Source organism: Prochlorococcus sp. MIT 1306 (genome assembly GCF_047304515.1).
In the GTDB taxonomy this organism is placed as follows: Bacteria; Cyanobacteriota; Cyanobacteriia; order PCC-6307; family Cyanobiaceae; genus Prochlorococcus; species Prochlorococcus marinus_D.
Genome location: NZ_CP138959.1, coordinates 1,879,407 through 1,936,476, shown reverse-complemented (window position 1 = coordinate 1,936,476; position 57,070 = coordinate 1,879,407). Strand labels below are relative to the sequence as shown.

The following is a 57,070-nucleotide window of genomic DNA, read 5'->3' as shown; positions in this document are numbered from 1 at the left end:
TGTCGAAGGATTGAATATTGACAACCGCATAGCTGGAGATGATCCAAAATCAGATTGGACGACACAGGCTGCGACAGTTCAAAAATCAGCGACGGCAGCCGCTTTGGCTGCTGCAGCCTATATGGGCAGAGCTTATTTTCCAGTTACGGCAGCAGCTTCGGCAATGGCTGCCGTAGGAATAGATATTGCCAAACAATTACAACACGATTCGTCTGCCTCAAAAAGTGAAGCCACGGACTTTTACGAACGAGATGAGGTGAAGGAAAAAATTGTTCCCTTGGGTTCTTGGACTAAAGCCGTCACCATTCCTGATTTTGATCCAAGCGACAATATAACAATCAATTTGATTCCAATTGAGGATCCTAGCGTTCATCAGAGTGAAGACAAATGGAGCAATATTAATTTCAGCATGTCATATGGACAAAACCAAATGCATAGAACAACTAACTATGGACATACAGTTTATTTGGAAACACCTACTGACCCTCAACCGAATCCCATTGCTTATCTTTCTGGGCTGTCGAATGCTGATCAAAGTGCGGAGTATGGCTGGAAGACCTGGGATTTCATGAGTGGGATACAGAGTATTCTCGACCCTGTAAAACACATGGCTTGGTTCGGTGTTTTATCCAATACCGAAAACACCCAAAACATGAAACTTGACTCATACCAGGAAGCGGCTTGGAACAACCTGAAAATCGAAAAAGACTCCCCGTATTCAGACATATTCCTATGGAATAGTGATTCTCTCGGGAGAGCTGAGAAAGATGGCGATATTGGCTGGTTGGACAACTACAGATCTGGATCGTCCTCCATGAGATTGATGTATGATAATTTCGAAAAAGGCTGGTACTGGGATACACGATTTTACGGGGAAGGGGAGAGCAAAGGTGATGTAAAAGTCATAGATCCACATTTTTCATTTCTGCACTATTACAACAAAGCCAATGAAGCTTGGGATAAAATTTCTTATCAAGACCTTCTAGACAATCCCACTACTGTTGATGAAAATGGAATCGAATACCAAGAGATCGCGAAAAGAGCCCAATTTGAATACTGGACAAGAGATGAAGATCACATTGTTGGAGGACCAGATGATGACTGGTTAACAGGAGGTGATGGAGGCGACTATATGCATGCAGGTCATGGTCGGGATACGCTTCTGGGTGGTGATGGTGATGATGTTTTGATTGGTGGCGAAGGCCGTGATCTCCTTAAAGGAGGGCAAGGCTCAGATGTTTTTATGTATAAAGATGCATCTCACTCCGGCTATGGGATCAAACGTGATGTGATTGGAGACTTTAGATCACATCAAAAGGACAAAATAGATTTATCTGGAATCCAAGCTGGCCTGATCTTTATTGGTTCAGACGGCTTTAGTGGCCAGGCAGGCCAAGTTCGATTTGAGAATGGTCTGCTTCAGGTCAACATAGATCGAGGTTGGCGAGCAGAATTTGAGATCCAGTTGCTTGGTGTTGATAGCCTTGATCTTGATGATCTAATCTTGTAGGAGTTAAGTTGATAGATTGATATGTTTGGGTGTTATTAAAGGCTTGGGAAACTGAGGGGGTGGACTTTTTAACTCGCCCTGCGGGCCCAGTCACCCTTGTGGATGAAGCCTCTGGGAGATCTCTGCAGCTTCAGCATGAGAATCCCATGGATCTCACTGTGGTGTGGACTGATCCGCCGCGGCAGATGCTATGCCTTGAGCCTTGGACTGGGCCGCGGGAGGCATTGATTAGTGGAGATCGCAAGTTGGAGATCGAAGCTGGTGGCAAGCAGAGGCTGAGATGTTCCTTGGTTAATTGTTGATCAATTGGCACTATCGTCTGGGATGAACGCGCCTTGTACTTCTCAGGCAGTAGCGCTTTCATCGCCCCAGCGCGCAATAACCCAGCCCGACGCTGGCATGGGTTTTCGCAGGATCTGATGTCTTGCAGATGATCTCCAACCCTGACTTAAAAACGGTGAACCGCAAAGCGCGAATCTGCTCCACGCATCGCGGCAGACCGGAGCCGTAGTTCCTCATCCAGAACCTGCAGGAACTCGGTGATCTCGTGCACGCATTCAGGCCGGCCGCTGAACGCATCCCAGGCAGTTGCCTGCTGATTAGGAAAGCCGATGCTCCCATCTACGTGCGTAGGGCGGTTCATCAACGCAAAAAGGGGAACCAAATATTGATCCAATAAAAAGAATTAAAAATTAAAAATTAATCTTGAAGTGTCTAACTATTGCTTAAAATAAGCTATATGTGAATATATTAATGAAATTTCTTGTCAATATTGCTTTGTTCGTAAATTGTACTGGCATCTATATATGCAATTTGCCTGCAACCATGTAGGCTCAGCGAGTGTATTCAGCTTCTGCGATGAGTTCCGCCGAATCTAGTAAGATTTCAGCTAAAAATATTGTCAAATTGTATTTCACGTCGGTAATCGCAAGTTTTGCATTAGTTCTTGTCGCAGTTTACGTTAACCCAGGCAACACAGACTTTATTCATAAAGAGGACGGGTTGCTAGAACATCTCAGCGCGGGAATCTGCTTTGCAACATTTATCTTCGGCATTGTTCTTATACTCAGAAATTGCAGATATAAGAAAATGTTAGCAGGTGTCTCTTTTGTTTCACTGCTTGGATTTTTGGACGAAATAAGTTTCGGGGGGAGAATTTTTACAATTAAATATCCACATATATTCGACGTAAGAATTGATGGCATCCATGATTTCCTAACCGTAGCTAAACGACTTGTTAAAGAAGGGATAATAGAAATTCCTGGCGGATCTTTAACTGCGATTTTTATAACAGCAATAATCCTTTTTCTAATTGCATGGACTTTGTATTCATTTATATTACGCTCAACAATTTTATTTAACAGTCCGTACTTAACCGTCTTCTCGTGCTTTGCAATTTTTGTTGTAATTTCACAACTCATAGATTTAGAACTACTTTCTATCGATTACAATGCTTACATCATAACGATTGAAGAGTTGTTTGAAGCTTTTGCCGCACTTTCACTTCTCTTTGTCTGCCTTTTGGTAAAAACCGAAAGAGTTAGCTGCAATGTCTCTAAGTGACGCCTTGGTTTTAGTGATTTGGCCGTTGATTAACCACGAACTCCTGGTAATCGGCCTCTCGCTAGTTGTTGCTTCGGATCGAATTGTTGCTTCACAGCTTCAATCAGTGGCCTTGAGGGTGCATCCAGCCAAGCAGGCAGGCGATCGCCAGCTTGGCTGGGTTGCTGCAGGAGCGTGAGCTGGCCACCGAGGCGAGCAATCTCGTGGCGCAGCGCGTTGAGATCCTCGCTTTGGCTGATCCCTTTTGCGTTGGCTGGTGATATTTGCCAGCCGTCGCCGATGCCAGCGCCAGCGGCAAGCTGCCAATGCCAGCCGTTGAGGGCTTGCAGTTCTTTGCTGGCGATCAGCCGGTGAATGTTGCTTGGTTGCAGCGCTACCCGTACCAGCCAGTGGCTGCTATCGAAAGATCCTTCAGATGGGTGTGGCTCTTGATGGGGGCCGAGCCAGTCAAGCTGTTTTGTGCCCACTTGATGTTGATTGGCGAGGGCTTTGAGGTGGCCTATTTGGTCGTTGACGGCTTGATCGCTCACGCTGGCCACGCCGATGTTGAGATGCCAGTCTTCTAAATCTGTTTTGATCCAATCGCAGTATTCCGGGGTGAAGCTGGTGCGCAATAGTGCAGCTCGCCATGCTTCCAGCGCTTCCAGAGAACCATCAAGGCGAAGGCCGATGTGTGCTGGGCGGATTGGTTGGCAGCGCAGAGTGAGTTCCGTGATCAGAGCCAAGCTGCCCCAACTGCCGCACAGCAGGCGCATGAGGTCATAGCCAGCCACGTTTTTGACTACCCGGCCTCCAGCATGCGCAGCAATGCCATCGCTACGCAGGAGGCCGATTCCGATCAGTTGGTCGCGGATACCCAGATGCCGCTGTCGCAAACCGCCGGCGAGGCCACGAGCCACCAACCCACCCACACTGCCAGCACTGTTGGGATCTGTATTGGCTTGGCTTCCCCTAGGCCAGTTCACGGCTAGCCATTGATGGTGTTCTTTCAAAACCATTTGTAGCTCTGCCAGCGGCAGGCCTGCTTCAACAGTGATCGTGAGGTCGTCGACAGCGTGATCAAGGATGCGATTGAGACCACTCACGCTGATTGGTTGTGAAGGCATCTCCACAGGCGGCCCCCATTGCAGACGGCTGCCAAGACCACAGGGCAGCCAGGGGGTTGCTGCTGCATGCAGCCCCGCAACAAGATCGGCCAGCTCCTTTGCCGTAGCAGGTGCTGGCACGTTGGCGGTATCGGCGAAGAACGTGTTCACGTCACGATGGTGCCATGAAGATTGTGGTGCTTGATGACGACCCCACCGGCTCCCAGACTGTGCATGGCTGTCTGCTGCTGCTGCGCTGGGATGTTGATGTGTTGCGGCATGGGTTGCGCCACCCTTCGCCACTCTTGTTTGTGTTGGCCAACACACGTGCGTTAGCCCCTGCTCAGGCGGCATCCCGCAATCGTGAGATTTGTTCTGCTTTGCGGCAAGCATTCGCGGCGGAAGGGATGTCAGCAGCGGAAGTTGTTGTGGTCAGTCGCGGTGACTCCACCCTGCGCGGTCATGGCGTTTTGGAGCCTGAGGTGATCGCTGAGGAGCTCGGCCCCTTCGATGCGACGCTGCATGTTCCTGCCTTCCTCGAAGGAGGGCGCACCACGGTGAATGGCGTGCATTTGCTTGATGGCAAGCCGGTGCATTCCAGTGCTTTTGCCAAAGATCGCTTGTTTGGTTACAGCACCAGTGATCTCCCTGCTTGGCTAGAGGAGAAAAGTGGTGGGCAGATCCGAGCGCAAACTGTTCAGCGCCTCTGCCTTGCGCAGTTGGATGCGGCTGTTGAAAATCAAGATGCTGCGAAGCCATTGCAGACAGGCCGCACAGAGTTGCGTCGTTGGTTGGCTCGGCTTCATCACAATCAGTCTGTGGTGGTGGATGCGGAGCGTTCTGAGCAATTGCTGGCCTTAGCAGAAGCGGTAAGGCAGTTGGCTGGTCATAAGCGTTTTCTGTTTCGCTCTGCAGCAAGCTTGCTCAATGCTTTGGCAGATCTTGCACCCCAACCTCTTGCTGCTGATGGTTTGGCTGGCATGCGACGTAGCGATCACTCAGGTCAACGATGGCCTGGGTTGGTGATGGTTGGTTCCCACGTTCCTCTGGCTGATGCTCAGTTGGAATGTTTACTCGAGGCGCCAGAGTGCATGGGGGTGGAATTGCCAGTTCCCCGCTTGGCGCAGATCTTGCAGAGGGGCTTGTCTGATGGGCGCTTGGCTGAATTGGAGCAGCATTGCTTCAATCAGCTTGGCGAGGCGCTTGCCATCGGTCGTACACCGGTGTTGTTCACGAGTCGTGGTGAATTGGATTGCTCAACATCAGCGGCAAGGCTGAGCTTTGGCGTTGCTTTGGCTCAATTGATGGCTCGTCTGGCGGCTGCTCTCGCGCCGAAGTTGGGCTATTTGATCAGTAAGGGTGGAATTACAACCCACACTCTCTTGGCAGAAGGGCTGGGCTTGGAGATGGTGCAGCTGGAGGGGCAAATCTTGCCAGGATTGTCGTTGGTGCGGCCTTTAGCTGGAGATGGCTTGGTTGATCTGCCGATCCTTACCTTCCCCGGAAATCTTGGTGATTCTCAAACCCTTTTGGATGCCTGGCGATTGATGGAGGCCGGCGGCACAGGCCAGTAGTTCCATCGGATGGGCAACTGCCACATCACCATCCAGATGGCGGCGGAGTTGCAAGGTGCAGCCAATGTTGGCGCTGGCAATCAGCTCCGCTCCAGTGTTGCTGAGGTCAGCGACCTTGATTCTCCCCAGCTCGGCAGCTTCTTGCGGGTTGACCAAGTTATAAATTCCGGCGCTCCCACAGCAAACTCCGGCTTCTGTGGCTTCGCTCAAAACTAGATAGGGAATGGCCTTCAATAGTTGTCTTGGTTGGGCTTGGATTCCTTGGCCATGAATCATGTGGCAGGCATCGTGGTATGCAACTTTCAGAGGAGTTTGGGGGCTGGCAGGCTGCCCATTGTGATGGGCAAGAGGCTGAAGCTTTTGCTGAAAGTTGCTGTCGAGACCGTGTTCCGCCAGGAATTCATGCACATCGAAGACGGGAATGTTGAAGCTTGCTGTTGCGTTGAGGAGTTCGCCGTAGGCCTTCATGGTGTGGCCACAGCCCGAGGCGGCCACCAGCACAGCCTCTAAGGGCTCGGCTCCAGCAGGTCGCCCTGGGCCGACAACATTGGCAAAGCTTTTGACAAGCTTTTCGGCTAGCTCTCGGGTTTGGTTGAGTTGCCCCTGGTGGTGGGAGACGGCGCCGCAGCAGCCTTGATCTTTCGGCACAACGACTTCAAAGCCATTGGCTTGCAGCACAGCAATAGTGGCTTGGTTCACGTTGGGATCGAAGCAACGTTGCACACAGCCAAGAACAAGCCCCACTCTGCTGCGGCGTTGACCTGTTGCAGGGTGGAGAACCTGCAGATCATCCTGAAAATTTTCTGCTGCAAGAGCAGGCAACAAGGCCTCCATCGCTTCCAGTTGGGGCCCAAGAATTTTGTTGATACTGAGGCGGCGGCTGAGCGCTTGTATTGGTGTCCCCGCGTAGGCACGCAAAGGTTGCAGAAGGGCGCGCAGTCGGCGGGGATAGGGGAGCAACTTCAGCAGAACCTGGCGAAAGTGGTTCTGGCAGGGGCTGCGAAGTTCTGCTTGGTTCAGTAAAGGGCGCGTGGCCTCGATGAGCTGGTCGTAGCGAACGCCTGAGGGGCAGGCACTCACACAGGCAAAGCAACCTAGGCAGGAGTCGAAGTGGCTGGCGACGGTGGCATCAAGCTCCAGCTCACCGTTGTCGATCGCCTTGAGGGTATGGATTCGCCCTCGCGGTGAATCCATTTCAGTGCCCAACACACGGTAACTTGCGCATGTTGGCAGGCAGAACCCACAGTGCACGCAGGGGTCGGTGGTGTCTGCTGGGAGACGGCTCAAGACCTTGTCATTTTGGTTTGGCGTGACGTCAACAGAAGTCATGATTTGAGTCTGGCGACTTCCATGCCGCTCTGTCGCATGCCGGCAGTATGTGCCATCACTATTGGCGATCGTTCTCAATACCGTTGGCTGTTGCCTGAAGATTTGCTTTTCGGTACCAGCGTTTCGTTGGCATTAGTCGTTGATTAGTTTTTTTCTCAAAGGGGGACGTTGCATTTTGTTGTTAACTTTGAATGAAGGAAATGAGCCGAAAAGAAGCTCTTATTTGCTGGTATTGATCTGCCATTAATTTTAGCAAGATGACTTGATTTCGCATTTAAAAATAAATCGAATGCTTGCGGCTTGCTAGCCATTGAGAACATCTCGATCATATCAGTTGTCGCGGCAGAATTGTTTCTTTGTTTTCGGTATTTTTGGATTTCCGGGAAGATTACATTCCTCAAAAGTTTGATTCATTTCCGCCTGAAGATTTTCATGGCGACATATTGGATTGACAGCGAGCTTGCCGTTTAATGTATACATCTCTTGGTTGCGTCTTGCGATGCCTTCGATTTTTGAGCTGTTGAGAAATGAATCAAGGCTTCATCGCTGAGACTTTACCTATTGACCAGAACTATTGAGAAATTACGCGATGCCATGGATTGCAGAGGAAGCAGAAGCGGAAATAGGATTTCCAAATACTTGGCTGCAAGTACTTTTAGACTTTCTTGGCATAAGATGAGTATCCTAGTCAATTTATTTCACATTTTCAGATCGCTAAAGGCAGGCTAACTTTCGCTGTGTGAGCATTGATAGATAGGCAAATTTTGCACTAAGGTCTAAAATGTCTTGGCTTTGTGTGGCCTAGCTTTCTTCTATTTCTTCGTCTTTTCCTAATGGCGTAATGATATTTTTTGATTGCATGTGCTAGAGAAGGCAATTCCTATTGCAGTCGATCTAGTCTTGCAGTTGCCGATAAAAATGAACCGTTCACTATGGCTAATAATCATTGATTACAGCTGGAAATTGTTAGGGCGTTAGCCTTAGAAGTGGCTGATGACGGCCTCAGAGAAGCCACTGCAGCTCACAGGTTCTACGGGTGGGTCCATGAGGCGAGCCAGGTCATAGGTGACCTGTTGATTGGCAATCGCAGCACTGAGCCCTTTTGTGATCAAGTCTGCGGCTTCTTGCCAGCCCAGAAACTCCAGCATCATCACGCCGCTGAGGATCACCGATCCAGGGTTAATGCGATCGAGGCCGGCATGCTTGGGTGCTGTTCCGTGAGTGGCCTCAAAGATGGCCGCGTTCTCGCCGATGTTGGCTCCCGGGGCCATGCCTAATCCGCCCACCATCGCCGCGGCTGCGTCGGAGATGTAGTCGCCATTGAGGTTGAGTGTTGCCAGGATTGAGTATTCCTGCGGCCGCGTTTGGATCTGTTGGAAGATGCTGTCGGCGATGCGGTCATCGACAAGCACCATCGCTTTCCATTGGCCGTTGCCATGGCTGGTGCCGATGGCATCCAGCACGCCGTGCACTTCGGCATCGATGCTGGCCTTTCTCTCAGGCGTGAGGCTGTCGTAGCCAGGCTCGATCATGCGGGCATTGGCTTGGATGCTTAGTTGTGGATCGTTTTCAAGATTGCCGAGAATCCAGCTCTCCCTTTCGGTGATGCACACGTCGCGGAACTCGCTTGTGGCGAGTTCATAGCCCCAGTCACGGAAGGCTCCTTCCGTGAACTTCATGATGTTGCCTTTGTGCACCAAGGTGACGTGGCGCTTGTCGCCCTTCAGCCGAAGAGCATGTTGAATCGCTTTGCGGATATGACGCTGGCTGCCGTGCTTGCTGACCGGCTTGATGCCAATGCCTGAGCCTTCAGGAATCTGGCGTTTGCCGAGCTTGCCGTTGGCGGGAATGACGACAGTGTTGAGATGTTCGCGCAATGTCTGGCCGACTGGATCATCGGCTTCCCATTCCACCCCCATGTAGATATCTTCCGTGTTTTCTCGGTAGACGATGACATCAAGATCCTGAGGCCGTTTGTGGGGACTGGGTGTGCCCTTGTAGTAGCGACATGGGCGGACGCAGGAATACAAATCGAAGATTTGACGTAGGGCCACATTGAGGGAACGGATGCCGCCACCGATTGGAGTCGTGAGGGGACCTTTGATGGCGACCCCATAGGTGCGGATCGCTTCAAGGGTGTCTTCTGGTAGGTACTGGTAGGTGCCGTAGAGATCGCAGGCCTCGTCGCCTGCATAGACCTTGAACCATTCGATACGACGCACGCCTTGATAGGCCTTTGTTACAGCTGCATCCAGCACTCGTTGGGTCGCCGGCCAGATGTCCACACCTGTGCCATCACCGCGGATGAAGGGAATGATTGGCTCGTTGGGTATGACTGGCTGCCCGTTCACGAAGCGGATGGCCGTGCCCTGGCTTGGGGCGGAGAGCTTCTCGAACTGAGCCATGGGAAACGTGCGCGACGGTGACGCGTGCTCAGGCGAGCCTATGCCTTGGTGGTGGTCCTGACGACCAGCCTTAAGCGACTTAGCTTGAGCTTGCCAAATTCTTCTCGAATTCAGTAGTGCTGTTCTACGTCCATAGTGAGTGATGGAGAGGTCATCAATCTCAGAGCGTTTGCCTGGTCAGATCTGGGTAGTAGCTGCCTGTTTCAATGAAGAGGTTGTGATCTGTCAGTTCATCGAACGAGTACTTGCCTTGCCGGAAGTCAGTCATTTGTTGCTGGTGGATGATGGCTCACGGGACGGCACGGTGGCTCAGATCCGCTCATGGCAGCAGCGATTTGTTGGTTCTAAGGCTTCTGCTCCAGTCACTTTGTTGGAGCTCACAAGGAACTTTGGCAAAGAATCGGCAATGCTGGCCGGCTTGGATTATGCCCAGGGCCACTGCGATGCTGTGGTGCTGATTGATTCAGATCTTCAGCATCCGCCAGAGTTGATTACGCAGATGGCTCAGGCTTGGCGTGATGGTGCTGAGGTTGTTACTGCAGTCCGTGACGATCGTGATCAGGAATCAAGGTTGAAAGTAACAACTTCCTCCTGGTTCTATAGGGTTTTCAACCGGGTAGTGGATTCCATTCAACTGATTGATGGAGCAGGAGATTTTCGTTTGCTCAGTGCACCAGTTGTGCAAGCCCTCACTCAAATGCGTGAATTCAGCCGTTTCTCCAAAGGTTTACTTCCTTGGACCGGATATCGCAGTGTCGAGCTTAGTTACAGCAGGGTGAGACGAATGGGAGGTCGTAGCTCCTGGAGCCCCCTGAAGCTATGGAGCTATGCCCTTGATGGCATCTTCTCCTTCTCAGTGATTCCTCTAAAGATTTGGAGTTTTTTGGGCCTTGTAGTTTCCTTGATTAGTTTGCTGTACGCCGCAGTTATCGTTTTGATCACGATTTTTAATGGAGTTGATCTTCCTGGCTATGCCTCGCTGATTGTGGCGGTTCTGTTTTTGGGGGGTATTCAATTGATTGGTATCGGTGTACTTGGTGAGTACATCGGTCGGATCTATGTGGATACCAAAGCCAGGCCACACTATTTCATTAGGGCCATTCACGGTTCACCTTGAGTGGAGGCACTGGCTTGTAGTTGTTTGACTGCTTGCCACTCCAGTTGACGCCATGAGGATGAGAAAAATGTACGAGATAAAGGGAAATCTGTGAGGCCCTTATGAATCTCTTCTGGCTTTAGCGGTGCAGCTGGATGCGATAGCAGCAAAGGTTGTGTTTGCGGTGGTGAGAATGAAACAGATGTGAGTTCTTGCCAAGCGGCTTTGAGCGGAGCATCCACCATTCGCCCTGTGAAAAGCACGCCGGCAAATCGGGCGTTGGTTGCCACTAACGCTTTGCGCAGTCGTGGTAAAGCCATGCGAGTGAGGTTCTGCAGCACAAGCCACTTCAACCAGCCACCATTCGTTAGAGCTGTTAGCCAGTAGCGTGATGACAGCCCAGTGGGCAAGGGCTCAGCAGTGGTGCGTAACCAGCTGATGCCTTGCTCAGGGGCTAGTTCGAGGATCACATCGAGCACGATTGGCACCAGATGCAGATGTTGATGGCCATCAATGGCGATGATGGTGAGTCCAGTGAGTTCTCGAAATCGCTGGATTTGTGAATTCAGTTCACAGCGAAGTTGCCTTTCAAGTCGTCGTCGTCTTGGCGCATTTTTAGGTAGGCATGATGCCAGCATTAACGTCCCAAAAGAGCATTTGAGCCGCCCTTCATCATCAATGAGTTCAGATACTTGTTGAGGGGGCGCTACTGCTCGACCTTCGCTTAGGCAGAGGTGCAAGCAAAGTTGAAGGTTGGGGTAGCTTCTACTTTGTTCAATAGCAGACTCAACGGCATTGCCGTTGACCAGCAGGCTGGCGCTGTCCAACTGGCTGGCCGCAGCAAGTTCAAGGATGGCGGTGTTGGTCGCGTTGGTGAGACCTAGGTCATCGGCATGCAGTTGAGGCTTCGTCTTGTTAGATCGTTGCTGCCGGCGCATGCTGAATCGGGCTGCCCTTGACCAGATCAAAGCATTGAGCAATGTCGGTGTAAAAACCAGCATCACTGTGGTGATGGGTAGTGAAGCCCAAGGGCTGAGCGCCAATGGCAACAGTGCGCTCACGCTGACATTGACACTGAACTGCAGAAGCAACCAGCGACGTGCGAAGCGCTGTCCAGTTGTTTCTGAACGGAAGGTGTACAGGGCATGGCCTAGATAGCTGACCAATGAGGCGGCTAAGAAGCCACTGAGGTTGCTCAGCCAGAACGGTATGAGCTTTGCCATGAGCACCAGCACCGTTGCGTGTATGGCTGCAGCTGCTAGTCCAACTAGTCCATAACGCCCTACCCGTGCAGCCAATGGCTGCAAACTCATGACAGCACAGTCTCAAGGACTGCATTCATCGCCTTGCGATGATCGAGTAGCAATAGACATGACATGGCAGAGCGATTCCTCATCAGGGACAACATCAAAGTGCCGCAACCGTAATGGCATGGCACTGATTGATCCTGCAAGATTGGTACGCTTCAGGAGACTGGATGCAGTCGCTACAAGATGCATCACTAGGAGTTTGCTCAGGGCCAGATTGAATGGTCATGTCTTGAGTCTGCATATCCCAGCCGCTCAATCCAGCTTCACTTGCTGATGGGATGATCCAGAGATTTGCAGTTGGTTTGAGGGTGAGACCCTTGATCTTGCTCTACTAATACAGCCGTGGAGCTTGTGGCTTTAGTGCCGCCTTGTTGATGCAAATCAGTTCAGCGGCGAGGTTGTTCTCTTAACCCTCTGCAATCGATGACTTCATGAAGCACCAGCTCTTTTTAATGTCCTTTCGCCTTTAAAAGCTTTGTTTGCCCAATGGCGGTAGCCCTTGCGAGCGCACTGAGAGAAGGCATTAAGGCAGCCCACACGATGGCCGAGAACACTGGTTTCGTGAGCTCTTTGCTCAATGGCGTGGTTGATCTCTCCAGTTATCGCAACCTGGTGACTGCAATTGGGAAGGTCCTGTTTGTGGATTGCTCACGTGCCGCCAACGAGCTAGCAGCATCGAGGATGTGGTGGGCTGAGGGGCTTTGCAATCGTCAGATTTGATCAAACTGCGGCATAGTTCTGCATCGGTTAGTCCCCTCGCCCCTTTGCGTCGCGTCTTTTTTCTGGTTCCAGGGACTACGGATCGCTATCGCTGCGGTGGTCTTTCAGTGGCGCTCCATACCGCAAGGTTGGTGAACAGGCTTATGCCTACTGATTTGGTCACCTATCGGACCCGTCAGGACGATTATCTGTTTTTGGATGATCTTTTGCAGCAAGAACCAGCTCCAGGGGAAACACTTTGGGTGGTGAGCTGGGGGTTTGAAGTGCCGAAGTTATTGCGGCGTCTAAGGGGGCGGCATGTGATTTATCACGCCCATAGCAGCGGCTATGGATTTGATCTTCCATCAGGGGTTCCTGTCTTCGCTGTGAGCAGGAATACCCTTGGCTACTGGGGTGACCGGGCACCTCGCAATCCTCTTTTTTTGGTGCCTAATGCCTTAGAACCCCATTGGTTGGAGAGAGGTGCTCGGCTTGGAGCAGCTGTGGCTGAAGCTGGAGATCGCTCCATCGATGTCTTGGTGCAGGAGCGAAAGAGTAGCCGTTATGTGTTGGGGCAATTGGTTCCTGCCTTGAGAAAGCTAGGGCTGAAGGTTGTGGTTCAGAGTGGCTGGGTGGAGGATCTGGTCGCTCTGTTCAACGCTTCCAAGGTTTATATCTACGATTCGGCTGAGTATTGGCGGAGTAATGGCCTGAGTGAGGGCTTTGGCTTGCCCCCTCTAGAGGCGATGGCTTGCGGCTGCGTTGTGTTCAGCAGTTTCAACCATGCGCTCGCCGATACCCTTGAGCCGAGTGTGGTGGGCCATCAGATTGGTTGCGGCAGTCTCGCCTGGGATGTGCGACGGATTTGCGAATCTGTGCGAGAGCCGGCGGCTTGGCGTCCAACGCAGGAGCGGCTCAATCAGCTGTTAAGTGAACATACGGAAACGGCTTTGATGTCGCGTTGGAGATCGGCGCTGGCTGCTATTGAGACCATGCCGTCAGATGAAGTGCCCCTCAGGAGGTCTCCAACCTTGGTGTTGCGATTCAATCGAAAGGTTGGCCGAATATTGAGGCTTTTGAGACGTCTGATCTCTCGCCGCTAATTGTGGCTTGTGTCTTTCTGATGAGCTGCTGCATCGACTAAGGGGCTTGGGGAGGGTCAATCGGTTACCTGGCTGGCCGACCTGTTGCTGATTGTGGAGGTTGGCAACCGGTAACTTGCGCTTTAAGGATGCTTGCGTTTCGTCTGCCTCCGAGAAGAATTGTGCGGCGTGTCCATGCTCTTGCAAAGCCAGACCTGGAAGGAACTAAGAGAGCTGCTGCGTCAACTTCCTTCTAAGCGCATCAACCTTCTGATTCTTGTTTTGCTGGCCTCCTTTTTTCAGGGCTTGCTTGACATGCTGCTGGTTGGTCTGCTGGCCAGGTTGGTAGGGGTGATGTCGGGAGCGACGTTGCATGATCGTATTCCGGGCATCCGTTTTTTTGGCGGTGGCATTCTTGATCAAACCGGATGGTTGCTAGGACTCCTCATCGCGTCATTCTGGTTTACTTCAGCGATCCGTTTTGGTGTTTCGCTGATGCAAAGCATGCTCAGTGCAGAGATCTGGACAGATTTAGTTAATAAGGTCTATGCCAACTTGATGCTGCAACGCTATGAGTTTTTTACTCATAATCGAACTGCTCATCTTTCCGAGCGCTTTAACAGAATTCTGAACCGTGTTTCAACCACAGTTGTTACACCTCTGATCACAATTGTTGGTAACACACTTTCGGTTTTGGTTCTGCTGGTCGGAGTGGTTTTTGTGCTCGGCTGGAATGCTTTTCTGATTTTTGTCTTGATGTTGGCTGCATATTCGCTTGCCTCCAAAATTATTACTCCTTATTTGCGCTTGGCGACAAAGCAAAAGGTTCGTTATTCGCGCAGGATCAATTTGTTGCTGATGGAGTCTTTGAGGTCAATGAGAGATGTGCAAATCTATTCGGCGGATGAATTCTTTGTCGGTCGCTTCTCACGCGATGGTGCAGTCGCCAAGCGTTATGACCGTCTCTCTAAGCTTTTGCCTGATGTGCCACGGTTCATCATTGAGCCTGCGGGGATCACCATCCTGTTTTTGGTTGGTTTGGCTCCGGCATTGTTGGCTGGTGATACAGAGAAAATTCGTGAAGCTGTGCCGATGTTGGCAGCAGTCTTGGTCACGTTGTTGCGCATCTCCTCTCCCCTGCAGTCGATGTTTCGCAGCATTAACAAGCTCAGAGGTGGCCTGCCTGAAATTAAGGATGCTTTGAAGTTGTTGAGCATGACCCCTGATCGACTCGTGTTGTCGTCCCCCGGGGTGCCCACTCCCGAGGGAGTCATGCCACGCAGATTTATTGAACTGGAGGGCGTGGGTTTTACTTATGGAGGCACTGAGAAAGAGGTGCTGCGAGATGTAAATCTCACGATTCCAGTAGGTTCCAGGATTGCTTTGGTTGGCCGCACAGGTAGCGGTAAGAGCACATTGGCTCATCTGTTGCTGGGGTTATTTCTTCCCACGCGAGGGGAGCTCTCTTTAGATGGTGTTCCGCTCAATGAAGAGGAAGTGCCGGCATGGCAGGCCAATTGCGCACTTGTGCCCCAGGATATTCGCCTTCTTGATGCAAGTATTCGCGAAAATATTGCCTTCGGTCAAGATCTAGAATCCATCAATGATGATGATGTTTGGGTTGCTTTGGAGGCTGCTCAGTTTGACGACTATGTGAGTCAGATGCCTTATGGATTATTTACCATGGTTGGTGAGAATGGTGTGAAACTTTCTGGCGGTCAGCGGCAAAGACTTTCTCTGGCTCGAGCTTTCTTCCGCAAGGCAAAAGTACTTGTGTTGGATGAAGCCACCAGTGCTCTCGATAACAAGACAGAACATGATGTTCTTCAGGCGCTTGATCTGATTGGTAGACGTTGCACCACTATCGTGATTGCCCATAGGCTAACTACTGTCAAAAAGTGTGATCGTATTTATGAATTGCAGGATGGTTGCATTAAGGCATCCGGTGATTACGAAACACTTTGCTCCTCATCTTCGACCTTTCGAGAGATGACTCGTTTCGAGACCGCCTGAACGGACTATGGCCGACTTTGTGGTTCTTTCCACTGCAGATTGGGATCATCCGCTATGGACTAATAAGCAGCATGTTGCTGTCTCATTGGCTGCTGCCGGTCACCGAGTTTTGTATGTTGATTCTCTTGGTTTGCGTGCACCTCGTGTTGGGGCTGTCGATCGAGGCCGCATCCTGCGGCGTCTTGGTCGAGTGTTGCGTCCGCCTCGGCGTGTAGGCGAGGCCCTTTGGGTGTGGTCTCCTCTTGTGTTGCCCGGCGGGACGGCTGGATTTGCTTTGATTCTGAATCGGCAATTATTAACTCTGGGGCTGCGTCTTGCCTTGCTTTGGCTGCGCTTCCAGCAACCAATCCTTTGGACTTACAACCCGCTGACATGCCGCTATTTGTCGCTGGGTAGTTTTGGTGGAAGCATTTATCACTGCGTTGATCGCATCCAGGCTCAACCAGGTATGCCGGCGGAAAGGATCAGCGCAAGCGAGCGGCAGCTTTGCCGAGCCGTGGATGTTGTCTTTACCACTTCCCCGGATCTACAGGCTGACCTGGAAAAGATTCATCCTCATACTCATTTTTTCGGCAACGTCGCTGATCAGCAACATTTTGGTCAGGCATTGAGTGGAACATTGCCGTGTCCTCCTGCTCTCAATGATCTCCCTAGGCCTCGCTTGCTATTCATCGGCGCCATTGATGCCTACAAGCTGAATTTGCCGATGCTTGAGATCTTGGTGGCGCGCCACCCTGAGTGGACCTATGTCTTTGTTGGTCCTGTGGGGGAGGCAGATCCCGAAACGGATGTTTCCAATTTGCTCACGTTCTCCAATGTTCACTTCGTTGGAGCTCAGCCCTATAGCGATTTGCCTTGCTGGCTTGCTCACTGTGATGTCGCCTTGCTGCCATTGCGGCACAACAGCTACACCCGTCATATGTTCCCGATGAAGTTCTTCGAGTATTTGGCGTCTGGGAAACCAGTCGTTGCCACTGCGATTCCTGCTCTTCGTCCCCACGCTGTAGCTGCACATCTTTGTGAGTCTGAAGCGGACTCCTTTGAAGTGGCAATTGCCAAGGCGCTTGCTTCTGAAGGACCGGCTTTGACGGAGCGACTCGCTGTAGCGGCAGAACACACCTATGAGGTGCGAACAGCAGCCATGTTGTCGGTGTTGAACGAGCTGGGAATTTTGCCGGACGCTCGAGCCAGTGGTGTTTCCTCTGGAAGGGCCAGAGTCAGAGTGCGTCGTCTTCGTCACTATTGGCATGAATGGCTCCTGTCGCAGCTCGCGACTTCCTTGGCTGCTGGGCTGGATCGAATTGGTGCCCATCACAATGCCTTGGAGATGTTGCAAGCTTTTAGACACCGTTGGCCACTCAATCTGCCTGTACTACGTGCCTTGATTCCACGTTCAGTGCAAGCAGGTGATTTCAATTATGCGCTTGAAGTCATGGAAGATCTTTGGATTAATTACGGCCAGATTTCTTACTTACGTAAATTACTTTTTCGTCGGGGTTCGCGCCCTGAAGATCTACAACAGCAGATTGCTTTGTTCGAAACTTTTGCCAGAAGTGTTCGGCTGCCATTGACCTACCGATGTTATTCCCGAGTCGTGCTGGCCTATCGGATTGTTGAGAGTGGGGATCAAGTCAGAATGCGTGAATCAGCGGTTGCTTTGCAGTCGTTTGTTGTTCAACTTGAAAGTGATCCAGGCACAAGACTATGTCGGCGAGGAAATCGCTCGAATCGAGCAAAGTTATTGATTTCTTGCTATTCAACACTCACGCGCTTGTATTTAGCGCTTGGCGATCGAAAGTCACTGGCGGCTATTGGACAAAAAGCAGCGGAGTTTATGGATGGCTTCGATCTGAATGCGATTGATAGAGATACCTCCTTCCGTTTGACTCGCAATCTGATGCGATGCCTCACGATCGATGTCCTTGAAGCTTGGCGTTTGGGGGATCAATCCCTTTATCAGAGGGCGAGGCAAAGGCTTGTTCTGGTTGTGGATCATTGTCATCAATCCATCCATGATGAAAGCAATGCGCAAGAGGATCATCGAGGTTTTGCCAAGGCTCTTCTTGAAGAGGTTGATAGCCTGGAGCCAATGATTACTGGTCCCAGTCATGATCCGCAAAGGATTCACGAATTATTGCGATTAATGGTTAAGAATAAGGGATTATCACTTGATGGAGTGTTGCCCTTATTCCCTGATTATCTAGATACTAAAGTGGCTGAGGTCTGTCAATGAAGGATGTGGTTGATGTCTCATCGCCACGAGTGCTTTTGTACGTTGACTCTTTGAAAATTGGGGGTGCGGAGAGGATCACTCTCACCCTTGCTCAGTGGTTGTATCAGGAAGGTTGGACCCCAGTTGTTTTAACCCGTCAGCCTTTGGGAAGGGATTTTTACCCCATTCCGGCTGGAGTTGAGAGGGCCGCTGAGCCTGTTGATCCAGATTGGCTCAAGAGGCTGCGTTGGTTTGGTTTCCCATGGCGGGTCCAGCGTTTGCGGTGTTGGATTCGGCGTGAGCGGGTTGCCGTGGCTATTGGTATGACAACGTTGCCAGCCATCAAGCTGCTTCTAGCTACACGCCCTCTGGCTGTGCCATGCGTTGTTTCTGAGCGGAACTATCCACCGGCTAAGCGACTTGCTATGCCTTGGCGGTTGTTAAGACGTTTGACCTATCCATGGGCAGATCTCCATCTGGTGCAGACCCGATCAACGGGCAAGTGGCTTGCGAACAAGGTTGGAGCCAAGCATCAGCTGCTGTTGCCGAATCCTGTGCAGTGGCCACTGCCACGTTTTGATCCTGCCCCTGACCCAGAGTCGTGGCTTGCGGCTGCCGGGGTGGTTGCAGATGACCCTCTCATTTTGGCTGCTGGCACCAAGGCCTATCAAAAGGGTTTCGATCGTTTGGTGCAGACCTTTGCCTTATTGGCAGCTCGCTCGCCAAGGGTGCAGCTCGTGATTTTGGGCCTTGCGTCGACGACTTATCACGGCATGGATCAGCAGGCCAATTTGCGAGCTCTGCTTGCTCAACATGGCGACTTTCAGGCTCGACTTCACTTCCCGGGGCGCGTTGGCAACATGATGGATTGGTATCAACGTGCTGGGATTTATGTGCTTCCCTCGCGTTATGAGGGTTTCCCTAACGTGTTATTGGAGGCTATGGCGGCAGGCTGTGCTTGTGTTGCCTCTGATTGCCTCACTGGCCCAGCCGATTTGATTGAGAATGGTCGTAATGGGCTGTTAATGCCTGTGGATGCCTCTCCCATGGATTGGGCTGAGGCTTTGGCTGAGCTTTTGGCCGATACAACGCGGCGCCGTTCATTCGCCAAACAAGCATTAGATGTTCACGAGCGCTTTGCTCAACAGACTTTGCGTCAGAGTTTCTGTAAAGCTCTGGCAGGCTTGCAAATAGCAGATCATCAGGGCATTCGGAATGGCAAAGATGGATGATCTTTGGCTGGTATTGCCTCATTTGGGGCCGGGGGGTGCCCAAAAGGTTGCTCTTCTTGCTGCTGATCACTTCGCGGCTCAGGGGCTAAGCCTGCGTGTTGTGACTTTGCTGCCAGGTCATTCCATTGCCCATTGCCTCCCTGATGGACTTGATTATTGTGATCTAGGGCCTGCTGTCGAAGCCGCTTGGCGCAGGGACTATTGGAACCGATCCCTGGTAGCGCGTGGTCGACGATTCGTGTTCGCTCAGCGGCGACGACTACATCGCATCTCCGCAAAACTTTTGCTGCTGCTGGTTTGGCCCTGGTTGAGTGGCGAGGCTAAGCCTGGCAGGAATGGCCTTGCATCAGGATTGCTGCGTTGGTGTGTACACGGGGTTGGTGGGCCTCAGGCACTGCTGCTTCAGGATTTGTTTCGCCAGCATCAACCTCAGCGGGTCCTGGCGTTTTTAAGTCGTACCAACATGTTGGTGTGCCAGGCCCTTTGGGATTCTTCGACCCACCTGGTGATTTCTGAGCGCAATGATTTATCGCGTCAGTCGTTGCCTTTCCCCTGGCAGCGGCTACGCGAGGTTCTTTACCAACGTGCCGATGTGGTCACGGCCAATACCGATGGCGTGCGCCAGTCTCTTGAGTGTTTGCCCAATTTGCAACGCCTAGAACTATTGCCCAACCCTCTGCCGAGAAAGGATGACTCCCTCCATGTTGCCAATGCCGCTGATGGGATACGGCCAGAAGCATTTGTCACCGTGGCCAGGCTGGTTCCTCAGAAGGGCATCGATGTCTTGATTCGTGCGCTTGCACTGATGACTGGCTCGGCCAGTCAATGGCCAGTTTTTCTGGTTGGCGATGGCCCGGAACGGCCGGCACTGGAGAGTCAGGCTGTAGTCGAGGGTGTCGCCCACCGTGTGCATTTTGAGGGCTTCCGCAGTGATCCAGAGGTACTGCTTGCTGCAGCGTCTGTATTTGTGCTGCCTTCAAGGTTTGAGGGTATGCCGAATGCTCTTTTGGAGGCGATGGCTGCCGGACTTGCTGTGATCGTTACTGATGCGTCGCCAGGGCCACTGGAGGTTGTCGAACATCGCCGTTCCGGCATTGTGGTTCCCAGCGAGGACCCCCATGCTCTCGCCAAGGCGATGTCGGAACTGGTTGAAGATGTGGACCTCCGGAATCGTCTGGGATTGGCAGCACGTGATCGCCTTGAAGCCCTTGATTGGCCGCAAGTGGAGACACAGTGGCGCTCGGTGCTCGCTCTGCCATGAGCATGCGCTTGCTTGTTTTTGCGCCAACACGACGCGCGCCAACGGAAACCTTTGTGCGTGCCAATCTTCAGGGCCTTCCTTTTGAGATCATCGCCTATTTTGGTGATGAGCAACCTCTATCGGATCCAGGTCGCTTGGCCTATGGCCTCGCCATTCTTGTGAGTAAGGCGCTAACCAGGCTTGGCCTTTTGCGATTAGCCACTTTGCCAGGCTCATTGGTTGCTTGGTGTTTGATCCGTCGTCATCAACCTGATGTGTTGATGACTGAATTTGGTTTTCATGCAGTTCGTGTCATGGAGGCGGCTGCTTGGAGCGATACGCCGCTGATTGTGCATTTCCGTGGTTCTGATGCTTCGGCACAGAACAGGCTGGGCCTTTTGAAAGATCGCTATCGCCGTTTGATGGTGATTGTCTCGGGGATCATCGTTAAAAGCCAACCGATGCGTCGCACATTGTTGGCTTTAGGGGCCCCAAATGATCACCTCATCGTGAGTCCATCAGGAGCTGATGAACGACTATTCCATGGTGCCGATCCTGGTAGATCCTCTCCTTTGCTTGTAGCCGTTGGACGCTTTGTTGCCAAAAAAGGTCCGCTGCAAACGATTCGCGCTTTCGCAGCGATGCGCCAGACGTTGCCAGAGCCAGTTGCGCTCAGCACCAAGTTGGTCATGCTTGGTGATGGGCCACTGTTGGCGGAAGCGCGTCAGTTGGTTGAAACGCTTGCTTTAGGTTCCGCGGTGATCCTGCCTGGGTTGGCAGATCGCCAACGGGTTGCTGAGCTCTTACGTCAGGCTCGATGCTTCGTTCAGCATTCACAAGTGGCTCCAGATGGAGATCGGGAGGGTTCACCTGTGGCCGTGATGGAGGCCCAGTTGAGTGGTCTCCCAGTAGTTGCAACGCGTCATGAGGGGATACCTGAAGTTGTCGAGGATGGCGTCAGTGGTTTTTTGGTGGATGAGGGAGATTTGCAGGGGATGGCTGCTGCGATGGCGCGTCTGATCGTTGAACCGGATTTGGCTGCTCGTCTAGGTGCAGCTGGCCAGCGCAGGGCTGCTGCCAACTTCACCGCCCGCCATCATCTGGAGCAGATTGCTGCTCTGCTCAGGAAGGTGATTCAGGAGAGTCGTTGACTGATTTTGCTGCAGCCGGTCTGATTGCGCAGAGGGCTGTCGCTGCAAGAAGGCCAATGAGCACTTGATTGAACTGGTTTCGGTGGTGGATGGTTGTGGCTAGTGCATTGAATGCGAGGGCAAGGTTGAGACCCAGTGCCATCTCAACGAAGGTTGTGCCTTTTGGACCTAGTGGCAGAACTCTTTGCACTGATGCTTGCTGTCGAAGGAGTCCTTGAACCACAAGGATCAAAAGGATTAACAGGGCGATGATGCCTAGCAATCCGTGATGGCCACCTATTTGGGCAAAGGTGTTGTGAGCATGGCCGATGGATCCCAAAGAGCCTTTGAAATTAGGGATGTGGTAGCAGATCAAATTCAGTTTTTCATTGTTGAAGCCAACGCCGTAGAGAAATCGGTTGTGGCCTGTGAACATGGCTGAAAGCCAGCAGAGCGCTGCTTCGAGACGGTGGCTGTCAGAGCCCAGGTTGATGGTTGAGCGTGGCCCGATCATGAACCACCACAAGCCAATCAGGCTCACCATTCCTGCAGTGATGGTGAGGGAAATGGCGAAGAACTTTTTGCTACGACCCTTGAGGCGCATCACCAACCATGCCAATAGTGCACTTAGAGGAAATGCCACAGTTGCCATTCTCGATCCGCTGCCGATACAAAGGAGATATCCGCTGACTGTTCCTATCAGTCCCAGCCCTTTGATGATGAAGTCACGGTTGAGGAGATAGGAATACCAGGATGTCATTGTCAGGATCATCAGCAGTGTGGCCACGCGGTTAATGCCTTGATGACCATCCAAGGTGGTGGAGAAGATGGTTTTGATTGAGCCAAGAACCAGAGGTAATTCGGCTGAGGTTGCTTCGTGCAGAAACAGGGTAAAGATTCCCAAATTGGCCAGTGAGATCCATGCGAGTGTGGGTTTCCACGCTCGTTGACTCAGCAGTGAGCCGACCATGACCCCAAGGGCGATGAGCAAGAACTGAGTGGGTCCTCGGATGTCATCGCGCTGGATAATCACACGGGCATTGACCAGCAATAAGCCAAGGAATAGTGCTAGTTGTGGCAGCAGTTTGCTTCTAAGAGCTTCGCTATGTTTATCTTTTAATAGTGGAATAAGAAGCCTCCAGGCCAGCCAGATGACTAGTAATCCGAGGCTTACTTCCCTTGGGGTTTTATCCTTGATTGTGTGCAACGTGATGCTGATTGGCAGTAGAGCATCTACTGGCCTGATTTGGCTCATCCATTCGTCTAGTCGTCTTATAGAAGCTGAGTTTATTGGCATTTAGTATTGGATGAATAGAGCGAATAGGCTGGCCTTGTGAAAACTTGTTGCCTGTTGATCTTGGCTGAATTAATGGTGTCTATGGAGTGGGGGTCGTTGATAAGCTGCATTGAGTTGTGTGATTGATGCCGTCAGGTAGTGATTGCAAAGGGGCCTCGAAATGCGGCAGGCTTGTTGTGGGGCTTGGCTTCTTTCGTGTTGTTGTGTTGCTCGTTGGCATTGGTAAAGCAGCGTTAGATTCCTTGTTGAGAACAGCTGTCGTACAGGATAAGGCCCTTTGAGGGTTTAGGTAAGTGGCTATTGATTGCTCGTAAGCCATTGATATTGAAGTGATGACATTAACGTCTCTTACCAATGGTTAGTTCTTCACAATCTTTGGCAACGTTTGCTCATGCACCGATTCAAAACATTTTTGATCGCGGTTTTTTGATGATGGTTTGTTTGTAAGCGTTTGGTTTGTGTGTGTTGTATTGCTGGTTCCAACCTGCGAAATTTTTTGCAGATGATTGGTCTAGTAGCAGGGCGCCAAGTTAGCCCCTGTTGGGGTGTATGGCCTTATGTCATTGGCTCTATTCATTGATGGCTCAGTTTTGGTGGGCTCCGTCAAGCTCGCGACTGTCTTGCTGCAGCGTCTGAGGGGCGACGTATCGGCTGTGGCCTGGCAACTGGCAAAGGACAGCAAAATGGGTGCAATCTTCAGCCTGTCATGGTTGACTCTGCGCTTGAGGCTGATTTGCTATGCACCACTGTCCTCAGGGGGGCTTTCGCTATGACAGTTCTTTGTCGAGTCATATGGCGACGAGGGGTTGGCCAATTGTGAGATCTAAAGCGTGAGTTTTCTTGCTGGCCTTAATGATGCTCAGCGTAAGGCTGTCGACCATCATCAGGGACCTCTGTTGGTGGTTGCAGGAGCTGGTAGTGGCAAGACGCGTGCACTGACGCATCGCATCGCTCACTTGATTGGAGCGCATGGTGCCGATTCGGCTCAGATTTTGGCTGTGACCTTTACCAACAAGGCCGCGCGCGAGATGAAGGATCGTTTGGAGCTGTTATTGGCTCAGCGGCTTGCTGAGAGTCAATACGGCCAACCATGGAGCACTCTGCCGCCGGTGGACCAGCGCCAGCTGCGGAGTCGAATTTTTCGAGAGGTGACCAAAGAGTTGTGGATTGGCACATTCCACTCTTTATTTGCTCGCTTGCTTCGCTTTGACATCGACAAGTTTCGTGATGCAGAAGGACTGAGTTGGACGCGTCAGTTTTCGATTTACGACGAGGCCGATGCCCAGAGTTTGGTGAAGGAGATTGTGACTCAGGAGCTACAGCTCGATCCCAAGCGCTTTGAGCCTAAGAAGGTGCGCTGGGCAATTAGTAACGCCAAAAATCAAGGCTGGTTGCCTGATCAATTGGCAGCCCAGGTCGATGGTCAGCGAGGCAAGCTCACGGTTGAGACGTATCGGCGTTATCGCAAGGCATTAGCGGCGAACAATGCACTTGATTTCGACGACCTGCTGTTATTGCCCGTCCAGTTACTTCAGCAGAACGAGCAGATACGACGTTATTGGCATAATCGTTTTCGGCATGTGTTAGTTGATGAATACCAAGACACCAATCGCACTCAGTACGAGTTGATCAAGTTGTTGGTTACCGATGGTCGGGAACCTGAAATCTTTGATGATTGGCAGGGCCGTTCAGTTTTTGTGGTCGGTGATGCAGATCAAAGCATCTACAGCTTCCGTGCGGCTGATTTCACGATCTTAATGGGCTTTCAGGACGACTTTGGCGACAAAGCATCAGACGATGCCACTCGCACCATGGTGAAGTTGGAGGAGAATTATCGCTCTACCTCAACAATTCTGGAGGCAGCTAATGCCTTGATCGCTAACAATACAGAGCGGATTGACAAGGTATTGCGAGCTACCCGTGGCGAGGGGGAGTTGATCACCCTTACCCGCTGTGACGATGAGATCGCAGAAGCTGAAGCTGTAGTGCATCGAATGCGCATGCTGGAAGCTGCTCATCCAGAACTTCGCTGGGGCGATGTGGCAGTGCTGTATCGCACCAATGCCCAGTCCAGGGCGATTGAGGAGTCGTTGGTGCGTTGGCGTATTCCTTACATTGTCGTGGGCGGACTACGTTTTTATGACAGGCGTGAAATCAAGGATGTTTTGGCCTATTTACGCTTATTGGTCAACCCCGCCGATACGGTGAGCCTGCTCAGAGTCATCAATGTGCCCAAGCGAGGCATTGGCAAGACCACCTTGCAGAGACTTGCTGATGCTGCCAATCAACTTGGGATTCCTTTGTGGGATGTGGTGAGTGATGCGGAAGCAGTGCGCTCACTAGGAGGCAGATCGGCGAAGGGGTTGTTGCAGTTCTGTGAATTGATCAATGATTTGCAACGCTCGATTCAAGATCAGATTCCTTCGGAGATGATTCAGCAGGTGATGGAGAAGAGTGGCTATATCAGTGAGCTGATCGCTGAAGCTACCGATGAGGCAGAGGAGAGGCGACGCAATTTGCAAGAACTTGTGAATGCTGCTTTGCAATACCAGGAAGAAAATGAAGAGGGCAATCTTGAAGGCTTCTTAGCCTCCGCTGCGTTGGCTAGCGATGCTGATAGCAAAGATACGGCTGCTGATCGGGTGACGTTAATGACTTTGCATAGCAGTAAGGGGCTGGAGTTTCCCTTGGTCTTTCTGGTTGGTATGGAGCAGGGGCTTTTCCCTAGCTATCGCTCCCTGGATGATCCATCCTCTTTGGAGGAAGAACGACGCCTTTGCTATGTGGGGATGACGCGTGCCAAAGAACGTTTGTTTTTATCTCATGCCAGTGAGCGAAGACTTTGGGGTGGCATGCGACAGCCTGCTGTTCCCTCACTATTTCTTGCTGAGTTGCCCGAGGGTTTGGTGGAGGGTGATCTCCCTCAAATTGGTGGTGTGGCATTACGGCGTGAGCGACGGCTGGACCGTTTGACGCGGGTTGATCGCGATGACAATCAACGGATCAAAGCGGGTGGTGTGAGCGGAGCCCCTAGCAATGCAGTGCGGCGGCGGCAGGCTGGGCCCGCTCCAGGCAAGGCATGGGTCGTGGGCGATCGGGTCGTGCATTCCAGCTTTGGCGAAGGGGAGATCACACATACCTTCGGCAGTGGCGAAAAAGTGTCGATTGCTGTCAAGTTTGCCGGTATGGGGCCAAAGATTCTTGATCCACGTTTGGCCCCGATTGAGCCTTTGGAGTAGGCCTGAGGTGATGGCACGTAAAAAACTGCTCCTGATCCGTGGCCTGGGCCATAGCGGCACCACCATTCTCGATTTGGCGTTGGGGAGCCACCCACGCATGATCGGACTGGGAGAGGCTCTACGCATTTTGCGGACTCCTTCACCAGGTGAGGGTCACCGTGGGCCTGCTCGTCTTAGGGCTGAATTGCGCCATCAGCGTTTGTGTACTTGTGGCAGAACCGCGTCGAGCTGTCCGGTTTGGGGGCCTTTGCTCGAATGGTTACCTGCACACGACCATTACCCCCTTGTTGAAAAGTTGCAGCAGCTGCTTGCTGAAGTTGACCATCATGTCAAGCAGCAGGGGGATGCAATTGAGTGGATGGTGGAGTCCTATCAGGACGACATGGTGTTGCCGTTTGTTGATGATCCTGCCCTTGAAATTCGTATCCTTTATCTCACCCGGGATGTACGTAGCTGGGTCCATTCCCGCTCCCGGGATGGACGTCACAAGAAGCATTGGCTACCTGCTCTGAAGCCGTTGCTGCGCTGGTGTCGGGTCAATGCTCGTCAGGACCGACTGCTGCAGGCCAGCGGTCGCCCTGTGTTTCGGCTCGGTTACGAGCAGTTGGCGCTTGAGCCTGAGACGAGTCTGCGGCGGCTCTGTAGCTGGCTGGAAATCCCTTTCGATGAGCAAATGCTCCAGCCAGCGCAACATTCCACGAGTCATATTCTTGCGGGCAACCGTATGCGTTTTGATGCCAACCGTGGGGCCTCGATCCGTTACGACGGTGCCTGGTTGGGTCACTCGTCGAGTTTGGTTCAGCTGGCCTTGCTGTTGCCATGGGTGAGGCAATTAAATCAGAGACTTGTGTATTCCAAAGATCATTTGTTTAATCATTAGAGCGGATCAATGTGAAGATTCGAGTGAAATGAGCTGTTGGTTTTGTGTTAATGATGGCGATAAATTCTTCCGTTCTTGAGTTCAGGTTTAAATTGGTAGATTTGTCTGTATGGGGCCAAGTCGACATTGTACTTCTCGATTCTTTTACCTGTGTCGATATCAAGGAAAAAATCCCCTGACCTTGGCGAGTAGTCTTTGCCTTGGTTGATGCCTGAAATGATCGTATGAGTGCGATTGTCGACGTCGAATAGGACAATACGGTCATGGGGTATTTGTTTCAGGTAGTCAGAGTGCTTGAACCAAGACTTTGATAAAATTATATTAATTGGCTCCCCTTTTTTTCTGGTTTTTAGAGCGATGCGTTTCATTGCATCGTAAGTGCCATACCAGGAGCGTTGTTTCTGAGTGATATCGTTTGCTCGGTAACGGAACGTGTAGGCTTGACGGTCTTCGATTCCGAGAACAACAAGCGCGATACCAAAACCTGCGAAGCTCGCCAACTGTTTCCCACACAGCAGTTTGAGTTGTGGTCCAACCCAGTTATTCCAGATGGTAAGGATGTCAATGACGGCGACAAGATGAACAGGCAGGGCCATATAACTGTTTGCGCTGAATCCAACCATGGCAAACAAGACGAGCGCGTATCCAATTGCACCCAGGTTGAGGCTGTCAATCAGACAGAATCGTGATTGCTTTTTCGTTATTTGCCATATCCGGACCGAACTGTAAAGCAAGAGAAGGATGACTCGAAAGTCGATTGAAAATTTCGAGAACCGAAGATGATTGTCATAGCTTGGTGCATTAACATAGAGGCTTGGCAAAACGCTGAGAGTTATAAATGCTGCACTAAAAAGTAAGAAAAGACTACCGATTGCCAATTCCAGTTGATAAGCTCTGAAAAAATCTTTTTGAGATAACCCTCGCCAGCTTGGATAGCATTTAATGCCTCCAAGAAGACCTGCGATGCCAATGGATGCGGCGGGAATCAGAATCAGGGTTAGGGCTGGCTCTTTGAAAAAGAGTGCGTAGCTCGCAACCAGGAGTGAATAGAGGCCGTGTTCGATGCGTTTGGTTTGTAAATAACATAAGTACTGGTAAGCATAAATTGCGATGAGAAAGGTTAAAAATCTCTCGCTGTAGATGAATTGAAAATAGTTGTATGCCGATGCACTTGTAAAGAGAAATAGAAGCGTTCCGATCAGTACAAGGGATGGCGCAGGTTTGCCTTGTTTACTGTTTTGAACGATCGCGCTTGCACAGGCAACGGTGATGGCCAATTCCAGTCCGCTGATTAGAGACCATACTTTGGTGTAGGGCGTCAGCCAGCTCAGGATGTGAAGATCGTGGTGAGAAAGAGGAAAGAAGCGGTAATTATTGTTTCTCATGGTTTCGCCAATGAATGACCATCGAAGACTGAAATTGCTCAGAAGGTGTTTTGTATTAATATCGTCGTACCAAGTGAGAATTTCTTTGTAAAACCAGCTGCTTTCATGCACCATGATCACAGTGTAAATTGTTAAAATGATCGTTGGTGCTGGATGCTCTTTAATCCATATCAGCCAACCCCTACTCGCTGATCTTTCTATTTGGCCGTTCGAATCTCGCCTGTTTTCTGTTTGTAATGAGTGTGCTGTTGAAACTAAAGCGGCAGATAAGCCCAGCAAAACAAATACGAAAATGGCGTGACTTGTGTTGTTGTAGTTGTATATAAGGGATCGTCCTGCTACAGATGCTGGGCTCGGCAATGCATCGCGATGAGTCAATAGCCAGGCACAGAGTCCCAGGCCAATAGCGCTGATCGCTGCGGAGAGAGTTGCGATCCAAAACGCAAATCTGAGAAGCTTCGTATCGCCGGAAACAGTCATTGCTTGTCGTAATCCTGTCAAGGTTGTTATGGATGAATCAATGTCGAAGGTGAGTGTTGCAAGTTGCTCACTGGATGCTCAGTGTTTGCAGAGATTTCACCAGATCATCGATGGCTTTGATCTGGGTTAGGAACGGTTCTAGTTTTGCCAGCGGAAGCGCACTTGGGCCATCACAAAACGCTTCGTCAGGGTTGGGATGAGCTTCCAGGAATAAACCCGCAAGCCCAACGGCCATGCCAGCACGGGCGAGTTCAAGAACTTGTGCACGCCGGCCGCCCGAGGCGGCTCCGCCAGCATCGCGGCATTGCAATGCATGGGTGACATCGAAAATCAGGGGCAAATCATTGCAGATATCCTTCATGACTCCAAAGCCCAACATGTCGACAACTAGATTGTCGTAACCAAAGTTGCTCCCACGCTCACAAAGAAGCAATTTAGTGTTGCCACATTCTCTAAATTTTTCAGTAATATTCTTCATTTGCTCTGGGCTCAGGAATTGAGGCTTCTTGATATTAATTACGGCATTTGTTTCTGCCATCGCCCGCACAAGATCTGTTTGGCGTGCCAGGAAGGCAGGAAGTTGAATCACGTCGCAAATGGCGGCTGCTTCAGAGGCCTCTTCCGGTGAATGGACGTCAGTTAAAACTGGGATTTTATAGGTTTCTTTCACGGCTCTGAGTATGTTTAGACCTGTTGTAATCCCTGGGCCCCGGTAGGAATGAATTGAAGAACGATTAGCTTTGTCGTAAGAGGCTTTGAAGACAAATGGAATGTCTAGGCGTTGACAAACTTCAACGTAATGGCCGGCCACGTTGATAGCAAAATCAAGACTTTCAAGCACATTTACCCCGCCGATCAATACGAAGTGTTGATCGTTGGCAACGCGAATGCCATCTATTGAGACGCTAGGACTTGTCATCTTGATGATGCGTTTTGATATTCTATATTGAGTGTAGCTGGCTTGGACCATCGACGGTATTTTCGTGATTGCTTGATGGCCTTGATCATGGTGATACGGGATTGCTGAACTGCCTTTGCTTGGCTGATATCTTTTTGTAGCCTTTCTAGGCTTATCTTGATGCTAGTGAAAGATTGTTGGCTGGCAATATTGAGGATTGTCATAACATGTCTCGCACGAATATCGGCTGGCTCAGCATTGAATTGAGGCCGTAATCGAGAGGCAAAAAATGTCTTGATCTAGAATAGATTGCCTTCTCATGCTTTGGAGAATCGCAGCGTTGCCATTCTCGAATGGGAGATATTGTTTTAGAAGTGCTTCCTGCTTCTCGCTGGTTGGGCTTCATTGCTTTTGTCAGCACGCTTCAGTCATAGCCCTAAGACGTTGAATTTTGTTGCGCCTGATTCGGCTTGGGTTTCTGCACCATTGAGTTGGTGAGATGAGAAAGGTCTACGCTCATTTTCATGAGCGAAACATTTGAGTCATGACCACGCCGATACCGATTTATATCGGTTACGACCCGCGTGAAAGAGCTGCGACCAATGTTTTGATCGACAGTCTTTACCAGCACAGCTCGATGCTGCTGGCAATAACCCCTTTGGTTACTCCTCAGCTGGAAGGCCAGGGCTTGTTTCGGCGGGAGCGTGATCCGAAGCAAAGCACGGCATTTTCCTTCACGAGGTTTCTTGTGCCGAAGCTCATGGGTTATCAAGGCTGGGCGATTTTTATGGACTGCGACATGCTCTGCCGTGGTGATATCGCGGAGCTATGGGCCCAGCGCGATGAACAGATGGCCGTGATGTGCGTTAAGCATGAGCATGAGCCGGGAGAAACGAAGAAATTCTTGGGTGAGGTGCAGAGCCCCTACCCGAAAAAGAACTGGAGTTCGCTAATGATGCTGAATTGCAGTCGTTGTACGGCTCTAACCGTCGATTATGTGAGTACGGCCACGGGGCTTGATTTGCATCGTTTTCACTGGCTTGCCGGTGATCATGAGATTGGAGCCATTGAGGGTGGGCTTTGGAACCACTTGGTTGCTGTTCAGGAGGATCCTGAGCTTTCAGTTGGGCAGTCACGACCCCAGTTACTGCATTGGACTTTGGGTGGACCATGGTTCCGCGAACAGCGCACGATGGGTGGTGCCTTAGCGGCTGAATGGTTTAGTGCTCGTGATGATGCGATGAAGCTTTGGGATTGATGCCGATGGGAGTTCAACGCAGTGTCGTGGCCGTGCCTGCAAGGCTTGAATCATCGCGATTACCCAATAAGGTTCTGGCAGATATCGGCGGGATGCCAATGCTGCAGCGTGTTCTTGAGCGCTGCAGTCAGGCTCATGGGCCAACGGCGGTTGTCCTTTGCACGGATAGTGATCGATTGAAAGAGATGGCGGAAGACTGGGGTTTCCCGGTGTTGATGACTTCGGCTTCATGCAGTTCAGGTAGCGAAAGAATTGCTTCGGTTGCCGATCATTTGGTTGCCATGGCCTGGGATGAGCAAGCTGATGGTTGGGATCAGCAGCAGCAGCAACAGCGGTTGGCTATGACTGCAGTGATCAATGTGCAAGGGGATCAGCCGTTCTTGGATCCTGCGGTGGTGACGACAATGGCGATGGAGTTTGAGCAGAGAGAGATTGTTCCAGCTGTGATAACTCCGGTTTACCGACTCAAGCCCGAGACCATCCATAACCCCAATGTGGTTAAGACCTTATTGGCTATTGACGGCCGAGCGCTTTATTTTTCTCGCTCGGCGATTCCGCATGTGCGCGATGTGGACCCTTTGGATTGGCATCGCCATGCCACCTACTGGGGGCATGTGGGGATGTATGGCTTTCGAGGAGATGTGTTGGCCTGCTGGTCAGGTATGCCGCCTTCGCCTTTGGAAGCTCTTGAACGTCTAGAGCAATTGCGATTGATTGAAGCTGGTCATACGATTTCCACCTTTGCAGTTGAGGGGACATCCCTTTCGGTGGATACGGTTGAGCAGTTGGAAGAAGCTAGGGAATGTGCCTTGAAATCTTGATCGTGAAGCCAAGCTGAATGGCTTTTATTGGTCTCTGCACCAAGTTGCAGATGTTGGCCATATTGATTCAATATTGACATGCGGTAATTGATTTTTGACTGCGTGGTAGATAGGCGATTGCCACAGCCCTAGCTGCTCTAAAATATCTTCTGGTATGAGAGTATCTGTAGCACTTACATTAATCTTTTGTCCCCAACGTGGCTCTTGGTAGTTAATGTCTAGGAATTTGCATAGGTTCGCGTAAGTTTTCTGTGTGAACAATGTTTCGTAGAAGCTGATGAAGCAGTTTTCGTGACCAAAGGCTTCGTCTAGGGCGCCCAAAGTCTGCGCGTAATTACTGCGAATCGAGACTCGTTTTGGCAGTTTGTTAACAAGAGACCGAAGGGCTTCTATCTCTTGCGATGGGTCTTTTTGTCCGCGTTTACGCAGTTTCATGCGTTGGCTGGAAATCACTCGTTCAATGGGGTCACGCATCAGAAAAACCGGTCGAACAGGAATCCCGCGTTGCGTAAATTCACGTTTGATTGTCATCAGGGTATTGGCGCTTAGGCATGAATAGGAGGGGGTAATGTCTCCGGTTAGGTTGATATGAGGTTGGCTTAGTAGATTGTAAAAGTAGTCGTAATAGCGCCCAGTATCCTTGAAGAAGCGTTGGCGACGCCAAGTGCGTGGCTTGAGCCATGAACCTTGTTGTTGTCTGTAGCGGACTAGCTTTGGCACAGTTAATGCATCGTGGATGTGATATTCCTTGCAGAAGCCAAAATTTGCATCGGCTCTGTTATGTAGCTGTAGATGGAGCCACGACGTGCCGGCTTTTTGCGCGCCAACCCCGAGAAGGAAGACCCCTTGTTGTGTCGTCGAGTTTGTTTTAGTCATTGCGGTCCTTCCAGCCTTTCTTGCGCAGTTGATGCCATTGACCACGGGCTTTTAGTAGGCGTTCTGCGAGTTCTCGCACGGCACCATGCCCCCCACGGCGCTGGAGTACGGCATCGGCTTGGGATCGAAGGGGACGACAGGCATCCGCAGGGGCTAGCAAGAGCTTGACCAGAGGGCGCACGATGAGGTCATTGAGGTCGTCGCCGACAAATGCGGTGTTTAATTGCGACAGGTTGAGCTGTTGCTGCAGTTCTGCGAGTGCGGCGGTTTTGTCTTTGATGCCCACTAAGCAATGCTGAATGCCGAGCTGCTTGGCGCGCGCCTCGGTCGCTCCTCCTTTGCCACCACTCAGCAAGGCCAGTGTCAGGCCTTCTTGTTGGAGCAGTCGTAGTCCCAGTCCATCGCGCACATCAAATCGCTTTTGCAGTTCGCCTTGAGCATCAAGCCATAGCCCACCATCGGTAAGGACTCCATCAACATCCATCACCAGTAGATCGATGGAAGCTAATGCCTTCCACTGCAGTCGCCATTGCAGCTCTCGGTTCCAGTAACGGGGGTGGGTTCGAGAGATCAGGGTGGTGCCGCTCATGTCAACCCTGCTTGAATCAGATCATGAAGCCGTAGGAGTCCGAGCAACAGATTGCCTGAGCTGTCAGGACCTACGACGGGAAGTACTGAGATGGGTTTGCGACGGTTGCATTCCATCTGCTTGATCGCTTCGACTGCGAGCAGATCAGCGTCCACGGTGATTGGATCGGCTGTCATCAGGTCTGCAGCACTGAGGCTGGCCCAATTCTCGGCACTGTGATCACGCAGGGCGCGGCGTAGATCACCATCGGTAATGAGGCCCAGCAGCAGTCCGGCGGTGGAGGGGTCTTCCACCCAGCCACTACCAATACCATCTTGGGTCAGCTTGCAGATCACGTCTTGCAGACTGGTGTTGGGTTGTAGTGGCTGGACCTTTTCAACTGGCACCATTAGGTCCGCAGCGGTGAGGGTGAGCTGTTTGCCGAGCGAACCAGCTGGGTGGTTGAACGCGAAGTCTGCAGGTGAGATGTTGCGACGTTCCATCCATATGGCAGCAAGGGCATCACCGATCGCCATGGCCACCGCTGTGCTGGCGGTGGGGGCAAGATTCAACGGACACACTTCGCGATCAACACTTGCTTCAAGCACCACGTCACTACCGCGAGCAAGCGATGAGTCGGGCTTTCCAACAAGAGCGATGCGAGCGGTGCCACGTCGTTTGAGGTGGGGAAGCACTTCTAACAGTTCAGCAGTCTCACCGCTGTTGGAGAGCAGTAGGCAGACGTCCTCTTGGGCGACCACTCCCAGATCGCCATGCATTGCATCGAGGGGGTTTAGGTAAAGGGCCATCAGGCCGATAGAGGAAAAGGTGGCAGCGATTTTGCGTGCAACGATGCCGCTTTTGCCTACGCCGGTGATCACCAATTTGGCGCGTTGATCACCACAGCGTTCAAGCAAGACCAATGCCTTTTCCACCTGGCTGCTGCTCAGTCGTTCGGCAGCGACGGCGATGGCGGCAGCCTCTTCCTGCAGGCAGCGGGTGAGGGCAGACAAACTGTAAGTTCGTGATGATGCGGTAATTCTCCTGCATACCACCGCCATGGAGAGTCTGGTGAAGCCAGAGCCTGGATTCGATGGACCAGGTTTGCCAATGGGTTTGTTGGCGGTACTGGAGCAAGTTGCGTCAGAGGTTGGGATTAAACGCCTTGCCTTGGTGGGTGGTGCGGTTCGAGATGGCCTGTTGCATCGGGTTCATTTTGATCCCTGGCGAGGTTTGCCTGATCTTGATCTGGTGGTGGAGGGTTCAGCGGTGGTTTTAGCTAAGGAGCTTCGCCGTCATTTAGGGCCAGAGCAGTTGCCGCAGCTGCGTGTGCATGGGGCTTACGGAACGGTGGAACTTGTGGTTGATGGGGTCTTGCTTGATTTAGCCACTGCTCGGCAAGAAACCTATGCATCTCCTGGACAAAACCCGCAGGTCACGGAGGGTCATCTCGAAGAAGACTTAGCCCGACGGGACTTCACGGTGAATGCCATGGCTTTGGAGTTGCCAGGGATGACCTTGTTGGATCCCCATGATGGCTGGGCGGCTTTAGCCATGCGTCAGCTGGTTTTTTTACACTCAAACAGTGTCGCGGATGATCCGACGCGAATCGTGAGAGGGGCCCGTTATGCGGCCCGGCTTGGTTTTGAATTGGCGCCTGAGGCTCTTGCTCAGGTGCGCTCCACTCTGCAATCCTGGCCTTGGGCTTGGCGTCCTGGCGAAGCGCCGAAGCTGGCACCGCCAGCCCTTTCCACGCGGTTGCGGATGGAGCTGGAGTTGTTATTGGAAAGGGAGCCTTGGCAGAAGGCAGTGGCTCATTTGCAGGATTGGGGAGCTCTGGTGTTACTTGATGAGGGCCTTCAGGCTGATCAAAACTGGCATCGTCGAATGCGCTGGGCCTGGCGTTTGGAGCTGCCGTTGCTGACCGCATTGGTGGCCGGAGCTGCGGATCCTCTGGCTATGGCAGAACGCTTGCAGTTGCCACAATTGCAGCAAAGGTTGTTGGCGGAAGCGGCCGAATTGCAGATTTTGTTGGCTTCGCTAGAGGTCTCTGAGAGTTTGTCGACGTGGTCGCCCGCTCGCTGGTGCGAAACCCTGGAGGGCAATGGTTGGCAGCCAGAGGCGGTTGCTCTTTGCGTTTGCTTGGGTGTACCGATGTGGCGACCCTTGCTGCGTTGGTGGGGGCGTTGGCGGCAGGTGAAGTCTCCTGTATCGGCACAGGCTTTGATTGATCAGGGCTGGCGACCCGGCCCGGCTTTGGGGGCCGAATTAAAGCGGCTCAGGCTGGAGCTGATCGATCAGCAGGTGGCGTTGAGGTGATGTTGTTCTGGCGGCGCTTTGGGCTGGGAGTAGTGGTCATCCTGGTCTGTGTGGCATTTGCCTTAAAGGCTCTTTTGTTGGTGGATGTCACCAGCTTGTGGAGTGATGAGCTTTACAGCGTTGGTAAGAGTTTTCAGCCGAGTTTCAGGGATCTGTTGGCAATGCTCCGCAATGACACCCATCCGCCTGTTTATTACAGCCTGCTCTGGTTCTGGGGTCAGAGCGTTGGTCAGAACGCTGTGACGTTGCGATTGCTTTCCTGGCTGGCCTATGGGCTTGGTGGAATCGTGATGGTGTTTCAGGCAGGCGCCTTGGCTCAGGCGCGAGGGGTGTCGCGGGGTCGGAGTTTGTGCCTTGCGGCATTGCTGGCTTTTTGCAGTCCTTATCCGGTGCGTTTTGCGATCGAAGGCAAGAGTTATGCCCTTTTGGTGTTGTTTGTGGGACTTGCTTGGTGGTGGCGGCGTCGGCTTTTGCAGTCAGTGGGATCAAGCACTGTTTTTGCAAGAGATCTTCTGTTGTATGGCATCACGGTTTGCCTTGCAGCACTCACCCATTTCTATGGTCTTTTTTTGTTTGTGGCGGCGGCGGCTTGGGATCTATGGCAGCAGCGCTGGCGGCTGGGCGGCATAGCCACACTGGCTTTGCTTCCTGCTTTGGTTTGGATTGCTTACGCGGCTACTTATCTCTTTCGTGATTCCACGGGTGGCTGGTTGGCTCAGCCAGGTTTCGCTCTGCTTGAGGAGACCTTGGCAAGGGCCCTTGGTCCTTGGCCCTTCCCGAAAATTGGCTTGTTTGTCTTGCTGATGCTGGCTTTGCGACGATGGGGTCGACTGTCTGCTGGTCATGATGGTGATGAAAGCCATAGAAGGGATTTACAGCCAGCTGTAGTTGCTGGTTCTCTTTTGGATCAGAGCGGTTTGATTCCATCCGCGTTGATGCTTCTGGCAGTAGTGGCCGTGTCGTTTGTGAAGCCGTTGGCTTTTAGCCGCTACTTCGTGGTGCTGGTGCCGGCGGCTCTGCCTTTGATTGCGGTGAAGTTGGGGGGGCTTCGACTCAACCTCCGAGGTAGTGCCTTAGCGCTTGTCGCTTTGACGGCCCTAACTGTTTTGTGGTGGCAGCAGAGTTATATAGGGCTTCACCCTGGGCTCGGCAGTGCCGGTGGTAGGGAACAAGACAATTTCCGTGCGATTAGCCAATCACTAGCCGGCCAAGTGGAGCGCTATGGACGGCGGTCGAGGCTACTTAATTTGAGTGATCATATGGAAGTTGCCGCGGGTCGGATGCTTAGCAATCCAATGCCTTGGGGTGATGATGCTGCGCTGCAGAAACGACTCGATCAACCACCTTTGCCATCGTTTATCTGGCTTGCGAGTAGTGGTCCTGACCAATCAATGCGTCGTCGGCTCAAGCCTCTGATCAAGAGAGCTGAACAAGGTGGGTATACATGTCGGGAGGATGGCCCACAGATTGAGTACACGCGCGTGTTGCGTTGCACGTTGACGACGTCGAGTGTTGGTGACTCTCAGTAGCCAACTTCAATTGAATGAGCAGCAACCACTACATCGACTGAACCTGGCCGATGCGTTGCCAAGGCCCATCCCTGAGAAGTTCTGAGGCGATCTTGGTTGAACATGCCAGGAGTAATGGGCCGCAGGTTTGTGGATCCACCATGAGTTCGAGCAGTGCCTGGTGGTGTTCACTGCCTGGTGTTACATCGTTCAGTGCGATTTCGATCGGTGCGGGTTCGCCGTTGATGCTTGGATTGAGCAAGTGCCAGTTGCGGCGATTGGCTGGGGCCAGGGTGCTCGAATAGCCAGCTTTGAGTAGCAGTAGAGCACCCTGCAGGGAGGGAATGGCGGCGGCTTCGAGGAGGAGACGTAGAGGTTGTAGCCCTGCTCTATGGCGTTGGTGATTGCTTGCACTGAGCATTTCTCCGAGATGGCCCAGTAGTCCGAAGCCGGTGATGTCGGTACATGCATGAATGGCTTGCATTCCTTTATGTCTTTCTTCAAGGCTGCGCAGCGCTGTCAGGAGGTTGTGCTGGCTGATTGTCATCTGCGCAAGTGCAGCGTCGAGATCCTCTGGGTGAGCTTCTCCTGCCATGGCTGCAGCAAAGATCACGCCGCTGCCTATGGGGCGGCTGAGCAGCAGGACATCTCCCGATTGCAGCTTGCCTTTGCTCCAAGGCACACGTCCAGAAGCCACCTTGCCGTTAACGCTAAGGGTGAGCTGGATCCCAAGATTGATTGGTTGGGGCGGAATGCTGCGGGCTTCGAGGGTATGCCCTCCAATTAATTTGGCGCCTTGCGGTTCGAGGGTTGATTGGATTCCTTTGAGCGTTTGGACCAACAACTCTTGTTGAAGTTCAGAGGACACCTTGGGCAGGGTGATGACAGCCTGTGCAGAGATCACATGCGCACCACTGGCCCAAAGATCTGAGCAGGCATGCAGTGTGGTTAAGCGACCATTAAGCCAGGGGTCGCTGATCAGTGCAGGGAAACCATCGACACTTTGAAGCAAGCTGTCGCCTGATGATGTGCTGGCAATCAAGGCAGCGTCCTCAGGTTGTTGCCCAAGAGCTCCTAGGCCTGCCTGCTTTAGGGCATTGTTTAACGGCTTCTCAGCCAATTTGGCTGCGCAACCTCGGCAAGCCATGCTCTCCTGTCGCTTGAGAACTCCGCTCATGCTTTGGAGTTCGTTAAAGCTCCCCATGAAGCGCCGATCGATAGCTTCTTTCCAGTACCAAAGCCAGGGATGGGGCCCGATGATCAGGTTGCCCCAAAAAGCCCAGGCGGTGAACCTCCCTGAGCTCAGCTGACCTCCCAGTATTTGCAAGGCAAGCTGTTGTGGCTGCCATGGACGGGTGGGTTGTCTACGGCTGAGCCGCTCTAGGTTTTGGGCAAGAGGCTTTGCGGCTTGCACGGCCCATACCCCTGCGGCTGGCCGCTGGGCCTTATCAATCACCGCACAGTCGCCGACGGCGAAGCAGTGGGGATGGTTGATGACTTGAAGTGTCTTAGTGGTGCGAACACGTCCAAAGCTATCCACGGGAAAGCCACTGGTAGCAAGCCAAGCGGGCGCTTGGCTGCCAGTGCAGAGCAGGGCGGGGCCACTCAAGGGGGTTCCGCTTGGCACTACTACGATTGCGGCCCTGGAGAGGGCTTGTTTTAGAGCTGGTCTGGGTTGCCCATGATGCGCCTGCAGATTTAAAGGGCGCTTGGGCCAGCGTTGACGAAGGGCGAGCGCCACTTCTACTCCCGCCAGGCCAGCCCCGATCACCGTTAGTGGCGTGGAATCATTGAGCAGCACCTGACTGTCTTGCTGTTCAAGCCATGCCAGGGCAGGCTCCAAAGGCTTGATTGCCATTGCCAGTGCAGCCTGGCTTGGTTCAAGATAAGGGCCCTTGTTGAAGGTTTCGGCGCCCACATCGAAACTAATTCGTTGGAAATGTATGGGAGGACGCTTGGCGAGGAGCAGGCGATTGTGGTGGGCCTCCACTGCTGTGATTTCGGCAATGATGAGTGCTACGCCAGCTCGGTCGGTGAGGCGACGGAGGTCGATCGCGATTTCACTGTGTCTGTAATGACCGGCAATGAGACCAGGCACCATGCCGGAGTAGAGGGTGGTGCTGTGGCGGTTGATCAGGGTGATCAGTCCTGCAGGTCGGAGTTGGGGACGCATGGCCCAGCGACGCAGCATCAGGGCATGGCTATGTCCCCCCCCGGCCAGAACGAGGTGATCAGCCGTCATGGTTTATCAGCGCAGCATGGAGTTGAGGCTTGGCATTGCGTTGGCAGTTGACCGTATTGCCTATGGCGAGATGTTCAACGACCACCCACCTTGAGCACCGTTTTAATTGTGCGTAGCAGGATCATGAGATCTAGCCAGCTACTGAAGTATTTGAGGTAATAGAGGTCGTAAGAGAGTTTGAGCTCTGAATCCTCCACACTTGCGGCATAGGGGGCGCATACCTGGGCCCAGCCGCTTAATCCCGGGCGCATCCAGTGCCGCTTGCGGTAGTGGGGAATGCTTTCTTCCAGTTCATGCTCTATTTCAGGACGTTCAGGTCGCGGTCCAATCAGGCTCATGTCACCACGCAGCACGTTGATGAGCTGAGGGAGTTCATCGAGGCGCGAGCGCCGCAGCCAGTTGCCTATTCGGGTGATGCGTGGGTCGCCCGGCATTGTCCAGCTGATGGGTGCATGAGGTGGTAGCACTTTCATCGTGCGGAGCTTCAGAACCATGAATGGTTTGCCTAACCAGCCGCTGCGTTCCTGGATGTAAAAGATCGGACCGCGATCTTCTAACCAGATCAGTAGGGCCGCTGGCAGCAGCAATAGCGGTGTTGTCACCGCCAACAGCAGTATTGCCAATACCACATCTGCTACTCGCTTGAGTTGGCGTTGAGGGCTGAACAACATGCTCCAGGGAATTTCGGCATAGCTCAGCCAGGCTTCGGGCAGCAGCTTTGGAGGTAGTCGTTCGAGTTGTCGCTCTGCAAGGGCAAGAGGTGTTGTCAGGTTGCATTCGCGGGGGTCGCGTTGCTCCAATCTTTCCAGTAATTTTTTGTAATCAGCGTGCTGCCTCAGGTTGGGTGATACCGCTATCACTAATGGCCCTTGTTGTTTTGCTACCTCTGCAGCAGGTAGCCATTTCGGCATGAGTCGTGTGGGTGTTTTTCGCCAGGCTTGAAGGGTTTGATCTGCTTCCGTTTTGGAGGATAGAAGGATCAGCTTGGGCTCTTCAGCCTGAAGTCTCCCCTTGCGCAGACTGACTCGCACCAGCAGTGACCACAGTGTTGTTGGTAGCAGCCATGACATCTGGGTGCTGCGGTACACCAGCCAGATGTCTAGTGGTGGATTGATCACCCAGCGCAGGATCGCCACCAGCATCAATGTGGTCAGTAGGCAAAGCCCAAGGCGTTGGATCAGTGTCCAGCGGGGCAGACGGCGCCAGCTCAGCAGGGTGTATGTGCCCAATAGCCAGCCCATTAGCAAATAGGCCGTGATTGTCGTCACCATCCAGCCAAGCTGTCCCGTGAGCGGTTGTGACCAGATGCTTGATAATCCAGCCAGGATTCCCACTAGGCCAAGCAGATCTAGGCCTACACAAGTCAGTAAGTTGCGGCGAGGATCGCGCCAGGACAAGGGCATCACAGCGACTTGGTGACCCTAGATCTGGCCTGGCTATGTGTTGGTCTTTGGAAACAACAATGGTTTCATTGTTGTTTCTGGCTGTAGCCCTGTGGATTGGCCTTCTGCCAATTCCAACTGTCGCGGCACATGTCTGACAGGCTGCGCTGCGTGTACCATCCCAACCGCTCGGCGGCCAGTCTTGGATCTGCGACGCTACAAGCGGCATCTCCAGCGCGGCGCTGGTTGATGCTGTATGGAACGGGGTGGCCGCTTGCCTTTTCAAAGGCCTGCACAACTTCCAACACCGAGTGGCCTTTGCCACTGCCGAGATTAAGAGTGAGGAGTTGCGGCTCCTCTCGTTGCAGGACCTCCAGTGCAGCTCGGTGTCCCTCAGCTAAGTCCATCACATGGATGTAGTCGCGCACAGCACTGCCATCGGGTGTAGGCCAATCGGCTCCAAATACTTGGAGTTCCGCTCGCCGGCCTACTGCTACTTGGCTCACAAAAGGGAAAAGGTTGTTGGGTGTTCCCTTGGGATCTTCGCCGATGCAGCCGCTAGGGTGGGCTCCAACTGGATTGAAATAGCGCAATCGGGCAATGCGCCAACCAGGTTCGCTGCAGGCCAGGTCATCTAGCAACTGCTCCACCGCTGCCTTGCTTTGACCATATGGATTGATCGGTTGCACCCTAGTCGTTTCAGGGATTGGGATTTGCTCGGGATAGCCATACAGCGTTGCACTGCTGCTGAAAACAATCGTGCGGCAGTTATGCCGTTGCATGGCTTCCAGTAGGCAGCGGCTGCCAGCCACATTCACATCCCAGTATTTCAGTGGTAACTGAACTGATTCATGAACTGCCTTGAGCCCGGCGAAGTGCACCACAGCCGCGATGCCGTTTTCCATTGAGTTGAAAGCGCGATCTAGATCGTTGCTACTGCGGATATCGCCCTCCAATACGAGCATTCGCTCTTGAGCGGCCACTCCAGCAAGTTCGGCTACCCTTTTTGAGGCAATAGCTGAGCTATTGGAAAAGTTGTCGAGTATCACCAGCCTGTGGCCGGCTTCCAGAAGCACAAGGCAGGTGTGACTGCCAATGAACCCGGCACCACCCGTGATCAACAACTCGGCCATCGCAAATTAAATGACTTAGGCAGTCAGGCTAGGAGCTGTACCTGTTCCATTTCATAAGACTCTTGAAATGATCAGCTGACCAGAGGAGCTATTGCAGAGTCTGAGGGGCATCGTCGCCCCCTTTCGTTGTGATAGTGAGCGGTCCTTCAATGTTCAGAGCCTTAGTCGTCAAGGCAGCAGCTCAACCCTGAACTCCATTCAAGACTTCGAAGGTTTCGGGACCTCGCTGAAGTCATGAGCTGAAACTTGGCTGAGCTGGTGTGCGAGCGAATCAACCCTTCTCTATCGATGAATGAACTAACTCTTGCCTAGCGATGCTCAATTGCAGCGCCGGTCAGGTATTGATTTGGTATTTCAACATTTCGTTGGCAGCATCAAATAAACCAGATTGATGGCTTCGACCCACCATCGCCTACTTCCGAGAGCTTTTCGACTCGTGATCAGCTATTTGCGCATCAATCGTTTACCTCTGGGATTGAGCCTCATTCAATTGCTTGTTGGCGTGGTATTTCGCTGGTGTTTTTTTAGGCCCACATTGGTACCGCAATGGCCAGGACTCCGCCAGTGGTGAATACAGCAGCAGAGGCCACCACCATCAGTCAGTTGTTGAGATCAGTGAACGCATCATTGTCTATCAGGGTTCTTCTTGTGAGCGGTACTTTCCATCGGCATCCTGCTCAGGGCTTTTTGAGCGTAAGGGGCTCAAGGTGGTGCCATTCCCTGTTGATTTGAAGGCTTGCTGGGCTGGGGCAGATCGCTTGTGGCTTGATCCGTTGTGGTGGTTGCCAGCGGCCGGCAGCCTCGCCAACAGTTCAGGGGCATTGCGCAACTTGTTTGGATGCCTCGTTTGTCGAGCTTGGTGATCACTGGCCCGGCAGACTGCCTACTGGTTGTTGGTGAAGAGTGACTCAGCTGCAGAGCCTGCGAGGAATGGTGGATCTATTGCCGGAACAGACGAGGTGCTGGCAGGCGGTAGAAAGCGTTGCGCGAGATCACTTTCGTAGAGCAGGGTTGCAGGAAATTCGCACGCCTCTTCTGGAAGTGACTGAACTCTTCGCACGTGGCATTGGTGAAGCGACGGATGTTGTTGGAAAGGAGATGTATACCTTTGTTGATCGGGGTGATCGATCCTGCACCCTTCGGCCGGAGGGAACCGCTTCTGTTGTGCGTGCTGCTCTACAGCACGGCTTGTTGAGTCAGGGGCCACAGCGTCTTTGGTATGGCGGTCCAATGTTTCGCTATGAGCGACCTCAGGCTGGTCGGCAACGACAGTTTTATCAGATTGGTGTGGAGTATCTCGGGGTTGGCAGTCCTCGTAGTGATGCTGAAGTCATTGCATTGGCCTGGGCACTTCTGGTCGACTTGGGCGTGCAAGGTCTTGTTCTGGAGATCAATAGCCTCGGCACCCTTCAGGATCGACAGAAGTATCGAGAGGAGCTTGTTGCGTGGCTAGAAGCCCGCAGTGACCAGCTTGATGACGATTCACGCAAGCGTTTGTATACCAACCCACTGCGTATCCTTGATAGTAAAAACCCTGCAATAAGTGAATTGTTGCAGGATGCTCCCACGCTTTTTGAGGCGCTCAGCGTGGAGAGTAAGGCCCGCTTTGAGGAGGTTCAGGTCGACTTGGAGGCTCTCCAAATCCCTTTCCAACTCAATCCTCGTCTTGTGCGCGGCCTTGACTACTACGGCCATACCGCTTTTGAGATCACTAGCGATCAGCTTGGGGCCCAGGCCACAGTCTGTGGAGGTGGACGATATGACGGGTTGGTTGAGCAGTTAGGGGGGGCACCCACTCCCGCTTTTGGTTGGGCTTTTGGTATGGAGCGGTTGATGCTTTTGCTGGAGGCTGCGGCGAGTATTAATCCAAATGGATCAGCTGCTCGCTTAACGGCTTCCACGAGGCCGGACCTTTATGTGGTGAATCGGGGAGAGCAGGCGGAACGAGTCGCCCTGGTCATTGCCCATCAGCTACGGGCTGCGGGGCTCGTGGTGGAGCTGGATAGTTCTGGAGCTGCCTTTAATAAGCAATTCAAGCGTGCCGGTCGCAGTAGGGCTACCTGGGCCTTGGTGATTGGTGATGATGAGGCCGAGCGGGGCGAGGCACGCCTTAAGTATTTGCAGGAGGCAACAACTCAAGCCAATCCGATTCCCATCGATCAACTCCATCGACTCGACGATGTCACTGGTCTTGTTCGTTTGGTTCGAGAATGACTTCGTATAACTTGCTTCCCAGGCTGAGGTTCCACCTAATCTTTTGCCATGACTGAGCAGGTCTCACCCCTCATCTTTTGTTGAACTCGCTGTTTACAACGCTATGACTGCCTTTCCGATCCGCAACATCTGTTGCATTGGTGCGGGTTACGTAGGCGGTCCGACTATGGCGGTGATTGCCGACCGCTGTCCACAGATACAGGTGAACGTGGTGGACCTCAATGAGGCCCGCATTGCTGCTTGGAATGACCTTGATCTCAGCAAACTGCCTGTGTATGAGCCTGGGTTGGATGCGGTGGTCGACCGGGCTCGCGGGCGCAATCTCACTTTCTCTACGCAGGTGGACGCTGCGATTGCTGCTGCTGACATGGTGTTCATTTCGGTGAATACACCAACCAAAACAAAAGGGCTGGGGGCCGGTCAGGCCAGTGATCTGCGTTGGGTGGAAGCTTGCGCTCGTCAGGTCGCTCAATCTGCGCAGGGTCACACGATTGTGGTTGAGAAGAGCACGCTGCCAGTGCGAACCGCTGAAGTTGTGCGTTCGATTCTTGAGGCAGCTCAGCGGCAGGCGGTTGATGGAGAGCTACCGATCAGTTTTTCTGTGTTGTCCAACCCAGAGTTCCTTGCCGAGGGCACGGCGATTCGTGATTTGGAGTCGCCGGACCGTGTGTTGATCGGTGGTGAAAACCCCGTTGCCATTCAGTCTTTGGCAGAGATTTATGGCCATTGGGTGCCAGTTGAGAAAATTCTGCTTACCAATCTTTGGAGCAGTGAGCTCTCCAAGCTCACCGCCAATGCGTTTCTTGCTCAGCGCATCAGTTCCATTAACTCAGTGGCGGCTCTTTGCGAACACACTGGTGCGGATGTGCGTGAGGTGGCGCGCGCTATTGGAAGCGATTCTCGCATTGGCTCCAAGTTCCTTGAAGCTGGGCCTGGGTTTGGTGGGAGTTGTTTTCAGAAAGACATCCTCAATCTGGTTTATCTCTGTCGTCATTTTGGTTTGCCGGATGTGGCGGACTATTGGGAAAACGTGGTAGCTCTCAATACTTGGCAGCAGCACCGCATTTCTCGTTTGGTGGTTCAAAAGCTTTTTGGAACGGTTACAGGTAAGCGGCTGGCACTGCTCGGCTTTGCTTTTAAGGCAGACACCAACGACACGCGAGAAGCGCCGGCGATTCGTATTGCACATGATCTGCTGGAGGAGGGTGCTCAGCTGGCTATTTATGATCCGAAGGTGGATCCGCAACAGATTGCGTTTGATTTGCAGCTGGCGGCTAGTTCCCCGCCAGATGTCCAGGCAGGCCCTACCCGTGCCGCTCTTAGCGGCGAAGGAACCTGGTGGTCCGGCACTAGCGTTGCCGATACAGTCGCTGGTGCTGATGCTGCGCTGATCCTGACGGAGTGGCATGAGTTTAGACAGCTTGATTGGGTCGCTTTGGCTCCTTTGATGCGTCAACCTGCCTGGGTGTTTGATGCTCGCGCTGTTGTCGATCCAGAAGCTGTGAAATCGTCTGGTTTGATGCTTTGGCGAGTTGGAGATGGTGCTGTATGAGTCGATGCGTTGTTGTTAGCGGTGCTGCAGGATTCATTGGTGCTGCCCTCGTGCAGAGGCTGTTAGCCCAGGGTGACCGTGTTATTGGCATTGACAACCTGAATGACTACTACGATCCGTCTTTGAAGCGGGCACGACTTGCTCAGATTGAAGCGGCTTCCCTTAAAGCGTCTTGGACTTTTTATCCAATAGCCTTGGAAGATGGTGCAGGCATAGAGGAACTGTTTAAGGCTGAGAAGCCTCAGGTGGTCGTTAATTTGGCGGCTCAGGCAGGGGTTCGCTACTCATTGGAGAATCCGGCGGCCTACATTCAGGCCAATTTGGTGGGCTTCGGTCACATCCTTGAGGGATGTCGTCATCATGGAGTGCAGCACTTGGTGTATGCCTCCAGTAGCTCGGTATATGGTGGCAATCGCAACTTGCCTTTTCACGAGCAACAGCCTGTGAATCACCCGGTGAGTCTCTATGCAGCCACCAAGAAGGCCAACGAATTGATGGCTCATACCTATAGCCATTTGTATGGGTTGCCTGCTACAGGATTGCGCTTTTTTACTGTGTACGGACCTTGGGGCCGCCCGGATATGGCTCCGATGCTCTTCGCCAAGGCGATTCTTGCTGGCGAGCCCATCAAGGTGTTCAATTACGGCAAGATGCAGCGTGATTTCACCTATATCGACGATATCGTTGAAGGGCTACTTCGTTGTTGCGACAAGCCTGCTACCGCAAATTTAGGCTTCGATCCGCTGAACCCTGATCCAGCCACCGCTGCTGTACCCCACCGTCTTTTCAATATTGGTAATAGCCAGCCCATTGAGTTGATGCATTTTATTGAGCTCTTGGAGAAGTCTCTCGGGAGGGAAGCGGTGAAGGACTTCCAGCCGATGCAACCTGGTGATGTGATGGCCACCGCTGCTGATACATCTGCTCTTGAGGCCTGGGTGAATTTTCGGCCGTCGACCCCAATCGCAGAGGGGGTGGAGTGCTTCTCTCAGTGGTATCGAAGCTTTTATGAGGTTTGATCGATAGCTTGACATGCATGTGCATGTAGGCGTTAACGCACCATCGCCGCAACATTTCCGCCGTCTACTGTCAGTAATGCACCAGTGGTTCGTGGCATTAAGGCTAATGCTACGAAAGCATTCGCCACATCACTTGCTCGGACTTCTGCACCGAGCAAGTTCCCACCCATGTAGTTGGCTTCGCTGATGCCGCGCGCTTCCGCTCGTTCTCGAATCATTGCCTGATCGAGCAGGCCGGACCGAATCCGATCTGCATTGATGGCGTTACAGCGAATGCTTGAGGGCCCTTCTTCCAGGGCGTATTGCTTCATCAGTGCCAGCAATGCCGCTTTTGCAATTCCGTAGGCTCCAAAACCTGGGCCTGGGTTTAGCGCTTGCTTGCTGATATTGAAGAGCAGCTGTCCGCCTAAGGATTTGCTGGTTTCTGTCGTTCTATTGCCCTGGGCTCGAAACAGGCGAACTGCTGCTTGTGCAACGTGCTGGTGAGCAAATAGGTTGAGCTCGAAGCTTGCTCGCAACTTGGATTCTGGAAGAGTGGCAATGTCTCCGCTCCAAGCCGCCCCAGCATTGGATACCACGATGTCTAAGCCCCCGAAGCAAGCTGCAATTGTCGTGAATGCATCATGAACCTCAGCAGCATTGGTGAGGTCGCACTTCAGTCCGAGAGCGCTTGAGCCACATTCTTTGGCAGTCGTTGTTGCTGCTTCACCATTCTTGTCAAGTACGACAACTTGTGCACCTTGCTTGGCGAAGGCAAGGGCGATCGCTGCACCAATTCCACCACCACCACCAGTGACTAAGACAACATGGCGTGCCAGTGGGGCTTCTTTGCCCTTGCCGAGCTTTGCTTGTTCGAGACTCCAGTACTCCATCTCGAAGGTATCTGCCTCGTTGACTGGTTGAAAACGTCCCACTGATTCAGCTGCCATCAGTGTGGCGGCCCAGGCTTCACCAATATCTGCGGTGACATTGGCTTCGGCTGTTGAACGGCCTAGGCCAACGAGGCCAAGTTCAGGGATTGCGATCAGCCTTGGTAGTGGATCGAGGTGTTGTTTATGGCTTCCAACGCGAGCATTCTGACGCTCGAAGTAATCCTGATATGAGTTGATGTATTTCTCCAATGCCAGTTTTGCTGAGTGGAGCCATTCCTCCAGCACTGGGCAGGATTCAATCGCTTCATCTCCTTGGAGTTGTGGAGGCTTTTTGAGAATGAGAGGCCAGGGTTTGGTTCGGATCACGTGGTCGGGGGTAGCGACTCCACGGCGAGACCAGTCTTGGAGGTGAATGTCGTTTACTAGTTGGAGTGCCAGTGGGGTTGAGCGCAACTCCATAAGCCAACGTTGGGGAGCGTTATGCACAGCTGCGGATTGAGCCAGGGCACCACGTAACAGTGGGAGCAGAATTGCAGCGATGTTTTTTTTAGGAGCTGGATTGGTTGGTGGTGGTAGGCAAAGCGTTGGGGTTTCCCCAAGATGTTCTTCCGCCTCACGCACCAAGTTGATCATGCGCTCGTAGCTTTGTTGTGCTGTGGCAGCAAACGAAAATAAGCCGTGCTTGAGAAGCACCATCCCTTCAAGTTCAACTCCCGCTTTAGCTGCTTCTACTTCTGCTTGTTCGTAGGCTTTGATGGCGGCCAACGCTAGTTGGAAGCCCGGCATGACATAGGGAACAATCGCGACACGTCGACCGTAGAGTTCACGGCAGATCTTTTCGGCATCTGGTTGATCTGCAAGGGCTAAAACAGCTACTGCGTGGGTGTGATCGACGAATTTGCTTGGTAAGAACGCGTGAAGTAGTGCTTCAACCGAAGGGTTGGGTGACGATGGATCGATCAGGTTGCTGCGTTGAGCTGCAACCATGTCTTCGTCGCTAAGTGCAGATAGATCTCTTAAGGCCTGCAGGTTCTCCAATCGCACAGCAGGATGGCCGGCCGGCTCGATGGTTGATAGGTCCCAGCCTGAGCCCTTCACGCACAACACTGGTATGTGATCGCCAAACAATCCTATGCAGCTGGTTTTAACCGAGGTGTTGCCTCCGCCATGCAGCACCAGCTGTGGATCGGAGCCGAGCAAACGGGCTGTGTAAGTGCGGAGAGCCAGGTCTTCAGAGACGTCCTGCGCGGCGTAAGACTTGATGGCAGCTTGTGCCTCGGCATCCGACCAGCGGTTTTGGCACGTCATTGATTGGTGCGTATCGACGGGAACGTTACTTCAGTCACGCTGAAGTCCCTCTCCTTTCTCCTTTGCTGATGTTTAAGGGTCAAAGCTTTATTAGGCAGTTCGTTGAGATGTTGCCATGCAAAGAATTATAATTCCTTGGCATGAAGTGTTGACTGAAGAGATTCTCAGTCAGATGGCTGAACTTTTCCTTATTGGTTATTTTGTACATGCTGCTTCGTTTGGGCTTTGTAGATGAAAAAGATGTTGATATAAAAGTTTTTAAGCCTAGAAGGCTTAGTCTTTTGAATGATTATGGGGCCATATATAGCAGAGTATAAGGTTGACTATTCCTGTCAAATCGAGGAGCCTTCTGTTGATTATTTTCGAGCTCTAGATCTAATCAATCATTTTGACTCTGGTATTGGAAAGATGTAAAATTGAGAAATGAAAGCTTGCTATATGTAATGTCATGTCTTTTTGAAAAGCATTTAATCTCGACGAAGATTTGCTTCTTTTACATGGGTTCCAGTCAAGCCTTAGGGAGTGGAAATGCAAGGATTTCCCTTGTGGTTGAGTGTGTAAGCTGAGTCGATCTTAGTGGTTTCAATTCATCTCATGTTTGGCATCTATGGATAGTGAAGATTGTTCTCTGATTAAAGACGACCTTGAGTTTGATTAGTCATTGGCCAATCTTTCCATAGTGATATTTTTGCATTCATTGGTTTTGATTTCTAATCATTGCAGTAAAGCTCCATGAGACCCGTCTCGCTTGCTGCCGCGACTCCGCGTTCGGTGATTAGGGCCGTTATGAGGCGCGCAGGGGTTACATCAAAAGCAGGGTTGAATCCTTCGCTTTGATTGGGAGTGAGTTGCACGGTGGTGATTTGGTTGTTGCTAGAAGCGTTGTTGTTTCGTCCTTGGATGTGGGTCACTTCCATCGCCGAGCGGGTTTCGATAGGGATTTCTGCGACCCCATCCGAGATTGACCAGTCGATTGTTGAGGCGGGTAGGGCCACATAAAAGGGCACGCCGTTGTCTAGGGCCGCTAAGGCCTTGAGATAGGTGCCGATTTTGTTGCAAACGTCACCGCTGCGTGTGGTTCGATCGCTACCTACGACGACTGCGTCAACATATCCTTGCTGCATAAGGTGCCCACCCGCGTTATCCACGATCACGGTATGGGGTACACCTTCACGACCTAGCTCGTAGGCAGTGAGGCTCGCGCCCTGGTTGCGGGGGCGTGTCTCGTCAACCCATACATGAATGTTTAGGCCGGCCCGGTGGGCCTTGTAAATCGGTGCCAGCGCGGTCCCCCAATCAACGGTGGCTAGCCAGCCAGCATTGCAGTGGGTGAGCACTTGTATGGGCTCTTGTTGTCGCACGCTTGGTCTGCCTGCAGCAAGCTTTTGGATGATTGCTAAGCCATGGTTGCCGATGGCCTCACACATGGCCACGTCCTCCTCGGCAATGAGGGCAGCCTCGGCTCTGGCGGCCTCTGCCCGCTTAGCTGGTTGAAGCGGTTTTACTTTGTCTCGGATTCGTTTGAGGGCCCAGCGCAGATTGACTGCTGTTGGCCGGGTGGCATTGAGTTGCTTAAAGGCCGCCTCTAGGGCGTCATCGCTGGGGTCTTCTTGTAGGGCCAGCATTAATCCATAGGCTCCGGTGACTCCGATCAATGGAGCCCCACGCACCACCATGGTGCGAATTGCGGCTGCGGCCTCTTGGCAGTTGCTGAGCTTGAGGGTGCTGAACTTGTGGGGCAGTTGGGTTTGATCGATCACGCCGACTGAATGCCCATCTTTTTCAAGCCAGATGGTGCGCCAGGCTGTGCCATCAATGTTCATGACATTTCACCATTTCGATGATCCTGGGCAGTGTTGATCGAGTCGATGTTATGCCTGGGCAGATCCTAATTCTTAAAGCGCTCAGGTTGCATGGCTCATTCATCCTGGTGCAATCGCCCATTGCGATATTTGCCTACTAATACATTGAGCCTTGCTGCGAGCAAGGCTTCTGCATTGAAGTCATAGTTGAAGATTAGCTCAAGTGTGGCTTGTTGATTATTGCTAGGCCCAGTAACCTCTTGGGCTGAATGAAAATATTAGGCCTGGTCTAACCTTTGCCTGGCTTAGGTACTCTTGCATTTATGAGTTGACTCTTTTTTAAATTAACCTTATCAAGATAAGCCTTGCCTTCAGGTTTTAAAATATTTTTTAAGCCAGTTGGTATTTGTTCTGGTTCAACCCAATGCAGTGGATCAAGGTGGCTCTTTAGATGCTTGCCCGCTTGAATCATTTAATTGTTATTTCGCGTGGGTGCATGCATCTTGATCGTAAACACTTTCTAAGTCATCTCAGGGATGTATGGATTCTTTCTGCTGGAGACCTTGGCGAGTTAATTTTTTGAAGGTTGAATAAATATTTGCTAATTAAACTCATGACTTGATGTGATGCTTCGGCTGTCAGTTGTTTGTATGAAGCCCTTGAAGACTATAAGTATTGATCGAGTTATTGACGGGCTATGCTATTTAAAGCTGAAAGACGTTAATTGAATCGCCTCACAACTTCTCCTCTCGAAGGCGCTCGTTTGGGAGTTTTGGGAGGCAGTGGTCTCTATGCCATCGAAGGCCTTGAGAACATTCAAGAATTGGAGATTGATACTCCCTTTGGAAAGCCTTCGGATGCTTTTCGGCTCGGCAAGCTTGACGGTATGGAGGTGGTGTTTCTTGCTCGCCATGGGCGTAATCACACTTTTTTGCCTACGGAAGTTCCCTATCGAGCGAATATTTGGGCGATGCGTTCGCTTGGTGTGCGTTGGATCCTTTCACCTTCAGCAGTTGGTTCATTGCAGGAACAGGTGCGCCCCTTAGACATGGTGGTACCTGATCAATTCATTGATCGGACTCATCAGCGACCACTGACTTTTTTTGGAGATGGGGCGGTGGCTCATGTGGCAATGGCTGATCCTTTTTGCCTCACGCTTTCTCGCTTATTGGCGGATGTTGGCGAAAGCCTGATGCCGGATGGACGCCAATTGCATCGTAGTGGTACCTATCTGGCGATGGAAGGTCCGGCCTTCTCCACGCGAGCCGAATCGAAGCTTTATAGGAGTTGGGGCTGCATGGTGATCGGAATGACCAATCACACTGAGGCTCGCCTGGCTCGGGAAGCAGAGATTGCCTATGCTTCTTTATCAATGGTTACTGATTACGATTGTTGGCATGGTCACCATGACAGCGTGACTGTAGAGATGGTGCTTGCAAATCTGAGGGCCAATGCACAGTTGGCCACAAAGATCGTTCGTGCAACAGCCAAAATGGTTGCAGATATTCGTCCAGTCAGCACAGCTCACAATGCTTTGGAAGATGCATTGCTAACCGCCAAAAAGCATGTAACTGACTCAACCCGCCGTAAACTTGACCTGTTTACAAGGCCTTACTGGGGCGAGTTTGGCGGTAGTTGATGGTCAGTTTTTGTTTTTAGAAGATCTAACTCTGCATGTAAATCCCCACCCTGCTAGGTAGGGTTTACACACAGAATCTTGACTCTAAATTAAGCTGAACCGACTCCAGTGAAGGAGCCGAAGAAGAAGAGTCCTAGGACTGAGAGGACAGCCATGCCGCCAACGGTTGCCACTAACCATAGGGGTAGGGATCCTTCTGTCCAACGGCGTTCCCATGAAACGGCTGGAGTGCCGTCTGGAAGACGGTCAGGTATGCGTCCGTCAGGGCCTTTAAGTTTCGTACTCATGCTTCAGATCCCTTAGTTGAAGAAGTAGCTGGTAAACAGCACGGCAGTAACAAAAACCAGCAAAAGCCCTAGGTAAAGGCTGGTGCGGTTCAGTTCTGCCGGCAGGTTGTTCGGGTTTGGGTTTTGCTCCATGGTTTGGGAGTGGGATCAGCGACGGATGAGCTGCATGGCGGTTATGGCGCCAAGGAAAAACACTGTGGGTACACCCAGGACGTGTACAGCAAGCCAACGCACCGTGAAAATCGGATAGACACGGACGTTGAGAGCTTGAAGCGGTGCAGAAGAAGATTGAGCCATGGCTTATTGCAGGCGCAGGTCGAGTTGGGATTTGGCTTCGTAGCGTTGGCTAACGACAGGAGCCTTACTTTCGCTTGCCTGGAAATAGGCATCAGGGCGAGGTGTGCCGAATGTGTCATAGGCAAGGCCCGTGGACACAAACAGGTAGCCGGCGAGGAAGATCGACGGCAGGGTAACGGCGTGGATCACCCAGTAGCGGATGCTAGTGACGATCTCGAAAAAAGGGCGTTCCCCGGTGGAGCCAGCAGCCATGGCCTCAGGCGTATCAGCTTTTAGATCCTATAAGGCTGAGCCTCAACACTGCGTCTGGTGAACGGCATGGTTACAGAGCGTTGCTCATTTGGCTGAAGGTCAAGCCTTACCCCACCCAGCGCAGAAGGTGCCCCCGTTCCCCAAGAACAAACCCTTTGGCTTGGCTTTCAGAGCTGGTGTCGAACAGGATCCTGATCAAGTTCGAGGGTTGTGTGTCTCCCATGGGATCGATCTGCCAGCTTTTTCCGTCATCCAGAGTCTTAATAAGCGTTCCGTTGCCGCCTGCTGCCCAGATGCCCCCGTTGGGATCCCAGGACAGATCCAGATAGTTGTAGCCATTGGTAATTGGAATAATCGCTTTCCCCCAGCTGTCGACGTTTCCGGGTTGATCGTTTAGGCGGATCTCGGCGCCCCTGGCCACCATCCATAGTTCACCGTTGGGTTGATAACCCAGGCTCTGCACCCGCTTGCTGCTCACCCTCTCATGGTTTTGCCAAACATCCTGGCCTATATCCAAGGTGGAGAAGAAATTGCCGAGACTGCTCACGCTCACGTAATTGCCAGCTGCACTGCGCCTGAGATCGCGCACTGCACCAGCCGCTTCACTCACAGTTGCTTGCCAGGTGGTGCCACCATCGCTTGTGCGATAGATGGCACCTGCGTTGGTGGCAAGCTCAGCATTATTGGGACCTAGGTTGGTAATCAGATATGGATCCCCTGGGAGTTTGTTTTCAAGCTTCAGGCGTGACCAGTTCTTGCCTGCGTCAGTGCTGTGCATCACCAGCCCTGGCTGCCCAGCGATCCAACCCTCATCGCCGTTGAAATCGATACTGATGAGCCGGAAGTTTTCATCCTCTTCAAGATCCAAGCTGCGCTTCTTCCAGCTGACACCGCCATCATTGGATTCCATGATTAAGCGGTTGGTACCAACAACGAAGCCGTGCTTGGCGTCAGAGAAACTGATGTCCAGCGGATTGGACTCAGTGTTCAACTCCAAGGGTTGCCATGGGCTGGTGCTGGCGACCGGAAGCCGGCTGGTGACGCATCCACTGAGGCCGATCCCGATGGCCGCAATCAGCAGAAGGTTGAAAAGGTTCGAGAACAGGCGGCTCATGGGAGGGATGCGTTAACGCAGCGAGTAGAGGGAGAGGAAGAAGGCGAAGGCCAGTGCCAGGCCTCCAAAGATCAGGACATTCTTTTGCCCGGGTGTTAAGCGGTTGACGCCGATGCCGTAGTTGAGGTTTTGGTCAAAGCCGCTAGGTGCACTGCGAGGACCGATGTTTTTGAAGGCGTCGATGCGGGCACGGCATACGGGGCAGCGAAAGTTGGTTGGATCGAGATCCTTGAAAGCTGTTCCGGAAGTGATGCCAAGCTTCTTTACTCCTTCTTCTGGGTCATAGACGTAACCGCAACTGCGGCACTCAAAGCGATGGGTGAGCTCATCGTTGTCGGACTCTGCTGAGGCGATGGTTTCTGTGGCCATACCATCAAAGTCAGTTTGAGCAACTGATTCGGCTTCTGTCGAGTCTTCGGCAGGTGTGGTTTTGTCGCTCACAGCTGCACTGTCAGGTGGGACAACTCTATCGGCGTTAGCCCATGGCAGTGAATGCCAGACTGATCAGCAAGTCGTACTTGTCCATGTTTGCGCTGCCGGGTTATGACGCTTTTCTCGGCTTTCTGCTGATCTCAGCAGCAGTACCGGTCTTGGCGCTTGTCACCAACAAGCTCTTGGCGCCTCGCAGTCGCACCGGCGAGCGGGAGCTGACCTATGAATCAGGGATGGAGCCCATTGGTGGTGCCTGGATTCAGTTCAACATTCGCTACTACATGTTCGCTTTAGTTTTCGTCATCTTCGATGTGGAGACTGTTTTCCTTTATCCCTGGGCCGTGGCATTTCATCGTTTAGGTCTATTGGCTTTCATCGAAGCCCTTATTTTTATTGCCATCCTTCTTGTTGCACTGGCTTATGCCTGGCGGAAGGGTGCCCTCGAGTGGAGTTGATTTCATGTCAGTGACCCCCTCCATCGATGCCGTACGTGACTTGCGTGCAGCGAGTTGTGGCCCTGTCGGCGCTCCCAGTGTGACCAGTGACTTGAGTGAGAACATCATTCTCACAAGTCTGGACGATCTACACAATTGGGCTCGGCTTAGCAGTCTCTGGCCGTTGCTGTATGGCACCGCGTGTTGCTTTATCGAGTTCGCGGCTCTGATTGGATCACGTTTTGATTTTGACCGTTTTGGATTGGTGCCCCGAAGCTCTCCTCGGCAGGCTGATCTCCTCATCGTTGCGGGCACGGTGACCATGAAGATGGCTCCAGCCCTGGTCAGGCTTTATGAGCAGATGCCTGAGCCTAAATACGTGATTGCTATGGGTGCATGCACGATCACTGGTGGCATGTTCAGTGCTGACTCCACTACCGCTGTGCGTGGAGTAGACAAGCTCATCCCCGTAGATCTGTATCTCCCAGGGTGCCCACCTCGCCCTGAAGCAATTTTTGATGCGGTGATCAAGTTACGCAAAAAAGTGGGTGATGAATCGGTCTCTGAGCGGATCAAGATTGCCCAGACCCACCGCTACTTCACAGTGCCCCATCAAATGAAGCGAGTTGAGCCAATTATCACCGGGGCCTACTTGAGTGCTGATACCCAGAAAGCTGCCTTGAAGCCTGGTGCTGGGCTACCAATTGCTGCGGAGTTGAATACCTCTGAAATTGATGCCAGCCCAGCTTCTCAGCCTTCATCAACCTACGAGTCATGAGCGAGACCCCTTCCACCCCCACGGTGCCGGCGGGTCCGGAACCTGGACCTGTAAGCAGCTGGCTCAACCAGCAGGGTTTTGAGCATCAGTTGCTTGATCCTGATCATCTTGGTGTGGAGGTGATTGGTGTGGAGTCGATGTTCCTGCAGGTGATCGTTGCAGCTCTCAAGGCTGATGGTTTTGATTATCTTCAATGCCAGGGTGGCTATGACGAAGGCCCTGGCCAGCAGCTGGTCTGCTTCTATCATCTCGTGGCCATGGCTGAAATGGTTGCAAAGATGGGGGTGGGAGATTCGTCGTCGGAAGCGGCCAAGGTCCGTGAGGTACGTCTCAAGGTGTTTTTATCCCGTGAAGACACACCTTCGCTCCCATCGATCTACGGCTTGTTTCGCGGAGCTGACTGGCAGGAGAGGGAAACCTTTGACATGTTCGGCATCAACTTTGAGGGACATCCCCATCCGAAAAGGTTGCTAATGCCTGAAGACTGGAAGGGCTGGCCACTGCGGAAAGATTATGTGCAGCCCGACTTTTATGAGATGCAGGATGCTTATTGAGCATTCTTTTTATGCTTTCGATAGAAGCGCATCACCGCTAGGGCAAGGCTGCGTGGGTCATGGCGCAGAGTTGCGCGAGGCCTTTTCCCTTGCAATGGAGCTTGCATCAACTCATAGCCCTTGGCGATGAGTGCTTGAGCATCACAGTTGACCGGTTCAGCACCTCGTGCTTGATAGTGCTTCACCAATGGGGATTCTCCTAGGTCATCCTGGGCCAATACGGCATTGAATAGTTTCTGGCTGATGCCCAGGCTGGCGAGTTGGGCTTCGATTGCTCTTAGGTGACCAACAACATCCAGTCCATCTGTTTCGCCGGGTTGAGTCATTAAGTTGCAGATGTAGAGCTTCGGTGCTCGGCTCTGCTGGATGGTTCGAACTAATGCCGGTACAAGCAAATTGGGTAATAGGGATGTATAGAGGCTGCCAGGTCCTAAAAGAATCAGGTCTGCATTAGAGATTGCCTCTAGGGCGCGGGGCAGGGCTGGCGGTTGTGCGGGCAAGCAGCCAAGCCTCACGATTGGACTTGGGGCCTTGCCGATCGCTGATTCCCCTTCAATGCGCTGGCCGTTTTCTAGTTCCGCCCAGAGCTGTACATCTGCATTGGTAGCGGGAACGACCTGACCCTGAACTGCGAGGACTCGACTAGACGCTGTGATGGCTGTCTCTAGATTGCCCGTGATCGCTGATAGTGCAGAGAGAAAGAGATTGCCGAAGCTGTGGCCCTCTAGACCACTACCTGCTGAGAAACGA

The 57,070-nt window shown here is 52.4% G+C and carries 50 protein-coding genes and 2 pseudogenes (2 of these 52 only partly in view); 28 read left to right on the top strand and 24 right to left on the bottom strand.

Annotation, left to right across the window (positions count from 1 at the left end):
* Together SIB74_RS09750 and SIB74_RS09745 are read left to right on the top strand one after the other, a co-directional pair.
* A protein-coding gene (locus tag SIB74_RS09750) for a hypothetical protein (protein ID WP_074159164.1) crosses the window boundary here: on the top strand, window positions 1-1,510 show its final stretch. 1,811 nt of this gene lie to the left of the window's left edge; 1,510 of the gene's 3,321 nt are visible here — the last part of the coding sequence; its start codon lies off the left edge, out of view; its stop codon occupies window positions 1,508-1,510.
* Window positions 1,511-1,563: 53 nt separating this feature from the next.
* Window positions 1,564-1,812 (top strand): annotated as a pseudogene (locus tag SIB74_RS09745) (galactose mutarotase); the annotation flags it as partial.
* Between the two features lie 58 nt (window positions 1,813-1,870).
* Here the strand turns inward: SIB74_RS09745 and SIB74_RS09740 are convergent.
* The gene (locus tag SIB74_RS09740) at window positions 1,871-2,131 is read right to left on the bottom strand and encodes a hypothetical protein (protein WP_156486173.1); all 261 of its coding nucleotides are present in this window, start codon (window positions 2,129-2,131) and stop codon (window positions 1,871-1,873) included.
* Between the two features lie 237 nt (window positions 2,132-2,368).
* Here SIB74_RS09740 and SIB74_RS09735 point away from each other — a divergent pair, with 237 nt between their 5' ends.
* A complete protein-coding gene (locus tag SIB74_RS09735; protein ID WP_063396777.1) occupies window positions 2,369-3,073 on the top strand; it encodes a hypothetical protein in 705 nt (234 codons plus the stop codon).
* 29 nt (window positions 3,074-3,102) lie between these two features.
* On the opposite strand, the gene SIB74_RS09730 is transcribed toward SIB74_RS09735, so the two are convergent.
* On the bottom strand, window positions 3,103-4,329 hold the full coding sequence (locus SIB74_RS09730) for an FAD-binding oxidoreductase (RefSeq protein ID WP_082818520.1): 1,227 nt from the start codon (window positions 4,327-4,329) through the stop codon (window positions 3,103-3,105).
* 14 nt (window positions 4,330-4,343) lie between these two features.
* On the opposite strand from SIB74_RS09730, the gene SIB74_RS09725 reads away from it, so the two are divergent.
* A complete protein-coding gene (locus SIB74_RS09725) occupies window positions 4,344-5,732 on the top strand; it encodes a four-carbon acid sugar kinase family protein (protein WP_063396778.1) in 1,389 nt (462 codons plus the stop codon).
* Here SIB74_RS09725 and SIB74_RS09720 read toward each other — a convergent pair.
* On the bottom strand, window positions 5,616-7,061 hold the full coding sequence (locus SIB74_RS09720) for a (Fe-S)-binding protein (protein ID WP_074159159.1): 1,446 nt from the start codon (window positions 7,059-7,061) through the stop codon (window positions 5,616-5,618). The two genes, SIB74_RS09725 and SIB74_RS09720, sit on opposite strands and share 117 nt — an antisense overlap.
* Window positions 7,062-7,082: 21 nt before the next feature.
* On the opposite strand from SIB74_RS09720, the gene SIB74_RS09715 reads away from it, so the two are divergent.
* On the top strand, window positions 7,083-7,208 hold the full coding sequence (locus SIB74_RS09715) for a hypothetical protein (protein ID WP_255359825.1): 126 nt from the start codon (window positions 7,083-7,085) through the stop codon (window positions 7,206-7,208).
* 833 nt (window positions 7,209-8,041) lie between these two features.
* Here the strand turns inward: SIB74_RS09715 and SIB74_RS09710 are convergent.
* Window positions 8,042-9,466: an NADP-dependent isocitrate dehydrogenase gene (locus tag SIB74_RS09710; protein WP_063396783.1), complete on the bottom strand. Its 1,425-nt coding sequence runs from the start codon at window positions 9,464-9,466 to the stop codon at window positions 8,042-8,044.
* Between the two features lie 142 nt (window positions 9,467-9,608).
* On the opposite strand from SIB74_RS09710, the gene SIB74_RS09705 reads away from it, so the two are divergent.
* Entirely contained in the window at window positions 9,609-10,583 is a 975-nt protein-coding gene (locus SIB74_RS09705) for a glycosyltransferase family 2 protein (protein ID WP_063396784.1), read from the top strand.
* Here the strand turns inward: SIB74_RS09705 and SIB74_RS09700 are convergent.
* Entirely contained in the window at window positions 10,568-11,875 is a 1,308-nt protein-coding gene (locus SIB74_RS09700; RefSeq protein WP_063396785.1) for a ChbG/HpnK family deacetylase, read from the bottom strand. The genes SIB74_RS09705 and SIB74_RS09700 overlap by 16 nt on opposite strands.
* Before the next feature lie 483 nt (window positions 11,876-12,358).
* Here SIB74_RS09700 and SIB74_RS09695 point away from each other — a divergent pair.
* The 7 genes and pseudogenes from SIB74_RS09695 to SIB74_RS09665 form a co-directional block, all read left to right on the top strand.
* A pseudogene (locus SIB74_RS09695) lies at window positions 12,359-12,487 on the top strand (biliverdin-producing heme oxygenase); the annotation flags it as partial.
* 149 nt (window positions 12,488-12,636) lie between these two features.
* On the top strand, window positions 12,637-13,674 hold the full coding sequence (locus tag SIB74_RS09690; protein WP_041375239.1) for a glycosyltransferase: 1,038 nt from the start codon (window positions 12,637-12,639) through the stop codon (window positions 13,672-13,674).
* A 174-nt stretch (window positions 13,675-13,848) separates the two neighbouring features.
* Complete coding sequence (locus tag SIB74_RS09685; protein WP_011827142.1) at window positions 13,849-15,666, top strand: ABC transporter ATP-binding protein; 1,818 nt, start codon at window positions 13,849-13,851, stop codon at window positions 15,664-15,666.
* A 7-nt stretch (window positions 15,667-15,673) separates the two neighbouring features.
* The gene (locus SIB74_RS09680; protein ID WP_063396787.1) at window positions 15,674-17,899 is read left to right on the top strand and encodes a glycosyltransferase; all 2,226 of its coding nucleotides are present in this window, start codon (window positions 15,674-15,676) and stop codon (window positions 17,897-17,899) included.
* On the top strand, window positions 17,896-19,110 hold the full coding sequence (locus tag SIB74_RS09675; RefSeq protein WP_063396788.1) for a glycosyltransferase: 1,215 nt from the start codon (window positions 17,896-17,898) through the stop codon (window positions 19,108-19,110). Before SIB74_RS09680 ends, SIB74_RS09675 begins: the two co-directional genes overlap by 4 nt.
* Window positions 19,094-20,371, top strand: coding sequence for a glycosyltransferase (locus tag SIB74_RS09670; protein WP_082818521.1), 1,278 nt, complete (start codon window positions 19,094-19,096; stop codon window positions 20,369-20,371). Before SIB74_RS09675 ends, SIB74_RS09670 begins: the two co-directional genes overlap by 17 nt.
* A complete protein-coding gene (locus SIB74_RS09665) occupies window positions 20,368-21,501 on the top strand; it encodes a glycosyltransferase (protein WP_063396988.1) in 1,134 nt (377 codons plus the stop codon). Before SIB74_RS09670 ends, SIB74_RS09665 begins: the two co-directional genes overlap by 4 nt.
* Here the strand turns inward: SIB74_RS09665 and SIB74_RS09660 are convergent.
* Window positions 21,473-22,735, bottom strand: coding sequence for an O-antigen ligase family protein (locus SIB74_RS09660; protein WP_063396789.1), 1,263 nt, complete (start codon window positions 22,733-22,735; stop codon window positions 21,473-21,475). The two genes, SIB74_RS09665 and SIB74_RS09660, sit on opposite strands and share 29 nt — an antisense overlap.
* 599 nt (window positions 22,736-23,334) lie before the next feature.
* On the opposite strand from SIB74_RS09660, the gene SIB74_RS09655 reads away from it, so the two are divergent.
* From SIB74_RS09655 to SIB74_RS09645, 3 genes are read left to right on the top strand one after another with little or no spacing between them, the layout of a single operon-like run.
* Complete coding sequence (locus SIB74_RS09655) at window positions 23,335-23,550, top strand: hypothetical protein (protein ID WP_063396790.1); 216 nt, start codon at window positions 23,335-23,337, stop codon at window positions 23,548-23,550.
* 57 nt (window positions 23,551-23,607) lie between these two features.
* Window positions 23,608-26,016, top strand: coding sequence for a UvrD-helicase domain-containing protein (locus tag SIB74_RS09650; protein WP_063396791.1), 2,409 nt, complete (start codon window positions 23,608-23,610; stop codon window positions 26,014-26,016).
* A 10-nt stretch (window positions 26,017-26,026) separates the two neighbouring features.
* Entirely contained in the window at window positions 26,027-26,896 is an 870-nt protein-coding gene (locus tag SIB74_RS09645; protein WP_063396990.1) for a sulfotransferase, read from the top strand.
* A gap of 47 nt (window positions 26,897-26,943) precedes the next feature.
* Here SIB74_RS09645 and SIB74_RS09640 read toward each other — a convergent pair whose 3' ends face one another.
* Window positions 26,944-28,782 carry a hypothetical protein gene (locus SIB74_RS09640; RefSeq protein ID WP_413681685.1) on the bottom strand — a complete coding sequence of 613 codons (1,839 nt, stop codon included), beginning with the start codon at window positions 28,780-28,782 and terminating at the stop codon, window positions 26,944-26,946.
* A gap of 46 nt (window positions 28,783-28,828) precedes the next feature.
* Complete coding sequence (gene kdsA, locus SIB74_RS09635; RefSeq protein WP_063396793.1) at window positions 28,829-29,680, bottom strand: 3-deoxy-8-phosphooctulonate synthase; 852 nt, start codon at window positions 29,678-29,680, stop codon at window positions 28,829-28,831.
* Window positions 29,681-30,203: 523 nt separating this feature from the next.
* Between kdsA and SIB74_RS09630 the strand changes: the two genes are divergently transcribed.
* Window positions 30,204-30,917 (top strand): glycosyltransferase, encoded by a 714-nt coding sequence (locus SIB74_RS09630; protein ID WP_063396795.1) that lies wholly within the window; start codon window positions 30,204-30,206, stop codon window positions 30,915-30,917.
* A 5-nt stretch (window positions 30,918-30,922) separates the two neighbouring features.
* Window positions 30,923-31,738, top strand: coding sequence for a 3-deoxy-manno-octulosonate cytidylyltransferase family protein (locus SIB74_RS09625; RefSeq protein WP_063396991.1), 816 nt, complete (start codon window positions 30,923-30,925; stop codon window positions 31,736-31,738).
* Window positions 31,739-31,762: 24 nt separating this feature from the next.
* Here the strand turns inward: SIB74_RS09625 and SIB74_RS09620 are convergent, their stop codons facing one another.
* From SIB74_RS09620 to SIB74_RS09610, 3 genes are read right to left on the bottom strand one after another with little or no spacing between them, the layout of a single operon-like run.
* Entirely contained in the window at window positions 31,763-32,614 is an 852-nt protein-coding gene (locus tag SIB74_RS09620) for a hypothetical protein (RefSeq protein WP_063396796.1), read from the bottom strand.
* Window positions 32,607-33,203, bottom strand: a complete 597-nt coding sequence (locus SIB74_RS09615; protein WP_063396797.1) for a KdsC family phosphatase — start codon at window positions 33,201-33,203, stop codon at window positions 32,607-32,609. The genes SIB74_RS09620 and SIB74_RS09615 overlap by 8 nt, the downstream gene beginning before the upstream one ends.
* Window positions 33,200-34,243, bottom strand: a complete 1,044-nt coding sequence (locus tag SIB74_RS09610; RefSeq protein WP_063396798.1) for a KpsF/GutQ family sugar-phosphate isomerase — start codon at window positions 34,241-34,243, stop codon at window positions 33,200-33,202. Before SIB74_RS09610 ends, SIB74_RS09615 begins: the two co-directional genes overlap by 4 nt.
* On the opposite strand from SIB74_RS09610, the gene SIB74_RS09605 reads away from it, so the two are divergent.
* Together SIB74_RS09605 and SIB74_RS09600 are read left to right on the top strand one after the other, a co-directional pair.
* Complete coding sequence (locus SIB74_RS09605) at window positions 34,242-35,501, top strand: CCA tRNA nucleotidyltransferase (RefSeq protein WP_063396799.1); 1,260 nt, start codon at window positions 34,242-34,244, stop codon at window positions 35,499-35,501. The two genes, SIB74_RS09610 and SIB74_RS09605, sit on opposite strands and share 2 nt — an antisense overlap.
* The gene (locus SIB74_RS09600; RefSeq protein WP_063396800.1) at window positions 35,501-37,030 is read left to right on the top strand and encodes a hypothetical protein; all 1,530 of its coding nucleotides are present in this window, start codon (window positions 35,501-35,503) and stop codon (window positions 37,028-37,030) included. Before SIB74_RS09605 ends, SIB74_RS09600 begins: the two co-directional genes overlap by 1 nt.
* Before the next feature lie 28 nt (window positions 37,031-37,058).
* Here the strand turns inward: SIB74_RS09600 and selD are convergent, their stop codons facing one another.
* From selD to galE, 3 genes are all read right to left on the bottom strand, one after another.
* Entirely contained in the window at window positions 37,059-39,251 is a 2,193-nt protein-coding gene (gene selD / locus SIB74_RS09595; protein WP_063396801.1) for a selenide, water dikinase SelD, read from the bottom strand.
* Between the two features lie 74 nt (window positions 39,252-39,325).
* Window positions 39,326-40,657, bottom strand: a complete 1,332-nt coding sequence (locus SIB74_RS09590; RefSeq protein ID WP_063396802.1) for a sugar transferase — start codon at window positions 40,655-40,657, stop codon at window positions 39,326-39,328.
* A 62-nt stretch (window positions 40,658-40,719) separates the two neighbouring features.
* Window positions 40,720-41,766, bottom strand: a complete 1,047-nt coding sequence (gene galE / locus SIB74_RS09585) for a UDP-glucose 4-epimerase GalE (RefSeq protein ID WP_063396803.1) — start codon at window positions 41,764-41,766, stop codon at window positions 40,720-40,722.
* 494 nt (window positions 41,767-42,260) lie between these two features.
* On the opposite strand from galE, the gene SIB74_RS09580 reads away from it, so the two are divergent.
* From SIB74_RS09580 to SIB74_RS09565, 4 genes are all read left to right on the top strand, one after another.
* The gene (locus SIB74_RS09580) at window positions 42,261-42,629 is read left to right on the top strand and encodes a hypothetical protein (protein ID WP_063396804.1); all 369 of its coding nucleotides are present in this window, start codon (window positions 42,261-42,263) and stop codon (window positions 42,627-42,629) included.
* Between the two features lie 40 nt (window positions 42,630-42,669).
* Complete coding sequence (gene hisS / locus SIB74_RS09575) at window positions 42,670-43,980, top strand: histidine--tRNA ligase (protein ID WP_063396805.1); 1,311 nt, start codon at window positions 42,670-42,672, stop codon at window positions 43,978-43,980.
* 103 nt (window positions 43,981-44,083) lie between these two features.
* Complete coding sequence (locus SIB74_RS09570) at window positions 44,084-45,532, top strand: nucleotide sugar dehydrogenase (protein ID WP_011827114.1); 1,449 nt, start codon at window positions 44,084-44,086, stop codon at window positions 45,530-45,532.
* Entirely contained in the window at window positions 45,529-46,551 is a 1,023-nt protein-coding gene (locus SIB74_RS09565; RefSeq protein WP_011827113.1) for an NAD-dependent epimerase, read from the top strand. Before SIB74_RS09570 ends, SIB74_RS09565 begins: the two co-directional genes overlap by 4 nt.
* A 32-nt stretch (window positions 46,552-46,583) precedes the next feature.
* On the opposite strand, the gene SIB74_RS09560 is transcribed toward SIB74_RS09565, so the two are convergent.
* The 3 genes from SIB74_RS09560 to SIB74_RS09550 all read right to left on the bottom strand — a co-directional run bounded on the left by SIB74_RS09560 (window position 46,584) and on the right by SIB74_RS09550 (window position 51,005).
* A complete protein-coding gene (locus SIB74_RS09560) occupies window positions 46,584-48,731 on the bottom strand; it encodes a bifunctional aldolase/short-chain dehydrogenase (protein WP_063396806.1) in 2,148 nt (715 codons plus the stop codon).
* A 710-nt stretch (window positions 48,732-49,441) separates the two neighbouring features.
* On the bottom strand, window positions 49,442-50,554 hold the full coding sequence (gene mtnA / locus SIB74_RS09555) for an S-methyl-5-thioribose-1-phosphate isomerase (RefSeq protein WP_063396807.1): 1,113 nt from the start codon (window positions 50,552-50,554) through the stop codon (window positions 49,442-49,444).
* A gap of 268 nt (window positions 50,555-50,822) precedes the next feature.
* Window positions 50,823-51,005: a hypothetical protein gene (locus SIB74_RS09550; RefSeq protein ID WP_063396808.1), complete on the bottom strand. Its 183-nt coding sequence runs from the start codon at window positions 51,003-51,005 to the stop codon at window positions 50,823-50,825.
* 252 nt (window positions 51,006-51,257) lie between these two features.
* On the opposite strand from SIB74_RS09550, the gene mtnP reads away from it, so the two are divergent.
* Window positions 51,258-52,172: an S-methyl-5'-thioadenosine phosphorylase gene (gene mtnP / locus SIB74_RS09545; RefSeq protein WP_063396809.1), complete on the top strand. Its 915-nt coding sequence runs from the start codon at window positions 51,258-51,260 to the stop codon at window positions 52,170-52,172.
* Window positions 52,173-52,261: 89 nt separating this feature from the next.
* On the opposite strand, the gene SIB74_RS09540 is transcribed toward mtnP, so the two are convergent.
* The 6 genes from SIB74_RS09540 to SIB74_RS09515 form a co-directional block, all read right to left on the bottom strand.
* Window positions 52,262-52,459 carry a photosystem II reaction center protein J gene (locus SIB74_RS09540; RefSeq protein WP_011827107.1) on the bottom strand — a complete coding sequence of 66 codons (198 nt, stop codon included), beginning with the start codon at window positions 52,457-52,459 and terminating at the stop codon, window positions 52,262-52,264.
* 12 nt (window positions 52,460-52,471) lie between these two features.
* On the bottom strand, window positions 52,472-52,591 hold the full coding sequence (locus SIB74_RS09535) for a photosystem II reaction center protein L (protein ID WP_011131264.1): 120 nt from the start codon (window positions 52,589-52,591) through the stop codon (window positions 52,472-52,474).
* 15 nt (window positions 52,592-52,606) lie between these two features.
* Window positions 52,607-52,756, bottom strand: coding sequence for a cytochrome b559 subunit beta (gene psbF / locus SIB74_RS09530; RefSeq protein ID WP_011131263.1), 150 nt, complete (start codon window positions 52,754-52,756; stop codon window positions 52,607-52,609).
* Between the two features lie 3 nt (window positions 52,757-52,759).
* Complete coding sequence (gene psbE / locus SIB74_RS09525) at window positions 52,760-53,008, bottom strand: cytochrome b559 subunit alpha (RefSeq protein ID WP_011131262.1); 249 nt, start codon at window positions 53,006-53,008, stop codon at window positions 52,760-52,762.
* A 106-nt stretch (window positions 53,009-53,114) separates the two neighbouring features.
* Complete coding sequence (locus tag SIB74_RS09520; RefSeq protein WP_011827105.1) at window positions 53,115-54,122, bottom strand: photosynthesis system II assembly factor Ycf48; 1,008 nt, start codon at window positions 54,120-54,122, stop codon at window positions 53,115-53,117.
* Between the two features lie 12 nt (window positions 54,123-54,134).
* On the bottom strand, window positions 54,135-54,563 hold the full coding sequence (locus SIB74_RS09515) for a rubredoxin (protein WP_063396810.1): 429 nt from the start codon (window positions 54,561-54,563) through the stop codon (window positions 54,135-54,137).
* Window positions 54,564-54,646: 83 nt separating this feature from the next.
* Between SIB74_RS09515 and SIB74_RS09510 the strand changes: the two genes are divergently transcribed.
* Genes SIB74_RS09510 through SIB74_RS09500 form a run of 3 tightly spaced genes read left to right on the top strand, consistent with a single transcriptional unit; the run spans window position 54,647 to window position 56,320 of the window.
* A complete protein-coding gene (locus SIB74_RS09510) occupies window positions 54,647-55,009 on the top strand; it encodes an NAD(P)H-quinone oxidoreductase subunit 3 (protein WP_063396992.1) in 363 nt (120 codons plus the stop codon).
* 4 nt (window positions 55,010-55,013) lie between these two features.
* Window positions 55,014-55,766 carry an NADH dehydrogenase subunit K gene (locus tag SIB74_RS09505; protein ID WP_063396811.1) on the top strand — a complete coding sequence of 251 codons (753 nt, stop codon included), beginning with the start codon at window positions 55,014-55,016 and terminating at the stop codon, window positions 55,764-55,766.
* Window positions 55,763-56,320, top strand: a complete 558-nt coding sequence (locus tag SIB74_RS09500; protein WP_063396812.1) for an NAD(P)H-quinone oxidoreductase subunit J — start codon at window positions 55,763-55,765, stop codon at window positions 56,318-56,320. Before SIB74_RS09505 ends, SIB74_RS09500 begins: the two co-directional genes overlap by 4 nt.
* On the opposite strand, the gene SIB74_RS09495 is transcribed toward SIB74_RS09500, so the two are convergent.
* Window positions 56,314-57,070, bottom strand: partial view of a gluconeogenesis factor YvcK family protein gene (locus SIB74_RS09495; protein ID WP_063396813.1) — the 3' portion only. The gene runs 566 nt beyond the window's last position; only the last 757 of its 1,323 coding nucleotides appear in the window; its start codon lies beyond the right edge, outside the window; the stop codon is at window positions 56,314-56,316. The genes SIB74_RS09500 and SIB74_RS09495 overlap by 7 nt on opposite strands.

What these genes read in the sequence shown, in the direction of transcription:
- SIB74_RS09740 (WP_156486173.1), bottom strand. Translation starts at nt 2,131, where the DNA reads ATGGGAGCATCGGCTTTCCTAATCAGCAGGCAACTGCCTGGGATGCGT.
- SIB74_RS09735 (WP_063396777.1), top strand. Translation starts at nt 2,369, where the DNA reads ATGAGTTCCGCCGAATCTAGTAAGATTTCAGCTAAAAATATTGTCAAA.
- SIB74_RS09725 (WP_063396778.1), top strand. Translation starts at nt 4,344, where the DNA reads ATGAAGATTGTGGTGCTTGATGACGACCCCACCGGCTCCCAGACTGTG.
- SIB74_RS09720 (WP_074159159.1), bottom strand. Translation starts at nt 7,061, where the DNA reads ATGACTTCTGTTGACGTCACGCCAAACCAAAATGACAAGGTCTTGAGC.
- SIB74_RS09715 (WP_255359825.1), top strand. Translation starts at nt 7,083, where the DNA reads ATGCCGCTCTGTCGCATGCCGGCAGTATGTGCCATCACTATTGGCGAT.
- SIB74_RS09710 (WP_063396783.1), bottom strand. Translation starts at nt 9,466, where the DNA reads ATGGCTCAGTTCGAGAAGCTCTCCGCCCCAAGCCAGGGCACGGCCATC.
- SIB74_RS09705 (WP_063396784.1), top strand. Translation starts at nt 9,609, where the DNA reads ATGGAGAGGTCATCAATCTCAGAGCGTTTGCCTGGTCAGATCTGGGTA.
- SIB74_RS09700 (WP_063396785.1), bottom strand. Translation starts at nt 11,875, where the DNA reads ATGAGTTTGCAGCCATTGGCTGCACGGGTAGGGCGTTATGGACTAGTT.
- SIB74_RS09685 (WP_011827142.1), top strand. Translation starts at nt 13,849, where the DNA reads ATGCTCTTGCAAAGCCAGACCTGGAAGGAACTAAGAGAGCTGCTGCGT.
- SIB74_RS09680 (WP_063396787.1), top strand. Translation starts at nt 15,674, where the DNA reads ATGGCCGACTTTGTGGTTCTTTCCACTGCAGATTGGGATCATCCGCTA.
- SIB74_RS09675 (WP_063396788.1), top strand. Translation starts at nt 17,896, where the DNA reads ATGAAGGATGTGGTTGATGTCTCATCGCCACGAGTGCTTTTGTACGTT.
- SIB74_RS09670 (WP_082818521.1), top strand. Translation starts at nt 19,094, where the DNA reads ATGGCAAAGATGGATGATCTTTGGCTGGTATTGCCTCATTTGGGGCCG.
- SIB74_RS09665 (WP_063396988.1), top strand. Translation starts at nt 20,368, where the DNA reads ATGAGCATGCGCTTGCTTGTTTTTGCGCCAACACGACGCGCGCCAACG.
- SIB74_RS09660 (WP_063396789.1), bottom strand. Translation starts at nt 22,735, where the DNA reads ATGAGCCAAATCAGGCCAGTAGATGCTCTACTGCCAATCAGCATCACG.
- SIB74_RS09655 (WP_063396790.1), top strand. Translation starts at nt 23,335, where the DNA reads ATGTCATTGGCTCTATTCATTGATGGCTCAGTTTTGGTGGGCTCCGTC.
- SIB74_RS09645 (WP_063396990.1), top strand. Translation starts at nt 26,027, where the DNA reads ATGGCACGTAAAAAACTGCTCCTGATCCGTGGCCTGGGCCATAGCGGC.
- kdsA (WP_063396793.1), bottom strand. Translation starts at nt 29,680, where the DNA reads ATGACAAGTCCTAGCGTCTCAATAGATGGCATTCGCGTTGCCAACGAT.
- SIB74_RS09630 (WP_063396795.1), top strand. Translation starts at nt 30,204, where the DNA reads ATGACCACGCCGATACCGATTTATATCGGTTACGACCCGCGTGAAAGA.
- SIB74_RS09625 (WP_063396991.1), top strand. Translation starts at nt 30,923, where the DNA reads ATGGGAGTTCAACGCAGTGTCGTGGCCGTGCCTGCAAGGCTTGAATCA.
- SIB74_RS09620 (WP_063396796.1), bottom strand. Translation starts at nt 32,614, where the DNA reads ATGACTAAAACAAACTCGACGACACAACAAGGGGTCTTCCTTCTCGGG.
- SIB74_RS09615 (WP_063396797.1), bottom strand. Translation starts at nt 33,203, where the DNA reads ATGAGCGGCACCACCCTGATCTCTCGAACCCACCCCCGTTACTGGAAC.
- SIB74_RS09605 (WP_063396799.1), top strand. Translation starts at nt 34,242, where the DNA reads ATGGAGAGTCTGGTGAAGCCAGAGCCTGGATTCGATGGACCAGGTTTG.
- SIB74_RS09610 (WP_063396798.1), bottom strand. Translation starts at nt 34,243, where the DNA reads ATGGCGGTGGTATGCAGGAGAATTACCGCATCATCACGAACTTACAGT.
- SIB74_RS09600 (WP_063396800.1), top strand. Translation starts at nt 35,501, where the DNA reads ATGTTGTTCTGGCGGCGCTTTGGGCTGGGAGTAGTGGTCATCCTGGTC.
- selD (WP_063396801.1), bottom strand. Translation starts at nt 39,251, where the DNA reads ATGACGGCTGATCACCTCGTTCTGGCCGGGGGGGGACATAGCCATGCC.
- galE (WP_063396803.1), bottom strand. Translation starts at nt 41,766, where the DNA reads ATGGCCGAGTTGTTGATCACGGGTGGTGCCGGGTTCATTGGCAGTCAC.
- SIB74_RS09570 (WP_011827114.1), top strand. Translation starts at nt 44,084, where the DNA reads ATGACTGCCTTTCCGATCCGCAACATCTGTTGCATTGGTGCGGGTTAC.
- SIB74_RS09565 (WP_011827113.1), top strand. Translation starts at nt 45,529, where the DNA reads ATGAGTCGATGCGTTGTTGTTAGCGGTGCTGCAGGATTCATTGGTGCT.
- SIB74_RS09560 (WP_063396806.1), bottom strand. Translation starts at nt 48,731, where the DNA reads ATGACGTGCCAAAACCGCTGGTCGGATGCCGAGGCACAAGCTGCCATC.
- mtnA (WP_063396807.1), bottom strand. Translation starts at nt 50,554, where the DNA reads ATGAACATTGATGGCACAGCCTGGCGCACCATCTGGCTTGAAAAAGAT.
- SIB74_RS09550 (WP_063396808.1), bottom strand. Translation starts at nt 51,005, where the DNA reads ATGATTCAAGCGGGCAAGCATCTAAAGAGCCACCTTGATCCACTGCAT.
- SIB74_RS09540 (WP_011827107.1), bottom strand. Translation starts at nt 52,459, where the DNA reads ATGAGTACGAAACTTAAAGGCCCTGACGGACGCATACCTGACCGTCTT.
- SIB74_RS09535 (WP_011131264.1), bottom strand. Translation starts at nt 52,591, where the DNA reads ATGGAGCAAAACCCAAACCCGAACAACCTGCCGGCAGAACTGAACCGC.
- psbF (WP_011131263.1), bottom strand. Translation starts at nt 52,756, where the DNA reads ATGGCTCAATCTTCTTCTGCACCGCTTCAAGCTCTCAACGTCCGTGTC.
- psbE (WP_011131262.1), bottom strand. Translation starts at nt 53,008, where the DNA reads ATGGCTGCTGGCTCCACCGGGGAACGCCCTTTTTTCGAGATCGTCACT.
- SIB74_RS09520 (WP_011827105.1), bottom strand. Translation starts at nt 54,122, where the DNA reads ATGAGCCGCCTGTTCTCGAACCTTTTCAACCTTCTGCTGATTGCGGCC.
- SIB74_RS09510 (WP_063396992.1), top strand. Translation starts at nt 54,647, where the DNA reads ATGTTTGCGCTGCCGGGTTATGACGCTTTTCTCGGCTTTCTGCTGATC.
- SIB74_RS09505 (WP_063396811.1), top strand. Translation starts at nt 55,014, where the DNA reads ATGTCAGTGACCCCCTCCATCGATGCCGTACGTGACTTGCGTGCAGCG.
- SIB74_RS09500 (WP_063396812.1), top strand. Translation starts at nt 55,763, where the DNA reads ATGAGCGAGACCCCTTCCACCCCCACGGTGCCGGCGGGTCCGGAACCT.